Origin of the sequence: Pedobacter fastidiosus, assembly GCF_014306625.1 — a bacterium.
Lineage (GTDB): Bacteria > Bacteroidota > Bacteroidia > Sphingobacteriales > Sphingobacteriaceae > Pedobacter > Pedobacter fastidiosus.
Genome location: NZ_JACRYL010000012.1, coordinates 1 through 57,671, shown reverse-complemented (window position 1 = coordinate 57,671; position 57,671 = coordinate 1). Strand labels below are relative to the sequence as shown.

Here is a 57,671-nt window from a genome sequence, read left to right as displayed (position 1 = left end):
TTTAAGGAGACCAAAATCCAAGCCAATATCTAATTGTTTAGTTTTCTCCCAAGTTAAATCTGGGTTAGCAATTCTTATAGGAATCTGACCTGCGCTACCGCCATAAGCTCCCGTTCCACTAAACAATCCGCGTGCAGAAAAATTACCAATTTCAGCGTTACCTGTTAAACCATAACTTACTCTGAATTTTAATAAGCTGATAGTTTCATTCGTTTTTAAGAAATCTTCTTCTGAAACAATCCATCCTAATGATCCGGCAGGGAAATAACCATATTTATGATTTGCACCGAAACGAGATGATCCATCAGCTCTAACACTAAAGCTTGCTAAGTAACGATCATTATATTTATAATTTGCTCTAAAGAAATAGGAAAGAAAGCTAAACGCACTTTCATTACTTGATGCTGTTACTTTTGTCGCAGCGCTACCAAGTTTAACGTAAGCATCACTTGGGAAATCCTGACCCTCTATCGTACTATACTTCGTTGTCGATTTCTGATAACTTGTACCTAAGATCACATCAAATGCACTTTTCCCTATAGTTTTATTATAACTGAAAAAGTTATTTGTATTGGTGTTTATTACAAAGGTTGAGATGTTCTGACCATCTCCGTTTGCTGTTCCTGTATTCTTAAATGTTAATGAACCATAATAACTTTCTTCATTCTGATTTAAATTATCAATCGAAAAATCCGAGCTAAATTTAAAACCTTTAGCAATATTTACATTTGCAAATGCTTTTCCAAGAGTACGATAAACAGTTGCCTTGTAAAAAGCATTTTCAATGCCAATAAAAGGATTATAATAAACTGGATAGTTAGATGCTGCGCCGGGTAAGGTTCCGCTTACTAATCCTGATCTTGGATCTATAAATGGAGTAATTGGTGATAAAGCAACGGCCTGTAAAGGACTAGAAAATGCATTATCATTTGATAGTCTATTATTTATACTGTTTGAAAAATTTAAATTTACCCCAACTTCCAAGAAGTCAGTTACCTTATTGGTTAAGTTTAATCTTCCACTGTATCTCTTATAGCTATTGCCAACAATTATTCCTTGTTGATCTAAAGCCTGACCCCCAATATAAAACTTTGTTTTTTCGTTACCCCCATTCAAACTTAAATCATATTGTTGAGTAATTGGGTCATTTTGGAAAGCTGCTTTTTCCCAATTGGTATTTACTTTATAAGTTTGATAATCTGTGTTTCCGGCAGAATATCTAGTCAAACGAGCCTCTACACTAGCGGCATAATCTGCTTTTGCTGCAGCTAAAGTAGGGTAATCTCCATTTAGAAAATCTTGGTTGGCGGCCCCGTCTCCTGCTCTGCGTAATATTTGAACGTATTGCTCTGCATTTAAGAAATCTCTGTGATTTGATGGAGTACTAACACCACCTAATGCATTAAATTGAATTAAAGTTTTGCCAACCTTACCTTGTTTTGTTGTAATTAAAACAACACCGTTAGAAGCTCTAGCACCATAAATAGCAGATGCTGCAGCATCTTTTAAAACTTCAATAGATTCAATGTCGTTCGTGTTAATATCGGCCAATGCACTTGTTGGAGATGATGTGCTTGATAAATCGGCGGATGTTATTGGAATTCCATCTACAATATATAAGGGTTCGCTACCTGCAGTTACGGAAGATGCGCCCCTAACTCTTACCGTTATACCTTGCCCCAACTTACCATTTTGAGATGATATGCTCACCCCTGCAGCTTTACCTTGTAAGGCCTGTTCAAAGCTGGTTACCGGTAAGTTTTCAAGATCTTTGGATTTTACCGATGCCACTGAGCCAGTAATATCCTTTTTGATCTGCGTTCCATAACCCACCACAACCACATCGCTTAATGTCGTGTTTTCTTCTTCTAAGTTTGCGTTAATGGTGCTTCCTGTAATGGAAACTTCTTTTGTTTTGTACCCAATAAAACTAAAAACAATTGTTTTTGCATCATCTGGAACACTTAATTTATAAATACCGGTCGCGTCTGTCTGCGTACCAGTGCTTGGAGAGCCTTTTACAAATACACTTACTCCTGGAATTGGTCCAGAAATACCAGAGGTTACCTTTCCGCTAATAACTTTGCCTTGCGAGAAAGCAATCGAAATTAAACCGAAAGATAAAATGAAACTTAATAGTAGTCTTTTCATCAAATTTTAGTTTAGTTAATAATGTTTTTATTGATTTAGGAAATGATATAACCAATGTAATAAAAAGATGGGATATAGCTAAGTGGAATAGTTAAGAATTTCAATTTTTTTATAAGATTGTTGTGTAAAAACAAACAAAGGCAGTTCTTTCTTTGTTAAATACTGATAAAATCAGTATTAAATATTTAAAAAACGGCAAAATGGACAAGTTAGAATTAAAAGGAAAGTGGAACGAGATAAAAGGAAAGGTAAAGCAAGCTTATGCAGACTTAACCGACGATGATTTGAAGCATGAAGAAGGACAAGACGACGAGTTATTGGGAAAACTTCAGCAAAAAACAGGCAAAGGAAGAGATGAGCTAGTTAAATGGATCAACTCTTTGTAGTACTTTAAATAAGATAATTAAAACAGGTAGTCGATTTGGCTGCCTGTTTTTGTTTTAGGCGATTTCAATAATCATTTATCCCGATATTTTTTTTAAATTTATACACCCTTCAAAAGTTCTATCCAAATAAATTTAATTGTTGCTACTGTTCTTGAAATGAGTAAAGCTTATTTTATTTTTTTTCTGCTGATTGGATTGATGTTTTCTCAAAGCATTCTTGCTGAAGATGTTAAGCCCGGAATTTCTTTTTATTATCGCCAGTTGGATAATCGGAATGGATTATCGAATAGTTCTATTAATTCAATTCTACAGGATAAGGATCAGCTATTGTGGATTGGTACTTGGGATGGTTTAAACCGTTACGATGGTGCACATTTTAATGTTTACAATCACAATATCGATAAGGCTGAAAACAGCATCGGCAGTAACGTAATCCAAACCATTAAAGAAGATAATAACAATAACATCTGGATTAATACCATTGGGGGAATCTCTCGGTACAGTAAAATCAACGGTACTTTCAGTCGTTATTTTTATAAAAATACTTCCTCGCAAAAAATTAGAGAAAATGAATACGAACTCGTTATAAATTCTAAAGGCAATGTTTTCTGTTTTTCGGCCAATGGAGTTTTGAGCAAGTATAATTCTGCTACTGATAAGTTTGTTGATTATCAAAAATTTAAAATTGCAGACGGAATTGTTAAAATGAATTTTCTGAATGATAAACTTTGGTATCTCAATGCCAAAGAAGAACTGGTTGTTGCGGAAGTAACTAGTCAGGGATTAAAAACGCTAAAAACTTTTAATAACCCTAATGGAATTGCCAATTTTTTTATCGTAAATAATCAGGTTATCTATACATTAAATAATGATATTCATTTTAAGATTGATTTAACTTTAAAATCACAGCCCTTAATCATTTCTAACAAAAGAATCAAAGCCATTACTTTTTATCAATCTAATTACGTTGTTGCTTGGGAAAATCAAGGCGTTTCCATTTACAATCAAAACTTCGAACCAACAGGCTTTTTAAAAAATGAAACCAGATCGCTAGAGAATTTAAAAGTTACGGCCTTAAATGTTGGGCAAGACAAAGTGCTTTGGTTGGGAACTGATGGGAATGGGTTAATTCAAATTTATCCGAAGGAGAATTATTTTGGCCTTTTAACAAAAATTAATGGAACAACTATAAACAAGCCTATTAGGGCTTTTGCAGAAGATAGTGGAAATTTGTGGGTAGGAACTAAGGGAAACGGAGTTCTAATCTTCAATAATTTTTGGAAAGTGGGAAATGAAACCACCAGACCACAAAAAATTGATGTAAACTCTGGTTTAGATAACAATTCTGTATTCGCCATAAAGCGTGGGGTTGATCAATTTATTTATATCGGTACAGATGGAAAAGGGATATCAGTTTACGATCAGAAATCTTCAAAAACTATTGCCTGGAACAAAATTAAGGGAACAGATAAAATACCAGATTTTAAATCTGTTTATTCCATTACTCAAGATCAAGACAGCTCGGTTTGGATTGGTACAAGCGGTTATGGCTTAATTCATTTAAAATTAAATAGAAATTCAGATCAATCGATTTCTGTTAAAAGCTTTAAGCAGTATAATTCTTCATCAATAGAAAAAAATGGACCTGGCAACGATATTATTTATGCTTTGGCTAAAGGAAAAGACGACAAACTTTGGATTGCCTGTAGATACGGAGGTTTAAGTGTTCTCAATAAAAAAACTGGAATATTTAAAACGTATAAAGCCTTAGGTTCTCTAGGTAGTTTATCACATAGTGATGTGCTTTCTCTGTTTTACGATTCAAAAGATAGGCTTTGGGTAGGAACGAGTTATGGACTAAATTATTTATCGTATGCCGAATCGTTAAAAGCAAAGCCAAAGTTCAGCAAAATTACAATGGATAACGGTTTGCCAAATAATACCATCCATGCCATTCAGGAAGATGGTTCTGGAAACATTTGGCTGAGTACCAATAAAGGGTTGGCGAAATTAAACCCAGCCAATAACAGCATTGCAAATTATCAGGAAAGTGATGGTTTACAGAGCAACGAATTTAGCGACGGCGCAACGCTAAAAGCTTCGAATAATAATTTATTATTTGGCGGCATTTATGGGTTCAATTACTTTATGCCCAAATACATTACCGAAAATACCAAACAAACAAATCTCCTTATTTCTGATTTGCAGTTGGGCGGAAAGCAGTTTGAAAATAACCAATATCTAATTGTAAAGGCCAAACAACAGCCTGTAGAGGCTTTTAATTTGGAGCGGAAAAGTAACTTCTTTCAATTTTCTTTTAATGCTTTAAACTATTTTAATGCTTCGAAAAATGAATTTGCCTATAGGTTAAAGGGCTTAGATCAAAATTGGCGCTACACAGGAACAGACGGAAAAATTGCTTATTATAATATTCCACCAGGGAAATACGATTTGTTGGTTCGTTGGAGTAATGGAGAAGGTATTTGGACGAAAGATGTTGTTGCTTTAAAATTAGAGGTGAAGCAATATTTCTGGCTCACTTTTCCAGCGTATGCTTTTTACTTTTTACTGCTGGTTATTGGCGGATATGCTTTTCATATTTACAGAAAAAATAAGCTGGAAATGAAATTCAAGCTAGAGAGAGAATATCTTTTTAGGCAAAAGGATGAAGAAGTACATCGCCAGCGGATTAATTTCTTTACCAATATCGCCCACGAAATTCAAACCCCACTTACCTTAATTTTGGGTTCGGTTGAGCATTTTATGCAACGTAAAAATATGCTCGATAAACCGATTGATAAAAATTATTTTTTATCGCTTGTTCATCAACATACTGCTCGTTTAACGTATTTGGTGCAACAACTGTTGGAGTTTAGAAGGGCAGAGGCAGGTTATTTAAAACGCAACGACGATTATTTTGATATTTCCAAACTGCTTAATAGTCTTACGCAGTTATTTATCCCGGTTGCCGAGAAAAACGAACAGCACTTTGAACGTAAAATCCAAAACGGAATAGCGGGTTTTATTGATAAGGATAAATTTGAAAAGGTGCTATTTAATTTATTATCCAATGCACTAAAACATGCTGGAGAAAAACAGGATATTCTTTTTACGGTAAACTTCAATGTAGAAAATCAGGATCTGGAAATTATAGTCGCCAATTCTGGTTGTAAGCTTAAAGAAGAAGATTTGGAAAGTCTTTTTAAGGAATTTCACATCGGTAAAGAGAATCAGTTCGAAAAATTTAGCACTGGAATTGGTTTGGCTTTTACCAAAGAATTAATCGCCATTATGAATGGTTCTATTCAAGTTTCATTGCAAAACAATTGGATTTATTTCAACTTTAAGCTGAAACTTAAACAAGCCGTAGAAGGCAAACAAGATGAAGTTATTGCCTCAGCACCATCTTATCTGTTCGAATCTATTTTAAAACCATATCAAAACGAAGTTGCGGAAACGGTAGAAGAAAATAATAAAGTCGCACTGATTGATGATCTTCAAGGGGTTGCAGAATATAGCATTTTGATTGTTGAAGATGATGCCGCTTTACGTTTCTTAATCAAGAATATTCTCAAGGACCAATACAATATTTATGAAGCAGAAAATGGTGTTTCGGCTCTAGAATTTTTAAAAAATAATACTCCAGATATTATTATAAGTGATGTTATGATGCCCGATATGGACGGGTTGGAACTTTGTAGGTATGTAAAAACGGCTCCAGCTACTTGCCACATTCCATTTATCATGCTTTCTGCCAAAGGTACCGAAGAGAGTAAAACCGAAGGTTACGAAACTGGTGCTGATGCCTACATACCTAAGCCATTTCATATTAATTACCTGCAAATGCGTGTCCGTAAGCTGTTAGATTACCGCAACCGGATGAATCATTTGATCAAGGATAGGAATATTAACAACCAATTTGTAGAGGTAGATTTGGAGCAAGGCGATAAGGAATTCCTAAATGCTTTGGTTAAGGCTGTGGAAGAAAACTTAGCCGAACCGGATCTTGATGCATCAAAACTGGAGGATGCTTTGTGCATAAGCAAAATGCAGTTGTATAGAAAACTGAAAACACTTGCAGGGATGACACCCTCAGAATTTATTAAGCGAATTCGGTTAAAACATGCTGCGGTTCTACTTCAAAATTCTAAGCTTACAGTTTCAGAGATTTTTTACTTAACCGGGTTTAATAACAAATCGTATTTCTTTAGGGAGTTTAAAAAAATATATCATTTGGCGCCTAATGATTATCGGCAGAAACAGCATGAAGGCTCTACAACTGCAGAAAGTATTTGATTTCAGATTCCTTAACTAAAAATTCTACTATGGCATAAAACCATGCTTTTGGCCTGTTTTGCAAGCATAGTGAACTAAAATGTTATTATAGTGTACTCATCTGCCATACCTCATAGTCTATATTTGTTCTACTAATCAAATATAAATCAAATGAAAAAAAACAGACGTATTTATGCATTGTTGGTTTTCTTGTTTTTAGCCGTTACGGGTTTCACAAGTTATGCGCAAACAAAAGTAACGGGTAAGGTTACTGATGAAACAAATCAGCCTTTACCCGGTGTGGTGGTTATGCAAACCAACACACAAAACAAAACTTCTACCGATGGTAATGGAGTTTATGTATTAACCCTGCAGGCAGGCACATCCCAATCTTTAACATTCACTTATATAGGTTACGCTCCTGTAACTTTAAACGCTACCGGAGGTAATTTAAATGTGGCTTTAAAACCTAGCGCACAATCCTTAAATGAGGTTGTAGTTGTTGGTTATACTTCGCAAAAGAAAGCCTCAATTACGGGTTCTGTGGCAACGGTAAACATGAACGATTTACAGAAAACCAGAATTGTTGATGTTGCTCAAGCACTTCAAGGGCAGGTTGCTGGTGTATTTGTTGCTGCTAACACTGGTGCTCCTGGCGATGGTATTAAACTTAGAATTAGGGGTGAGGGAACTTTAGGAAATAATGATGTACTCTACGTTGTTGATGGTGTTCCAACTCGCGATATTTCTTTCTTAAACCAGAGCGACGTAAAATCTATGACGGTTTTAAAGGATGCAGCAGCTGGAGCAATTTATGGCTCTCGAGCTGCTAACGGTGTCGTAATTATAACAACTGTAAATGGCGCAAAAGGTAAAGCAAATCTTAATATCGAGTATTTTGCAGGTTTTCATCAAGCAACCAATTTGCCCGAAATGTTAAATGCAGATCAATATTTAACCGTTAAGGATAGAGCTTGGCATAATACTTTAGGTAATGCTGCAACTGCAGTTAGCCCTTACCAAGCAGCTAGAAGTAGAACCGATTTATCAGATACAAATTGGTTAGATGAATTATTCGAAACGGGTAAATCTAAAAATTTGCAAGCGTCAGTAAATGGCGGTTCTGATGATGTTCAATATTTAATATCAACAGGTTATTACAAACAGGATGGTATTGTGGTTCAAGATCATGATGGTTACGAACGTTTTAACTTCCGATCTAATGTAAATGCAAATATTACCGATCGTTTTAAAGTAGGTACCAATCTTCAACTCAGTTTTGCTAAACAAGATAAGCTGTCATCAAGCGGTGATGTTCCAGGTGTTATTCGTCATGCATTGTTGCGCCCACCAGTTTTGGGGGTTTATAAAAGCCCTAATGATCCAACATATTCTGCCTCAAATCCGTATACTGATTTACCTTTTTATACAGGAAATAACAACGGATGGGATAAGAATTTCGAATTTTCATCTAACCCAATTGCCATTGTTAATTTTACTAACGATAAGAGAAAAACGTTCCAAACCTTTGGAAATTTATATGCAGAATACGCTTTCTTGAGTGATAAATCTTTAACCTTTAGATCGAGTGTGGGTGTTGATATTAGCTTTTCTCACAACAAAAACTTTGCTCAGAATTATGGGGATGACAATGATAATAATCCCGCTGAACTTTACCCAGGAAAAGGCAGAAATAACAAGCCTAATAATTTAGATGAAAATAGAGGAGAAGTAATGAACTTTACTTTTACCAATACTTTAAACTATCAAAAAACCTTTGCTCAAAAACACAATGTAAACTTCTTACTGGGTGTTGAAAATATTTCAAGCAAATCATCAGCAATTGGTGGGAGCCGTCAGAATTTCGATAAAAGCACTTCAGGTTTCCAGTATTTAGATTATGGAAGTTTAACCAATATTTATAATTCAGGTTCGGCGAGCGAGTTTAATTTGGCTTCGTTTTTTGGAAGTGGAACTTACAATTACGACAATAAATATTTTGCTACTGCAACATTAAGAGCAGATGGATCCTCTCGTTTTGGACCCAGTAATAAATGGGGTTATTTCCCATCAGCTTCTGCAGGATGGATGGTTTCAAACGAAAATTTCATGAAAGATATTCCATGGATTTCTGAATTAAAAATAAGAGGGAGTTGGGGACAAGCAGGCAATCAAGAAATTCCAAATAATACCTACCAAACGTTGGTTTCGGAATCTGGAGGCATTGTTAACGTTGTTAGGTACGGTAATCCTGATGTTAAGTGGGAAACAACTACCCAAACCAACTTTGGTTTAGATGTGGGCGTTTTGAAAAATAAGCTTTCATTTACTGCTGATTATTTTGTTAAAAAAACAAGCGATATTTTATTAACTGTTGGTTTGCCAGCTGTATCTGTGGGGGTAATCGATCGTACCTATGTTAACGCTGGTGAGGTAACCAATAAAGGTTTTGAGTTTGGTTTGAATTTCCAAAACCGCGATCATGCTTTTAAATACAACGTAAATGCAAACATTGCAACCTTAACCAATCGTGTTAATAAATTGCAAGAGTTTGTTAAAAATATTAGTGATGATCAAACCCATACCAAAACCGAAGCTGGGCAACCCATTAACTCTTATTTTGGTTTAGTGTTCGATGGAATTTATCAAACACCAGCAGAAGTAAGTAGTTATCTGTATTCGAATGCTAACGGAACGTTACCAGGCGATATTAAATTTAAAGATTTAAATGGCGATGGACAAATCAATGCAGATGATAGAACATTTATCGGTAACCCAGTTCCAAAATTAACCTACGGCTTTGCTTTCTCTTCATCGTTTAAACAATTCGATTTCTCTTTCTTATTGCAAGGTGTGCAAGGTGTAGATCGTTACAACGATTTAAAACAAATCATCAATTTCGATAGTCGTCCGTTTAACTCGATGACATCGGTTTTAGATAGCTGGAATGGGCCTGGAACAAGTAATACTTTACCACGTTTAACTTTTAATAACAATGGTGGCGGTAATGTATCAAGCGTTTTTGTGGAGGATGCATCGTACTTAAGATTAAAAAATATTGAAGTTGGTTACACTTTCAACGTTAAAAAGATTGGAGTAAAAAATGTGCGCTTGTACGCTTCTGGTCAAAACTTGTTAACTGTTACCGACTATACAGGTTTAGATCCAGAGTCAACCTCCTTAATCGATAAAGGAACTTACCCACAATCGAAAGCATTCATTGTTGGTTTAAAAATTAATCTATAAAGCTTTTTGGCAAAATTATTATGAAAAAAATATTATTTATAGGCCTAATGTTTTCCTTGATCACATTGGCGGGTTGTAAAAAGCAACTTACTACCGAAGCGGTGGGTTTAACAACTTTAGAAGAGGTTAATGCTACACCAACTTTGGGTACGGTAGAAAATTCTGTAAACTCAGCATATCAATTATTATCTAATCGTTTAAATATCTTGGCCCAATGGGATTGGGGAGGAGGATTAGTTTTTCAAAATGATCTGGTTATGCAGGATATCGCATCAGATGATATGGAGAAAAAATGGAGTCCCGATGGTGATCAACCTTGGATGGATGATGTAAATAATTTCACCTTTACTTCTACCAATGGAGGTCCCAATGGGCTTTGGAAATACGACTATGAAGGAATTAAAAGATTGAATATTGCAATTCAGCTCTTAACAAAGTCAGATATCGAATCAATTACAGGAATTACAACTGCTCGTAAGAATCAATTGTTGGGTGAGGCTTACTTTCTTAGATCTTACTATTATTTCTCTTTGGTAACCAATTTTGGGGATGTTCCTTTAATTTTAAAACCGGTAGCTACTTATCAAGAAGCTTTTGAAGTTGCTGTACGGGCAGATAAAGGTTTGGTTTGGGATAAAATTAAGTCAGATCTTAATTTGGCAAAAGGCTTGTTACCTAATTCAAAATATAGCTCTACAACCGAAAAATGGAGAATAAGTAAAGGTGCTGTTATCGCTTTGCTCGCTAAGGCAGCTTTGTACACCGAGAAATGGGGTGATGTTATTACCAGTGTAAACGAGTTGCAAGGATTAGGTTTTTACGGATTAAACAGTAATTATTTTGATGCTTTTGATCAAACCAAAGAATTTGCAGAGAACGAAGATATTTTTGTTTACGATCATCAAAGTAACCAAAATCCATTAAAAGGTAACGGTATTTGTGCACCACTAGGCTGGGGATTTTTTGCCCCAAGCACAGATTTTTTAAATGCATTTGAAGCTAATGATCCTAGAAAGCTATATACCGTTGATGCGCCGAATCAAAATGTAAATAAATTATTGGGGAGTACAAACGGATCTAATAAAGGCAATGATGATGCAGCAAACAATAAAATCTACATTAGATATGCTGATGTTTTGCTTTGGAAAGCAGAAGCTCAAAATGAGCTGGGTCAGTATCCTGAAGCCATTGCGATTATTAATTTAATTAGAGGCAGAGCTAGAACTAGCGTAAGTGCATTGGGCGTATTGCCACCTGCAGGAACCTTGCCTGATAGACTTGCATCGACTGATAAAGCGGTAATTAAAAATTGGTTAATCTCTGAACGTAGGGTAGAATTAGGCTTCGAATCGCAAAGAATGTTAGATCTTAAACGTTGGAAACTAGCCAAATCTGTAATGACATCTAAAGGCAAAAACTTTCAAGATAAACATTATTTATACCCACTTCCACAAGCAGAAGTTGATGCATCTGCAGGAACGCTAAAACAAAACCTTGGTTATTAATCGTTAAGTAATTGTTGTTTGCTGTTAATCCGCAAACAACAATTATTTTAAACTCCATTCAAGTCAATTTATTGGCTATTGAATCTCTATTCCCTTAAAATTATGACAGATAGCGCAAAAAGATTTTCTCAGAACCCAATTTTATCTCCAAAAGATTTAACTCCAAGTAGACCAGGATTAGAAATAGCATGTTTGTTAAATCCGGGTGTATTTACATTTCAAAATAAAACTTGGTTACTCATCCGTGTTGCGGAAAGACCAAAGCAAAAAGAAGGTGTTATCTCATTTCCGGTATTGCGTGGCGATGGAATAGAAATCATCGAGATAAAGGAAAACGATCCAGATTTAGTAGCAACAGATCCTCGCGTTATAAATTACAAAGGGGCTGATTATTTAACTACACTTTCGCATTTGCGTTTGGTTTGTAGTGATGATGGCATCAATTTTTATCAACCAGATGGCTATCCCTTATTGCAAGGCGAAGGACCAGACGAAGCTTTTGGAATTGAAGATTGCCGTGTAGCTTTAATAGATGGAACTTATTATTTAACCTTTACCGCAGTTTCAGAACATGGCGTTGGCGTTGGAATGCGTACCACAAAGGATTGGAAAACCTTCGAGAAACATGGAATGATTATTCCGCCCCATAATAAGGATTGTGCCGTTTTTGAAGAAAAGATAAATGGAAAGTTTTACACTTTGCACCGTCCTAGCAGTGTCGATTTGGGTGGTAATTACATTTGGTTGGCCGAATCTCCTGATGGAATTCACTGGGGAAATCACAAATGTATCATCAAAACACGCAAAAATAGTTGGGATAGCAAACGTGTAGGCGCCGGAGCAGCACCCATTAAAACGGAAAAAGGCTGGTTGGAAATTTATCATGGCGCAAATTCCGAGCACCAATATTGTTTGGGCGCATTTTTAATGGATTTAAATGATCCATCTAAAGTGATTGCACAAAGTGAAGAACCCATTATGAGGCCAATTGCCGAGTATGAACTATGCGGTTTTTTTGGTCAGGTAGTTTTTACCAATGGCCATACTATAAATGGCGATGAACTTACTATTTATTATGGTGCGGCAGACGAGTTTGTTTGTGGTGCCAAATTCTCAATTCAAGATATTTTATCCTCTTTAAAATATAATCATGCTGAATAAACTTAAAATAGAAATTAACCATTTCAAAAGTCAACCACATAATTTTAGGATATTAATTTTAACAAACCTAGTTTATGCATTCGTATTACCTGTTATAGATACTTTTGTGGCCGCATATATTATGCGCAGTACACATGGTGATATTACTAAAGTGGTAATTTATCAATTAACAATTTATACGGGTATTCCATTAACTTTTCTGTTAAATGGCTGGTTATTAAAGCATTTCGATATCCGTAAACTTTACTCGGCTGGTATGATGCTCAGTGGGGTATCTATGATTGTGATGATGTCGCTAAAAGAATTAGATCTTTATGGTATTGCCCTAGCAGGAACAATTATGGGCTTAAGTTTTGGCTTTTATTGGGCAAATCGCGATTATTTGGCGCTGGCCATAACTAGAGATGATAATCGAAATTATTATTATGGTATGGAAACGCTTTTTTACACCATTATTTCTGTAATTATGCCAATTTCAATTGGTTTATTTATCGATTCGCAAATTGGAGATGCTCAAAAACACACTGCATACATTATTATTACAGGAGTGGTTTTTGTTATTACCATCTTGGCATCAATAGTTTGTTTTAGAGGTACGTTTAAAAACCCTGAACAAAAACAATATGTGTTTTTTAAATTCCATCCGCTCTGGTATAAATTGCTGTCGCTGGCATCGTTAAAGGGCTTGGCACAAGGCTTTTTGGTAACTGCACCGGCAATGCTTATACTTAAATTTTTTGGTAACGAAGGTGCGTTAGGATCGGCAAACTCTATTGGGGCGGTCATTGCTGCTATCATTATGTACGTTTTAGGTAGGCTTGCCAAACCCTCAGATCGTATAAAAATATTTGCTGCTGGCTTAATTCTATTTGCATTTGGTGCGGCCGTAAATGGTGTTTTATTTAGTCAGGTTGGTGTAGTTACATTTATTTTATTGTTGCTAATTGCAAAACCACTGATGGATTTAGCCTATTTTCCAATCCAATTTCAGGTAATTGATATTGTATCGAAAATTGAAAAAAGAAGCGAGTTTGCTTACATATTAAATCATGAAGCGGGTTTATATGTGGGTAGGTTTTTAGGTGCGGCCACCTTTTTGTTTATGGCAAAATATGGATCGGCAGAAATTGCGTTAAGATACGCTGTCGTTATAATAGCGATATTACAATTGTGCTCCATTTTTGTGGCAAAAACAATTATAAAACAAGGACAATTAGAGAATAAGCCCGATGCTCCAATTTTGAGTACCGAAGAGGCAGGTGTTATTGCGCCCGTATAGGTTTGTCATCCTGAGCATAGCGAAGGATACCCAAGCTATGGAAATTAAAACTTTAATAAAACCACAAGCGAGACGATAGCCAGCAATATTTTATACAATGCAGATAGGTTACAGATTCAGCGTTGCACTCAGAATAAAAAAAATGTCCCTAAACAATAAAATCAATTATGAATTTTAAAAAAATACTTTTCATCCTAATTATTACATCGATTTTTGGGGTTAGCAATGCCCAAGTTAGGCAGTTAAAACTTAATAGGGTAGAAGAAATGGCCAATCTTCCGCAACCGCTGAAAATTATAGATTGGAAATTAATGGCTCAAAACTTTGATAAAACCATTTACGATTTTAATGCCAAAGGCGATTATTGGCCAATGATTTGGATAGACAGTACTAAGAAAAATTTTGATCAGAATGTGATGGGAATTTATACTGCTGTTGGTGATGTTAGGCAAGGAAAACTTCACAATAAAGGAATGTTTCACGAAGCTTTGGCCAATATGGGTTCTGTTTTGGGTGCAAGTTTAGTTGGAATTGATAAGCGCAACCAGAATGGTGTAAACTATGTAGCCATGCTTAAAAACTATTTTAATCGCGATACCAAATGGAATATTATAATGAACAATACCGCTCCAGAAGTTGCATTATTAGGAGGTGGTTATGGCAGAGATTGGTGGTATGATGTCTATCCAAATGTTTTGTTTTATGCCATTTGTGAGCAGTATCCAAATGAAAAGGATTTTGATTGGATAGCCAAAAGCATCGCCGAAAAATTCTACAAGGCAGATTCTATTTTAAAAGGAGATTATAACTATTCGTATTTCGATTACGGCCAAATGAAGCCGATGAAAAATCAAATCTGTGCACAGCAAGATGCTGCTGCTGGGCATGCTTGGGTTTTGTATGCAGCTTATAAAAAATTTGGCGACAAACGCTATTTACAAGGTGCAATTAGTGCGATGACGGCATTAGAAAGCAATAAAATAAATCCTACTTACGAATTATTAATGCCTTTCGGCGCTTATTTAGCCGCAAGAATGAATGTAGAACAAGGAACAAAATTTGACGTACAAAAACTTTTAGGCTGGACATTTGATGGAACCGCCGTTTGCCGAGAAGGATGGGGTGTATTAACCAGTAAGTGGAATAATTATGATATCTCTGGGGTTGTCGGAAGTACGGTAGATCATGGAGGATATGGTTTTTTAATGAACACTTTCGATGCAGCCTGGCCATTGGTTCCATTGGTTCGTTATGATCCTGCTTATGCAGATGCAATTGGTAAATGGATGTTAAATGCAGTAAATGCTTCGCGATTATTTTACCCGCAATATATTCCCAATGAACATCAAACAATTTTGCAATCGGCTGGTGTAACCAAAGGCGTTATTGCCTATGAAGGCATTGCCAAAAGTTCTACTTTCGATACACTTTATATGGATAAAAAAGCACCCGTTGCCCAGGGCGATGGACCTAAATGGGTGCCAGGTAAAAATCCTGATGTTTCTCAGTTTAGTGTTTATGGAAGTGGGCACGTTGGAATTTTCGGAAGTATTGTAGAAAAAACCAATGTTGAAGGCATTTTAAAATTAGATGTACTTTCAACAGATTTCTATAAAGCAAAGGCTTACCCAACTTACTTAGTTTACAATCCTTACAGCCAAACTAAAAGTGTTTCCTACAAAATTAAAGGAACAAAAAAGGTCGATTTATATGATGCAATAGCTCAAAAGGTTGTCGCAAAAAATGTATCGTTTAAAGTAAATATTCAGGTTCTAGCTAATAAATCAGTTCTAATTGTTGAAACACCTGCATTAAGCAAAATGACAATAGCAAACCATAAACTGTTGGCTAACGGTGTGGTGATAGATTATAAAAAATAAGGTACAAAATTTTATTAACCAAAGCATTGCCTATTGGCGATGCTTTTTTGTTTTTACTGCGTGCCAAAAAGCTGTAGAGCCTTGGAATAGTTTTTGCGTCTATTATGCAAATCCCAAAGTTATGAAAGAAGAGAATTTAAAAAAATTAGCCAAAATTGTTTTGGGTGCAGGGTTAATATTTGCTGGAATTGGTCACCTTACTTTTGTTCGGGAAGAATTTAAGGCTCAAGTTCCAGATTGGGTTCCATTAAAGAAAGATGATACCGTTGTATTATCTGGCGTTGGTGAAATTGCTTTGGGTGCAGCGCTTGTGTTTACGCCTAAAAAGCATGAAAGAATTGTAGGTATTGTGGCTGCAAGTTTTTTTGTTGCCGTGTTTCCAGGGAATATTTCACAGTTTATAAATAGAAGAAATGCCTTTGGCTTAGATACAGATTCGAAAAGATTTCTTCGGTTATTTTTTCAACCCGTTTTGGTTTACTGGGCACTCAAAAGTACCGGGAATGATTTAAAGAAAATTAAGTAATGGTTTCTCGGTTTAGCGAATGGCGAGGGCTATTAAGCCACATGGATACAGATTTTTGCATTAAGATTGCTTCGTGCCTCGCAATGACGAACTTTCTTAGTAAGGCGTTGAAAAACAAGCCGATTTTAGATAAGCCATACAGTAGCGTTAGCTATTTTCTTAGGTTTAGAGAATGGAGTAGCTCTTAAGCCACATGGATACAGATTTTCGCATTAAGATTGCTTCATGCCTCGCAATGACGAACGTTCTTAGTAAGGCGTTGGAAAAAAAAGCCGATGTTAAATAAGCCATACAGTAGCGTTAGCTATGTTCTTCAATTTAGCGAATGACTGGGGATACTTAAGCCAAATGGATCCTTACCTCCGTTTCCAAATATTAAAGAAATTTCATTTTATCATTCAATAAAAAAAGCGATTCCCATTTCTGAGAACCGCTTTTAAGCTTAAAGTTTAAGACTAATCTAGTATCCGAAAATCTGCTCTAAACTTAATTTAGTTACAGGCCCTAGTTTTGCTAAATCTGCCATATTAATTTTCTTTTCTGAAGCAACGATACAATAATCGTACGGTTTGCCAGAAAGATTACTTTTGTGAAAAGCATTTATATCAGCAAAAGTTAAAGGTTTCAAATTAGCATACTCATCAATCCTAGAATCGTGATCGAAACCTAATTTCTTATCTGCAAGGTAAGTGTAGATAATTCCGTCTTTTGTAATACGAGCAGTTTCTAAGCCATTCAATGCGTTGTTTTTAGATAAGTCGTAAGATTTATCCGATTCAGGCAAAGTGGTTAATAGTTCATTCATGCCAGCAACAGCATCATTCATTTTATCGGCCTGTGTACCCACGTAAGCCACAACCGTATTTTCTTTCTCTTTACTGTTTGGCGATGAGTAAACGGCGAACGTAGAATAAGCCAATGCTTTCGATTCGCGGATGGTTTGGAATACTACAGAACCCATGCCGCCACCGAAGTAGTTGTTAAATAAACTAATTTTTGCAGCGTTTGCAGGATCGTATAAACCACCGTTACGAATCCAACGAATTTCTGCCTGTACCATATCATAATCAGCAAAGTAAACTTTGTTGGCATCTGTTACGGTATAAGCGAATTTTTTTATTGGCGTTGCAGGCGTAAACGATGCAGGCAAAGTATGAACTTTCGTAATATCGGTAGTAAATGCTGGTAAAGCTTTAGGGCCAAAATAGGTAATTGTGTGCTTGAAGCTGGTTAATGTATGCAAGATGTTAATCAAATCTGCCGATTTCATGTTCTTGATTTCATCATTAGTTAAACCATAATTAAATGGATTATCTGCACCGAATTGCGCATAACTCATTAAACCACCAAGAATAGAGGCTTTGTTTAATTTCGCGTTATCTCTCGCTTTCAATAAACGACCTTTTAAATCTTCCAAAGCTTTTTCGTTTGGTTTGCAGTTTGCAAGTACATCTTCAACCAAAGCAACTGCTTTATCGAAATTTTCTTGTAATCCACTGATGGAAACCGTAGTTACATCGGTGCCCACATTTACATTATAGCTACAGGCAATGTTGTAAAAAGCTTTGCTAATATCTTCTGCAGAATATTTATCGGTACTTAAAAAAGCAAGATATTGCGCTGCGTAAGGTAAAAGTTTAGAGTTGTAAGAACCCATATCGAAACGGTAACTCATACGGAAAATACTGTTTTCGGCATTCTGCACATAAATTACATCGGCAATGCCTGCTTTACCAAAAGATAAATCTTTAGTGTAATCTAAAAACTTAGGTGCAATTGGTTTTACCGGCGATTCTATAACGCTTTTAGTAAATGGAGAAACCTCGTTTACATTTGTTTTAACAGCAGTAATGGTTGGTTTTTCTACTTTTAAGATGCTTTTATCTTCGCCTTTGTGTTTAAGAACAGAAACGTAATTGTTAATGAAAAACTTGTTTGCGAATTCTACAATTTCTTTTTTGGTTACTTTACCCATTGCATCGGTAGAGGCTAGGGTTTTATCCCATTCTGTACCTCTGTTTTCAATAAAAGCAGTCATTGTTGCATCAGCACGAGCATCATTGTTATCATAAGCCTGAAGCTCGCCCAATTTCGTGTTTGCAACTGTAGCTTTAATCAAGCTTTCATCAAATTCGCCTTTCTTTAACAAATCAACCTGCTCCAATAATAATTTCTGAGCATCTTCTAAACTTTGTCCGGCTTTAGGTGAAGCTGATAAAATAAAGATTCCATAATCTTTCATTTGATTGTAGCCAGCGCCAGCTCTTAAAACTTTCTGCTGTTTGTTTAGGTTAATATCAAGCAAACCTGCTTTGCCGTTTGATAAAATACTTCCAATTAAATCTAACAATAAACTTTGGTGGGTATTTTGAGCAAAACCGCGATAAGCAACGTATAAACTTTCTGCACTTGGACCATTAATATCAACTTTTTGAATCGTTGTTAAAGGTTTTTCTGGAGCTGGATTATAAAGTGCAAATGGCTTTGGAACCATGTAAGCGAAATCTTTGTCGATTTTTTTAACCAAATCATCATAGTTAATATCACCAGACATAATCAAGGCCATATTATTTGGCACATAATACTTGTTGTAATATTTTCTAATTTCTACTAAAGAAGGATTTTTTAAATGCTCTATTGTACCAATGGTAGTTTGTTGACCGTAATTATGGGTAGGAAACAAAGCATAAAGCATTCTCTCGTACATTTTACGTTGATCACTATCCATACCGATATTTTTCTCTTCATAAACAGCCTCAAGCTCTGTATGGAAAATACGGAAAACAGGAGCACGGAAACGTTCCGCTTGAACAGCTAAAAACTTATCAATTGCGTTTGAAGGCAGATTTTCTTCGTAAACGGTTTCTTCAACAGAGGTATGTGCATTGGTTTGTTCGCTACCAATCGATTTCATCATTTTATCGTACTCATTTGCGATAGAATAATTAGAAGCTTCACCAGAAGTTTTATCAATTTCCTTGTAAATTTCTTTACGTTTTGCTGGATCAGTCGTTTTGTTATAGGTTTCGTAAAGGGCCTCAATTTTATCCAGATAAGGCTTTTCTTTAGCGTAATTCATTGTTCCGAACTTATCCGTTCCTTTAAAAAGAAGGTGTTCTAAATAATGCGCCAAACCTGTGTTGGTTCTTGGATCTGTATTGCTACCAGCCCTAACAGCCATTTTAAACACGATATTTGGTTCTTTATTGTTCTGCGATAAAATTACAGTAAGTCCGTTTTTTAAAGTATAAAAACGTGTTTTGGTCGGATCGTTGGTTACATACTTAAAAGTATAACCACCAGATGTTCCTGTTTTCCACTGATAACTGGTTTGCGCTTGTGCAAATGATCCAGTAATTAGAAAACAAGCTAAAGTAAATAGTTTGAACTTCATTTGTTTGATTTGGGTTTTTATGAATATGAATTCTATTTGGTGGTTAATTTTTCCAAATTAGAAGCTTCATTTTTAATAAGTTATTTACCCAAAGATATATGCTTTTATTTATCGAATGAAATGCTTTTTCAATTTAATAACTAAAGAGTTAGTGGGTATTGATTTTTATACATAAAATTGAGGTTTATTGTTGCTTAAATTTTATAATCTGTATTTTTACCGCCATGACAAAGCAAAGCACAAAACCCAATATTTTAGTTGTTAATGATGATGGGATAACCGCCACAGGTATAAAAAACCTGATGGAAGTGATGCAGGAAATTGGAAATGTGGTAGTGGTTGCACCCGATAGTCCGCAGAGCGGAATGGGCCACGCCATTACCATAGGCAAACCCATTCGTTTTGATAAGGTTGATCTTTACCCTGGTGTAGAAATGTATAAATGCAGCGGTACACCGGTAGATTGTGTGAAAATTGCCGTAAATAAAATTTTTAAAGGCAAGAAACCAGATTTGTGCGTTTCAGGAATTAACCACGGATTAAATAATTCCATCAATGTAATTTATTCCGGAACCATGTCTGCTGCGGTAGAAGGTGCAATAGAAAAAATTCCTTCAATTGGTTTTTCTATGGATGATTTTGCTGCGGATGCGGATTTCAGTTTTACCAAAAAATATATAAAAACCATTTGCCAGCAGGTTCTAGAGCATGGTTTGCCCGAAGGAACTTTGTTAAATGTAAACTTCCCAAAAGGTGATCATTTAAAAGGAATTAAAATTTGCCGACAAGCCAATGCTAAATGGGCAGAAGATTTTGAAGAAAGAATTGATCCCTATAAAAGACCTTATTATTGGTTAACTGGCGTGTTTCAAAATTTTGATAAAGGAGAGGATACAGATGTTTGGGCATTGGAACATAATTATGTTTCTATCGTTCCTGTTCAGTTTGATTTAACCGCACATCATGCCATCCAAATGCTAAACAGCTGGGATTTTGTGCACAAAGGTGATGATCAGGACAAGTCGCTTCAAAATAAAATTTCTGCACCTGATGGATTAAATTTAGGATAATCCTTTCAGCTGATGAACGAAAAACTTAAAAAATTAAACAATTCCGTTTGGGTGGGTTTGGCAATTGGCCTTATAACACCCGCCATTTTATGTTCCCTTGCTTACTACATTATTACCCATGTAGTTTATTTGGCTAAAGCAGATTTATTGTACATTGGCGGTATTGCAATAAATGCCTATACCATGCAATACTTTTTTAAATACAACAAAGAAAATATTGGCAGAGGAATTTTAGCAGCCACATTTTTATGTGCTTTTGCTTTTTTCTTTTATAAGGTACTTTAAAATTGATTCCGTCATTGCGAGGCACGAAGCAATCTTAAATCGGATATGCTTATAAGATTGCTTCGTTCCTCGCAATGACGATAAATGATAAAAAATGAAATACTACCTCGTAGCCGGAGAAGCATCTGGCGATTTACACGGTGCCAATTTAATGAAAGCATTAAAAGCTGAAGATGGCGATGCTGTATTTCGGTATTTTGGTGGCGATAAAATGCAAGCGGAAGGTGGAGAGTTGGTAAAGCATTATGCAGATATGGCCTTTATGGGTTTTACTGAAGTGGTATTAAATCTGCGTACAATTTTTAAAAATCTAAAAGCTTGCAAAGAAGATATTTTAAACTGGAAACCAGATGTTTTAATCTTAATTGATTTTCCTGGGTTTAATTTAAAAATAGCAGAGTTTGCCAAAAAGAATGGCATTAAAGTTTGCTATTATATTTCTCCAAAAATTTGGGCATGGAATCAAAAAAGGGTTTTAAAAATTAAGAGAGATGTAGATAAAATGTTCTGCATTTTACCTTTCGAAGTCGATTTTTATAAGGAGTGGGGAATGGGTGTAGATTATGTTGGGAATCCATTGTTGGATGAAATTGCTCAGTTTACACCCGATTTAAATTTCAGAGCGAACCATCAATTAGGAGACAAAAAAATTATTGCCTTTTTACCTGGAAGCAGGAAACAGGAAATAGAAAGATTATTGCCTGCTATGTTGAGTATAACCACTCAAAATCCCGATTATATTTTCGCCATTGCAGCAGCTCCAACCTTTAACGAAAGTTATTACCATCAATTTACTGGCGATAAAAAAGTACACCTTTTGTTTAACAGCACTTATAATTTATTGCATAATGCACACGTAGCAATTGTAGCTTCGGGAACAGCTACATTAGAAACCGCATTATTTAAAGTTCCGCAAGTTGTGGTTTACAAAGGCGGAACAATTTCTATAGCAATTGCAAGAATGCTGGTGAAAATTAAATTTATTTCTTTGGTTAATTTAATTGTAAATAAGAAGATTGTAACCGAGCTTATTCAAGAAGATTGCAACACCGAAAGGCTAAATCAAGAACTGGTACAGATCCTTGAAGGACAGGGCCGAGCGCAAATGTTAAGCGACTATGATGGCCTATTAAATTTGATGGGAACACCGGGTGCATCAGCAAAAACAGCCAAATTAATTTGCGCTTACCTCCACGGAAAATAGTTTCCCCCAATGTAACTTTTTAGAGTATTTTTCATTTTTTTTAAAACAAAACACGGTTTAAGGTGTTACTAAATCGTTTTGCGGAAAATCCTAATCATCCCTAATTAATTCTATCGCTCTCGTTAATTAAGTGAATTATTGGTCGCATTATGTAACTAATTATAAACTAAACTAGTGAGTGCCAATGAAAAACATTTTACTTAGGTTTTCAGGTTTCCTATGCCTGATCCTACTTTCAAGCCCCCAGTTGTTTGCAAAATTAAAGAGCGAAAACAAAAATTACAGCCTCAATTATTTTCAGCAAGACACAACTAAAAAAGACACCTCCAAAAAAGACACGAGCAAAAAAGTACCTGTTGCAAAACCTGCAGATTCGGTAAAAGCGCCTGTAAATCCTTTAGGTGGTGCAAGCCCAGTTATTGCAACACCACCGCCAACAGAACCGGCCGTGCCTACTGCAACAGCAACGCCAGCTGGCCAAGCCGGACAAAACACCATTACCGGAGTTGTTTTAGATGAAAAAAACATTGGTTTGCCCGGAGTTGGAATTAAAGTACGTGGGAAAACTGGCGGTTCGGTTACCCAAGAAAACGGAAAGTTTTCCATTAAGGTTTCCGCTCCAACGGATGTGTTGGAATTTAGTTATATCGGTTATGCCACCCGATCCTTGCCTGCAGGGAATGGAAGCACGCCTTTATCTGTAAAGCTTGTTCCTTCCGATTCCCAGAAATTGGATGAAGTTGTGGTGGTTGGTTATGGTACTTTAAAAACAAAAGAAGTTACCTCGGCCGTTACGCACATCGATACCGCACAGTTTCGGCAAGGTGGAGCACGAAATGCTTTAGATTTAATTCAGGGTAAGGTTGCAGGATTGAATATTACCCGATCTAGCGGTTCAAATCCAAATTCTGGCCCAAGCGTACAATTGCGTGGAGTAGTTTCCGTTACAGGAAGTGCGAGCCCACTTTTTGTAATTGATGGAATTCCCGGCGGTAATCCAGATCTACTTCAGCAAGATGACATTTTATCTGTCGATGTTTTGAAAGATGGATCGGGTGCGGCAATTTATGGTACCAGTGCAAATGCTGGGGTAATTTTAATTACCACCAAAAAAGGAAAACCAGGAGCACCAACCTTTAATTATTCTGCCTATATCCGTAAAGAATTTATTCAAAATAGATTAGACTTTTTAACTGCTGATGAATTTAGAGCCAAAATTGCCTCAAAACAAATTGACGCTATTGATAGAGGAGGCGATAATGATTTGTATAATCTATTGGTTAATCATGGCAATTTATCGCAAAATCATAACCTTTCTCTTTCTGGCGGAACAGATAAAACGAGCTATAGAGCAAGTATAAATTACCGCGATTTAGAAGGTATAGCTAAAGAAAACGAACGTAAAGAATATACCCTTAGGTTAAATGTAAATCAGAAAGGATTGGATGATAAATTAAACATCCAGATGAATTTAGCCACCAACTTTAACAACGCAAATTTATTAGGCGGTGGAGGTTGGGAAGAAGAGCAGGCGAAAAATCCTACAACGCTAATCTTCAAACCAGATGGCAATTATTATTTCGATAATCAAAGTACCAATCAATATGCCCGGTTATTTCAAGAAACAAATTATCGGAAGCAACAAACCAGCTCTGCAGATTTAAAAGCAGATTTGGATATTATTAAAGGACTTAAAGCTTCTGTTTTTGGGTCTGTGCAAAGAGATAGTTATTTAGATGGCGGCTATGCACTTATCGCAAGTGAAAATTCTGTTGAGAATAGTGATTATCCAAATGGAGGCTATGGTTTCAAAAGTAATTTCTTATCTCAAGCATTTGCTTTGGAGCCAACCTTATCTTATAACACGGTAATTGCTAAAAGACATTCAATTTCTGCAGTTGCTGGTTATAGTTATCGTTACTACATTGAAGAGGGTCAGGATGCGAATAATCGTGGTTTCTTGAATGATCAATTTAATGAGGATAATCTAAATCAAGGTCAGGCTTTGGCCGATGGTAAAGCATCACTAGGAAGTTTCAAAAATGATAATACCCTGATCGCATTCTTTGGTCGTGTTAATTATGCCTTTGATGGTAAATACCTAGCCCAATTTATTTTAAGAAGAGAAGGTTCTTCAAGATTTGGTGATAACAACAAATGGGGAAGTTTCCCTGCAGTATCTGTAGGTTGGAACGTGACCGAAGAAAACTTCATGAAAAATATTAAATGGGTAAACTATTTAAAATTAAGAGTGGGTTATGGTGTAACAGGTAACTCTGGTTTCGAAAATAATGCATCAAGAGTTGTTTTAGGAACAGGTGGAAAATATCTTTATCCAGATGGTTCTTATCGCGAAACTTACGGTCCAACCAGAAATGCCAATCCATTTCTTAAATGGGAAAGTAAACGAGAAACCAATATTGGTGCCGATTTTACCTTGTTCGGGAGTAAGTTAACAGGTTCATTAGATTTATTTGATAGAACAACTAAAGATTTATTGGACACTTATACTACGCCTCAACCTCCTTATGTTCAATCTTCAATTTTTGCTAACGTAGGTACCATTTCATCAAAAGGTATTGAGCTGGCATTAAGTTATACTGCCGTGAAAAATAAGGATTTCACCTTCAGTATGGACTTTACAGGAAGTACAATTAAAAATAAGTTAGATTCTTATTCTAACGATATCTACACCGTAAAATACAAAACCTTTGGTGGTATTGGCGGTGCTGGAGATTTAGGAGATGCCATTACCACTTACGAAGGAGAAGACTTGGGTGTATTTTGGGGTAAACGATTTGCAGGCTTTAATGCGCAAGGCAAATGGTTATTCTTTAACAGAAACGGTGAAGCGGTTACTAATGATAAGATCAACTATTCTAAAGATAAAGACTTAACAGATTTGGCGCCAATTGGCAATGCAATTCCGAAGTATTATGCATCATATACTGCAAATTTCGCCTACAAAAACTGGGATTTAAGGGTGTTTTTAAGAGGTAAATTCGATTACCAGATTTTAAACACAACGGCTTTAACTTATGGTAACCCATCTATCAAAGGATCTAATTATTTAAGTGAGGCATTTGATAAGTATAGCCAAATCAATGATACTTTCATGTACTCTGACTACTATTTGGAAAGTGGAACGAATGTGAAAATTGATGAGGTTACTTTGGGTTACAATATCAAATTGAAAACTAAGTTGATCCGTAATCTCCGTGTTTATGCTACTGGTCAAAATTTAGCCACTATTACCGGTTATTCTGGAAACGATCCTGATTTCATTCAAGATACTGGTTTAGGTCCTGGAGTTGATAACCGTGGTGCTTATCCAAGTACTCGTTCTTTCCTTTTTGGTGTTAACGTTGGCTTTTAATTTATACGATAATGAAAAACAAATCAATAATATATAGCGCATTAATAGCAATTATAGGCATGAGCAGTGCTTGTACCAAGCTTGATGAAAATGCGTACGATGTAATCCCGGCAGATAAGTTTTATACAAATAAAAATGAAGTACTTTCTGCTGTTTTAAGGCCATATACTCATGCTAATGCGTGGGTAACTCCATCTCAACAAGATGGTTGGTGGCGATTGGCAGAAATGTCTGGCGATCAATTGGCGTGGCCAACTAAAGGTCCACATGGTGAAGATGGAGGAAAATGGAAAAGACTGCACTATCACACTTGGACGGTTGATGAAGGCGGAATAAACAACGCTTGGTCGCTTATGTATGGTGGCGTTGGGTATTGTAATGACCCGATTGCAAACATCAGCACTCGAGATATTGCTTCAATGGGAATCACTCAGGATGAAAAAAATGCTTACATATCAGAGTTGAAACTGTTACGTGCATTCCACTTTTTAAAATTGATGGATCTTTTTGGTGGCATTCCGCTTGCAACAGAACCAGCAGATCCTGCTAATCCTATTTACCCAACTACAACAAGTAGGAAAGAGGTCTTCAACTTTGTAGAAAAAGAGATTTTGGATAACATAAATAATGTTCCAAAATTATCTAGAGCAATGTTGGGCCGTATGTCTCAAGCAAGTGGTTACGCTATGTTGGTCGAACTTTATTTAAATGCAGAAGTTTGGACAGGAACGGCACGTTGGGATGATTGTATCGCAGCTGCAGATAAGTTAATTACCAGTCAGGCCGGGGGACAGAATGGCGCAATGGCTTTAGATCCAAACATTACCGATCAATTTAAAAATACCAATGATTTATCAAAAGAGGTAATTTTTTCTATCGCATACGATTACACAAGAGCCAAATTTGAACCCTCTTGGACAGGTGAATTTTATCATTTTGCCCAAAAGGATATTTATGGAGGTGGTAGAAACGGTAACGATGGAATTGTATTAGTTCCCGGAGTTTACACAACCTATGGAACAGACGATTTACGAAAAACCAACTGGTTATTATTCGGTCCGCAAATTAAATTTGCTGACGGTGTTTCTCCTGTTTTGGGTACAGTAGAGTATGCAGATAAGCCTTTATCTTTTGTGGATAATATTCAGAAAAATAGTAAAGGTTCTACCGTTTCTACCATGAGCGAAGGTGAAGAAAATAGTGGTGTGCGTTTCAATAAATATAAACTTGGTAATTCTGTTGCAGGGATAGTTAATGGTGTTAAAGTTGAACCAGATCCAAATTACAACAATACCGATTGGAATGTTTATCGCTTAACATGGATCTATTTTGCCAAAGCAGAAGCTTTAATGCGTAAAAATGGTGGTGCTGCAACTGCAGATGCGGTTACGCTTATCAATACTTGCAAGCAAAGAGCTTACACAGCCGCTACTTGGCCAGCAAATACTTACACTACAGCAACATTAACCATGGATGAATTGCTTGCAGAACGCGGTAGAGAATTCATTTTCGAAGGGTTTAGAAGAGATGATTTAATTCGATTTGGTAAATTTACTACCGGTACTTGGTGGGATCATACGGCATCATCGGCAACGAAGAGTCTATATCCAATTCCACAGAGACAAAGAGACTTAAATCCGAAGTTGACACAAAATCCAGGATACTAACTAAATACAAAAGGCGCTTAACGGCGCCTTTTGCATTATATGTTTGTTTCAGATAAAATATGTCAAAATTCACTTACAAAAGGATAATAAAGGATTGTCTAAATCGATTAACATTAAAAGAAATTTAAATATTAACCTTTATATTAGCCAAAATTATAATCAGTATTTTTACGTATTTTTGGTTTGAGTATCCTAACCAAATAAAGAACACTTTCATAAATGAAAACGCTTTCGATTAAAGACATAGCGGTACAGGCTAATGTATCCATAACAACAGTTTCTTTTATTATTAATGGCAAAGCTAAAGAGAAATCCATCAGCGAAGCCGTAATAGAAAAGGTCGAAAAAATTATCGAAGAAAGTGGGTACAAGCCTAATCAGATTGCAAGAAGTTTAAGAACAGGTAATTCTAATATTATAGGATTAATTATTGAGGATATTTCTAACTCCTTCTTTTCTAGAATTGCAAGATTAATTGAAGACAAAGCATATAAAAGAGGTTATAAAATTATTTATTCCAGTACAGAAAATAGTGTAGAAAAAGCCAAAGAATTGATCAATATGTTCAAGTCTAGAAAGGTTGATGCTTACATTATTTCTCCAATTAAAGGTATAGAAGAAGACATCAATATGCTTTTAACCGATAACAAGCCTGTTATTTTATTCGATAGAAATTTACCCGATGTAGATACCAATTATGTTGGGGCCGATCACTTTAATGCTTCATACCAATCGATAGAAAGTTTTATTAAACAAGGCAAAAAGAATATTGCTTTGGTTACAACCGATATTGATGTACAACAAATTACCGAGCGTTACGAAGGTTATAAAAAAGCTTTAGAGGATAATGGCATTGCTTACAGTGATGATTTGGTGGTAAAAGTTCACTTCAACCAAGAAGAAGCTGAAACCATTAGCCAGATAAAAACGTTGCTTGAATCTAAAAAGATCGACGCAGTTTTGTTCGCAACCAACTATTTAGCCATTAGTGGATTAAAAGTTTTAAAGCAGATTAACAAGAAAATAGGCGATGATTTTGCAGTAATTGCATACGATGATCATGAAGCATTCGAACTCCATACGCCAAGTATTTCTACAGTACAACAACCTTTAGAGGAGATTGCGGAAACGGTTATAAAATTGATTTTAAGTCAATTATCTTCTAAAACAAAACTAGAAAACCAACAAGTTATTATCCCAGCGAAGCTGATCATTAGAAATTAATATTTTACTGTAACATTAATATTACAAAAGGCAGTTTCGATATGGCTGAAAATTCTCTAATATTGAATTTAGTAAAACGTTTTACGTTAACTCGATAAAAGTCCTTTCTCCAAACAAAATTTTAAGACGGATTTTTCCGTTAAAATTTTGATTAATAAAGCGTTATCAATTTAGTAAAACCTTTTATGAATTTAATACAACCAAATAAATTATTATGAGAAACCTTTGCCTGATAGCGATTTGCTTACTATTCGGTTTAAATTCAAACGGACAAGACAAAGCGCCAGCTTATCCACTTATTACACACGATGCTTATTTTAGTATTTGGTCTTTTGGAGATCAGCTTAATCAATCGGCAACAAAACATTGGACAGGGAAAGAACAATCTTTATTGGGCGTAATTAAGGTTGATGATAAATTTTATCGTTTTCTAGGTGCTGAAACCAAAACTTACAAACCAATTCTTCCAGCTGCTGATGAACAAAACTATCAAGCCAGTTATACATTTTCTAAACCAGAAGAATCTTGGAACACACTCGCCTTTAATGATAGTGAATGGAAAAAGGACAGTGCACCTTTTGGCGATGACAATTCGGCGAAAACCAAATGGAATACGGATGATATTTACTTCAGAAGAAAATTCTCAGTATCGAATGTTTCATCAGCTAAAAAATATTTAAAGCTTAACCATGATGATAATGTAATTGTATTTTTAAACGGTAAAATTATTTACCAAAAAAGAGGATACGTATCAGATTATATCTATTTGCCAATTCCAGAGGGCGTTTTAAAATCAGGCGATAACATTTTGGCTATTCATTGCAAAAACACTGCAGGTGGAAGACATTTAGATGCCGGTATAGTCGAGGAAACACCAAGTGGTACAAATATCGCTCCTGCAACACAAACAAATGTAAGTGTAGAGGCAACAAAAACCAATTATACTTTTACCTGCGGAAAGGTTAATTTGCAAGTAACATTTACCTCGCCATTGTTACTTAATGACATTAAACTAAGCGCAAGGCCGATTAGTTACATCAGTTACACGGTTAAATCTACCGATGCAAAAGCGCACAAGGTTGATGTTTATTTTAGTGCTTCATCCAACCTAGCTGTTAACACACCAGGCCAAGAAGTTTCTGCTTGGAAAAGTTCAAAAAATAATTTATCCATTTTAAAAGCTGGAACGGTAGAACAACCAATTTTGAAAAAACGTGGTGATGATGTACGAATTGATTGGGGATATATATACGTTGCCGTACCATCAAAGTTTAATGCTAAACAATTTATAGGGCAACAAAGTGAAAACTTAAAAAGCTTCACCAGTGCTCAATATCCATCAAAATCGGAGGTTTTAAATAGTAGAACATTAGATTTAAGCAGTGTTATCCCATTTGGTTCGGTTACTGCTTCCCCTGTAGAAAAGTATGTAATGTTAGGTTATGATGACCTTAAACCGGTTGAATATTTTGGCGAAAAATTATCTCCGGTTTGGAACCCATCTGGAAAAGATAATTTCGATGATCTATTGGCTACAGCAAACAATCAATACATTGAATTAAAAGCTAAAACAAGTGCTTTTGATGCTCAGCTTTACGCCGATGCCAAAAAAGCTGGCGGTAAAGAATATGCCGATTTATGCAAGTTAGTTTACCGACAAAGCGTTGCCGCACACAAAATTGTGTATGCTCCAAATGGCGATATCTTATTCTTATCTAAAGAGAATTTCAGTAATGGATCGATCAATACCGTTGATGTTACTTATCCATCGGCACCACAATATTTGGTTTATAACCCAGAGTTATTAAAAGGTATGCTTAACGGTATTTTTCATTACTCTGAAAGTGGAAAATGGAAAAAACCTTTCGCTGCACATGATTTAGGAACTTATCCTGTAGCAAATGGTCAAACTTATGGTGAAGATATGCCGGTTGAAGAAGCTGGAAACATGATCATTTTAACAGCAGCGATTACCAAGGCAGAAGGTAATGCAAAATATGCAGAAAAGCATTGGGAAGTAATGTCTGTTTGGGCAGATTATTTGTTGAGAGAAGGTTTCGATCCTGCAAATCAATTATGTACAGACGACTTTGCGGGTCATTTGGCTCGTAATGCAAATTTATCTGTAAAAGCAATTGTGGCTTTGGGTGGTTATGCGCAAATGGCCGAAAAATTGGGTAAAACTGAAATTGCTACTAAATACAGAACAGCTGCCTTAGAAATGGCCAAAAACTGGATGAAACTTGCCGATGATGGCGACCATTATGCCTTAACATTTAACGATAAAAATACTTGGAGTCAGAAATATAATTTGGTTTGGGATAAGCTTTTAAAACTTGATCTTTTCCCTGCAACTGTTTATAAAAAGGAGATTAATTTTTACTTAACAAAACAAAAAGATTTCGGCTTGCCATTGGATAGTCGCAGAACTTACACTAAATCTGATTGGATTATGTGGACTGCGACTTTAGCGGATAATCAGGCAGATTTCCAAAAATTTATCCATCCAATTTATAAATATGCAAACGAAACGGTTAGTCGCGTTCCTTTGAGCGATTGGCATGAAACGACCAATGGAAAAATGACAGGCTTCCAGGCTAGAAGCGTTGTAGGCGGTTACTTTATAAAGCTTTTGGCTGATAAATGGAATATCGAATAATGAGAACACCTTTTCGGGCGACGCTTGCAAGCTACTGATGCAGACATCACTTTGAAAATTATAATCATCACTATGAAAAACAGATTTACATTGCCTTTTTCTTGCTCATAATTTTATCACCTATTAAAATATGAGAAACCAAACATTTTACGCAATAATATTAACCGCAATCGTGGTTTCTCTCACGCAAAGCGATGTTTTAGCGCAAGTAAAATTTAAAGAAAAAACTTCTTTTCAGGTTTCTGCACCATGGAGTGCAGATTATGATGTACGATCGGATATTGCCATGGTGTATGGCATAAACGATAACAATGGCAACTTTGAAGAACGTGTAAAAGGTTATAGAGATAAGGGTTACGAAGTCCAGTTTATGACGGGGATTGCCTGGGGCCAATACAAAGATTATTTTTTGGGCGAATGGGATGGCAAAAATCATTTAGATGAAGGCCAGATGATGCAGAATGGAGAAACCATTTGGCATGGAAAAAATGTTCCATATACTTTACCAACCCCAAGCTACATTGCTTACATGAAAACTCATGTAAAAAGAGCAATTGATGCAGGCGTTACCGCAATTTATTTAGAAGAACCAGAGTTTTGGGCTAGAGCTGGATATGGCGATGCCTTTAAAAAGGAATGGCAAAATTATTACGGTTTCCCTTGGATGGCTCAACATGAATCGCCTGAGGCAACTTATTTATCTTCAAAACTTAAATACCAGTTGTATTTTAATGCCTTAAAAGAAGTTTTTAGCTACGTTAAAAGTTACAGCCAAAGCATAGGCAAAAGAGTAAAATGTTTCGTGCCTACCCACTCTTTGTTAAATTATTCTTCGTGGCATATCGTTAGTCCGGAGGCGAGTTTGGCAAATTTAGACGGCATGGACGGCTACATTGCGCAAGTTTGGACAGGCACCTCTCGCGAACCAGTTTTTTATAATGGAAAAAGTAAGGAACGTGTTTTCGAAAATGCTTTTTTAGAGTATGGCTCAATGGTTTCTATGACTGCCCCAACTGGAAGAAAGATTTTCTTTTTAACTGATCCGATAGAGGATAGAGCAAGATCTTGGGATGATTACAAAATTAATTATCAAGCAACTTTCACTGCAGAATTATTGTACCCTATGGTTGATAATTACGAGGTAATGCCGTGGCCAAATAGGATTTATAAAGGCAAGTTTAGCGTTCAAGGTATGCAAGAAAAACAGCCAATATCTCCTGCTTACGCAACGCAGATGCAGGTTATGGTGAATTCTCTAAATCAAATGCCTTTATCAAAAAACAAATTAAATGGCAGTCAGGGAATTGGGGTTTTACTTTCTAACTCCTTGATGTTTCAAAATTACCCAACGCACCCAGGTTATAGCGATCCATACCTATCTAATTTTTATGGAATGGCAATTCCTTTGTTAAAGCATGGCGTGCCGGTAGAAACCGTACACATGGAAAATTTAGCGAATAAAAATACGCTGAAAGATCTGAAGGTATTGATCATGACTTATTCGAACATGAAACCGGCATCTGCAGAAAATCATGAAGATTTGGTTAAATGGGTAAAGAATGGTGGTGTTTTGGTTTATTATGGGAGAGATAATGATCCGTTTCAAAATGTAAAAGAGTGGTGGAACACAGGAGGGAATACTTTTAAAGCACCTTCTGAACATTTATTCGGTTTATTGGGGATTGATGAAAAGGCAGTTAAAACCAGTTATCAGGTTGGAAAAGGGAAAGTATTTATCGTAAGAAAAGACCCTAAAGAACTCATTATGAAAGCCAATGGCGATGGTGAATTCATCAGTACCATTAAAGAAGCTTATGAAACCGAAGCAAAAGCAGGGCCATTTATCACCAAAAATAACTTTGTTTTAGAACGTGATCCTTTTATAATTGCTGCGGTTTTAGATGAAAGTGAAAGCAAGGAGCCATTAAAGTTAGAAGGACTTTTTATCGATTTGTTTAATCCAGAATTGCCTATCGTTAATGAAAAACTCATTCAACCGGGCACGCAAGCTTATCTATTTAATATTTCTAAAGTAGAAAATAAAAATAGACCACAAATTTTAGCCGCTGCTGCAAGAGCAACCGATGAAGTGGTAACTAAAAGTAGTTACACATTTATTGCAAAAAGTCCATCCAATACAAATAACATCATGCGGATTTTATTGCCCGCAAAACCAACAAATATTATAGTAAAAAAAGGCGGAACAGATTTATCCCTAACAAAAAATGAATGGGATGAAAAATCGAAAACGCTTTTATTAGGCTTTGAAAATTTCAGCGAAGGTGTAGAGGTTAACATCCGCTGGTAAAAATAAACACACACACAAATACACAAATGAAACTAAAATTAATCGCATCCATTTTATTCTGCCTAATTGCCAAGGGGTTATTGGCACAGCAGAAAGATTGGGTTCACTACGTTAACACCTTGCAGGGAACCAACTCCAAGCACGAACTAACCAGAGGAAACACCTATCCAACTACTGCATTGCCATTTGGAATGCACACTTGGACACCCCAAACCGGAAGAAACGGTGATGGATGGAAATATCAATATTTTAAAGATAAAATTAGAGGCTTTCAACAGGCGCATCAATGCAGTTCGTGGACCAGAGATTATGCCGTTTTTTCTTTTATGCCCATGGTTGATAAATTGGTAGTTGATGAAAATAAGCGAGAAGCCAAATTTAGCCATGCTGATGAAATTGCCAAGCCAAACTATTATAAAGTAAAGTTTGATAACCAGATAACTACAGAAATTTCACCTTCAGAAAGAGGTGCGCATCTTCGTTTTACTTATCCAAAAGGGAAAAAGAGCTTTTTAATTTTAGATGGATATACTCGATTAAGTGGTGTAAAAATTTATCCGAAGGAAAATAAAATAACAGGTTTTGTAAATAATGGAGAAGGGTTTAAAAGAGGCTGGAAAAGTTATTTCGTAGTTGAGTTTGATCAACCGATTAAAGCTTATGGAACTTGGGAAAATAAGGGAAATACGATTACGGCAGATTCTACTTCGGCAGAAGGTTTAGGAAAAGGCGCTTACATTGAATTTGAAGCAGGAGCAAAGGTTCAGGTTAAAACGGCATCATCATACATCAGTTTAGAGCAAGCCGAACTTAATTTAAAAAGAGAACTTGGAGCAGATAAAACTTTAGAAAACACTAAAGATAATGCTGCTGCGGTTTGGAATAAATCTTTAGGAAAGGTAGAAGTAGAAGGTGGATCTAAAGCGGATATGGAAACTTTTTATTCATGTTTCTTTAGAGCAAGTTTATTCTCACGCAAATTTTATGAGTTGGATAAAAATGGAAAGCCGTATTATTTTAGTCCGTATGATGGTAAAGTGCACGAAGGTTATATGTTTACCGATACTGGTTTTTGGGATACCTTCCGAGCTCAGTTTCCATTAAATTCCCTGGTTCAGCCAGAAATGCATGGCAGATATATGCAAGCCATGCTTGATGCTTACGATCAGTGCGGATGGTTGCCTTCTTGGTCGTTTCCGAGCGAGGCAGGAAGTATGATCGGCAATCATGCAATTTCTTTATTGGCTGATGCTTGGGCTAAAGGGATCAGAACTTTTGATCCTAAAAGGGCGCTTGATGCTTATTACCATGAAGCCATGAATAAGGGGCCATGGGGGCCAGCAAATGGGAGAGATGGCGTTACCGAATACAATAAAATTGGTTACGTGCCTTATCCAAAATACAGAGAGGCTACGGCCAAAACATTAGAATATGCTTACGATGATTATTGCGCTTATGAGTTGGCAAAAATGATTGGTGATAAACATTATATGGAGGTTTTTGAAAAGCCAATGTATAATTACAAAAATGTCTATGACCCATCGACCCGATTTATGCGTGGTAAAAACGAAAACGGACAATGGTCACCGAACTTCGACCCGACAGAGTGGGGCGGACCTTTTACTGAAGGTAATGCTTGGCATTGGCAATGGTCTGTTTTTCAAGATACCAAAGGATTAATCAACATGATGGGCGGGAATCAGAATTTCACAGCAAAACTGGATTCCGTTTTTAGCGAGCCTAACAAAGTTAATGTGGGTAGCTATGGTGGAATGATCCATGAAATGACGGAGATGGTGATGGCCAATATGGGTCAGTATGCGCATGGAAATCAGCCGATTCAGCACATGGTTTATTTATATAATTATGCAAATCAACCTTGGAAAGCACAGTTTCACGCCCGAGAAGTGATGCATAAATTATACGATGCAACCGAAAATGGTTATCCTGGAGATGAAGATCAAGGACAAACTTCCTCTTGGTATGTATTAAGTGCTTTAGGGTTTTACAGCGTTACTCCGGGTTCAGGTGAATATGTTTTGGGAAGCCCTGCGTTTAAGAAAACAACAATCAATTTAGAGAATGGTAAGAAATTTATTATAGATGCAGAAGCAAATAGTGCGACCAACGTTTATATAAAATCAGCTAAGCTGAATGGAAAGGATTATACCAAAAATTTTATTACGCACAGCGATATCATGAAAGGTGGGGTTTTGAAACTTGAAATGGATAGTAAACCTGCTTTAAATAGAGGATTGGGCGAAAGCGACAAACCATTTTCGTTAAGTAAATAGGTTTAAGGCATTGATTAGGATGGCCAGAAGAATTAGGAATTAGTTAATACAAGATAGATATAGAATGGAAAAGTCCGTTGCATTAGGTGTAGATATAGGCGGTTCGCATATTACTGCTGCATTGGTAGATTTAGAGACGAGAACATTAGTACAAAATTCGATTAGGCGCAGTGCGATTAATGCTCAAGAAAGTAAGGAAGTTATTTTTGCAGCTTGGTGCGAAATTATAAATGATGCATTTGATGGGATTCCAAATAATGCCCGTCATTTGGGCATAGCAATGCCAGGTCCTTTTGATTACGAAAAGGGAATTTCACTGATTAAGGATCAAGATAAATTTAAATCATTATACAAGGTAAACGTAAAGGAAGAGCTCTCTAAGAGATTACAAATACCAGCTGGGAATATTCATTTTATTAATGATGCTGCAGGCTTTTTGCAAGGAGAGGTTTTTGCGGGTGCAGCAAAAGGAAATGCGCATGTATTGGGTTTAACATTGGGAACAGGTTTGGGCTCGTCACTTTGTATTGATGATAAAGCAATTGATGCCGATTTATGGAACTCACCATTTTTGGATGGAATTGCCGAGGATTATTTATCTACCCGTTGGTTTGTAAAACGATACGAGCAGTTAAGTGGTAAAAATTTAGATGGTGTTAAGGAGCTGGTAAGCATCGTAAATGTAGATCATTTATCAACCAGAGTATTTATGGAGTTTGGTTATAATTTAGCGCAGTTCTTAATTCCTATCATCAAGAAATCAAAAATTGATATTGTAATAATAGGAGGGAACATTGCCCAAGCCTTTGATGCTTTTGCACCAGAATTAATTGCCACCTTAAAGGGAAATGGAATTCATACGGCTATTAAAATATCAGAATTGAAAGAACACGCGGCCCTAATTGGGGCTGCAAGCTGTAGCGATGTAAGTTTTAAGTCTATCGCGTCCTAAATATTTACAGTTTATTGTTATTGGGCAGATTATTTTAAAAATTATAATAATCTGCCCAATAATATTCTATTTTTTAAATAAAAAATAAATATTTCCTCATATTTTTGCTCTTTTTTTAATTGAAATTGAAAATTTCATATGGATTCTCAATTAAATCAAGGCTATAATTTGGCCTTTTTAAATTGTAACGGATATGTTGCAATTTATTGCCATAAATAATCTTTATTATTGAATGCTAAAACGTTTTAGTCCGACCGAATACTTCCAAAGCATAAACTCTGCTATAAATCAAGCAGTTTTTTTTTAGGATTTTATACTAAAACGTTTTAGTCTAGTTTTAAACCAACTTACATCCATTAATTGCCAATTATACATATCAATCTCTCATCCTAAAGATTAAGAGACGAATAAACAAACTAAATATAAATCAACCCTAAACCAAACTTTATGAAAGAACTCAACTAAAAAAACTATTCTAAGCCTCCTACAGAGAAGCAAAAGGTGAATGACTTAACACCTTAAGACCAAAATGATAAATTTTTTTGTTTCGGTGTATTCGATACTTGCTATAAAATGTATGGTATAATACAACAAAAGATCTTACAATCTAAATGCCTTGCAATAAGCCTTTAAATAGAATCAATACAGTTCTATTCCGCTAATACAAATCTTTTAAAACAATTAAAAATATCATCAACCTTGGTCTGCGATCAACTAAGACACATTTAATAACTAACAAACTTTAATTTAACTAATTATGACTCTTTTAAAAATTACCAGGAGTGCTATCGGACTTTGTGCAGTTCTGGTTTTACTTTTTGGATGTGGTAAAGAAGAATACCCATCAGTAGATCTTTTTACCTGGAAAGCAAAAGTAGATGTAACCGCTAAGGGAGTACTATCGGTAAACGTCGAAAATTCTGGTGGCTCCTCGGCAGGAGAAGGATCATTAAAAGTGGTGGATAACGACATTAACTCAAAGTTCCTGATCAATCCTTACCAGTCGAGCCTTTACATGCAATTAACATTCCCCGCGCCTCAACAAGTAGCATCATATACTTTAACATCGGGTGGCGATGCGCCGGATAGGGATCCTAAAAACTGGAAATTGAGTGGTTCTACAGACGGCAGCAACTTTGTTGATCTTGATACCAGAACAGGTGAGACATTTTCTGGTCGTAACTTAACCAAAACCTACAATTTCAAAAACAAAGTTCTGTATAAATATTACAGACTTAGTATTACCGCAAATAATAATGGCTCTTTATTCCAATTGTCAGAATGGCGTTTAATTGAGGTGCCAGAAGAGCAACAATAGTTGCTATTACATAGTACTTCAGTAAATAAAACATATTAATATTTCTGTCTACGATTTAACCCGGGGCATTAAAATTTTATTTCAACTGATCAATAGACCTAACAAAAGTAATCTGTTAATAACAAAATAATTATGATGAAAAGAATTACAAATTTAACTAGAGGTAGACTCAAGCTTAAAGATTGTGCTTTAAAGGCTATCGCATTGACCTTAGCTTTAAGCAGTGGTTTTTATGCAACAGCTAATGCTTCTGCTGTTAATATAAATAGTTCGGTTTTGGTTGCTAAAGCCAAGGCCGATATTGTACTACGCGGTATAATAAAAGACGAAAAGGGTTTGCCTTTACCTGGAGCTGGTGTTAAAGTAAAAGGCAGTTCTACAAGCGCAGCTGCGGATGTGAATGGAGCATTTACCATTACCGTTCCAGATCAAAATTCAGTATTAATTGTAACCTATGTTGGTTATGATACTAAAGAAATTACTGTTGGCACGCAAACAACTATAGATATTGTTTTAAAAGAAACAGCTGGAGCAAACCTACAAGAGGTTGCTATTGTTGGTTTCGGTACACAGAAAAAAGAAAGTTTGGTTGGTGCTCAATCATCTGTGAAAGCTGATGAATTAAGACAACCAGTTTCTAGTATGAGTCAATTATTGGCTGGTCGTATTCCAGGAGTTGTAAACGTTAGTAGAAATGGTGAGCCAGGTGCAACAGGATCAGACATTTTTATTCGTGGTATATCTTCACTTACCGCAGGTGATAGAGGGCCATTGGTAATTATAGATGGAGTTCCTAACCGTAACCTGAATGATATTAGTGTGTATGATGTAGAAAACTTTACTGTACTAAAAGATGCGGCTGCTACGGCTGTATATGGTATTCGCGGTGCAAATGGAGTAATCTTAATCAATACAAAACAAGGAAAAACGGGTTCTCCAAAAATTAATGTAGAATACTATGAAGGTATCAGCCGTTTCACCAAAAAACCACAATTAATTGATGGTGTAGATTATATGAATTTAGCTAATGAGGCGAAATACTCAGATTATTTAAGAGGTGGTTCCGCAGGTGCATTTACGCCAGCATATTCAATAAATGCGGTTCAAAATACTGCAGCTGGTACTGATCCAATTCTTTACCCAAATGTAAACTGGTTTGATGCTATTTATAACGATTTCGGTAGAAATAGATCAGCAACTGCTAACCTTTCTGGTGGTGTAAGTAATGCAAGATATTATGTTTCCTTAGGCTATTATGGTGAAGACGGTTTGTTTAAAACGGATGAAGCTGTAAACTCATCTACAAAACAAAGTTATAGTCGCTATAATGTAAGTGCAAACTTAAATTGGGATATAACGGGTACTACAAAAATGGATTTAGGTATTAAAGGTATTTTAGGACAAAGCAATTTTCCAAGCAACTTGGGTGCGCAGGATATCTTTAGCCAAGCATTCTTAATTAATCCTACATCTTTTCCAGTGCTTTATCCAAACGGAAGTTTGCCGGGAATTAGTCCTCAAGCAGATCAACGTAACCCTTATGGTGATGTTACCAGAAATGGATACAGCTCTGGTTACACTAACCAATTGTATTCGAATCTACGTTTAACTCAAGATTTGAAAGAAATAACCCCAGGTTTATCGGCTACAACAATGTTCTCTTTCGATATTAACAACAATAATACGATAGCTAGAACGAAAAGAGAAACCTTATACAGAATTAACCCTAATGATCCTTATATCGTTCCGGGTAATGCAAGCTCAGGTTACAAATATGGATTGGTTCTTCAAGGACAGGATTTCTTAAACTACGGTATTGCTAATGGCGGGGATAAGAAAATATACTTTGAAGCTGCTGTTAACTATAACCGCACATTTGGTAAGCATGCTGTAAGTGGTTTATTATTGTATAACCAAAACGATAATACTACACCATTTGCGGGTAACTTAACACTTTCGCTTCCTTATAGATTACAAGGTGTTGCCAGTCGTGCAACATATGCTTACGATAATAAGTATTTCTTCGAATTTAATGTGGGTTACAATGGATCAGAAAACTTTGCACCAGATAAACGTTATGGTTTTTTCCCTGCGCTTGGTATAGGATGGTTACTATCTAACGAGAAATTCTTTGAACCATTGAAAAATGCCATTCAAATGGTTAAATTCCGTTATTCGGATGGTATTGTTGGTAGTGGAGGTAGTGGTTCTGGATATGTACAGACTGAGGGCGAACGTTTCTATTATTTAACTAAAGTTGGTAGTGCAAGTGGTTATACATTCGGTCAGAACGGAAATCTTGGATCAAATGGTTTAGGTGTAACTGCTTATGGAGTAGATGTAACTTGGGCAGAAACCCGCAAACAAGATTTAGGTTTTGAAATGAAAACTTTGAACAATAATCTATCCTTAATTGTAGATTTTTTCAAAGAAAGAAGAGAAAATCAATTTATTAGTAGAGGTACTGTACCTAATTATATTGGCTTGGCCAACACGCCAATTGGTAACTTAGGTATTGTTGAGAATAAGGGTATTGATGGTACTTTGCAATATGATGCAAAATTAGGCACAAACTGGTCGCTTAATTTAAGAGCAAACGTTACGTTTAATAAGGATAAAGTTATTGAGAACGATCAAGCACCAAAGGCTTACCCTTGGTTAGAGCAAAGAGGACTTAATATTTTAGCTTCTACTCGTTTTGGCTACATCGCAGAAAAATTATTTGATACTCAGGCAGAGATCAATGCCAGTCCAACTCAATTCGGAACTTTAATGCCGGGCGATATCAAATACAAAGATTTAAATGGTGATGGTAAAATCGATTCATTCGATCAAACCGCAATTGGTAGAGGTGATGTTCCAAGTACCACTTATGGTTTTGGTTTCTCCTTAACCTTTAAAAGCTTCGATTTTGGATTATTCTTCCAAGGCCAAGATAACGCAGATATCATCTTAAATATTCCATCATTTGCAAACTCAGGTGGTTTAGGTAATATGTTGGCAGTTGCTTCAGATCGTTGGACACCATCAAACCCTCGTCAAGATGCTGTTTACCCACGTTTATCTTACGGTGGTACGAACAACAATAACTACCAAGCTAGTACTTGGTGGAAACGTGATGTCAGCTTCTTGAGATTGAAAAATGCAGATTTAGGTTATACACTTAAAGAAGGAATAAAATCTATCGGTATTAAACGCTTAAGAATATATGCAACTGGCTATAACGTATTTACCATTAGTAAATTTAAGCTTTGGGATCCAGAACTTTTAACCAATAACGGTACGAGATATCCATTAACATCTAATTATTCTTTAGGTCTTACAGCTAATTTTTAAACTTAAAAAGAATGAAAAAAATATTAATATATACAGTAGGGGCATTGTTGATAGTCGGCAATTATGGCTGTAAGAAATTTTTAAATCAAGTACCTGATGATAGACTTACTTTTGATCAATTGTATCAAAGAAAGTCTACTGTTGATCAGGCTTTGGCAAATGTGTATTCTACTTTGCCAGATCAAAATCAAGATCGTTCGGCTAGTGCATCCGGAAATATAGGTCCGTGGACAGCTGCTTCTGATGAGGCAGATTACACGCTACCGAATTTTACCGAAAATGTAAATACAGGTGCATGGGATGCAACCAGTGGAAATGTAAATTATCATTGGCAAAACTACTACCGTGGTATTCAAGCGGCAAGTTCTTTTATGGCAAACGTTACTAGATGTACTGATTGTAACATTGGTGGTTTAGATATTGTAAACCGTTATTACAACGAAGCAAGAGCGTTAAGGGCAATTTATTACTATTATTTAATCAGACAATATGGTCCGGTAATTTTATTGGGTAATGATCCAATTGCTTCTGATGCACCACTTGAGGCCATTAGTAAGCCACGAAACTCAATGGATGAATGTGTAGAGTACATCATCAGTGAATTAGATGCAACTATTTCTCGTTTACCGGCTACACCACAAGCAAATGAAGATTTTGGTCATGTTACTGCATCTGTTGCAGAAGCCTACAAAATCAAAACTTTGTTAACAGCTGCTCGTCCTTTGTTTAATGGAAATACAGATTATGCTGGTCTTAGAAATCAAGATGGGAAGCAATTAATCAGTCAAACCTATAATGTTGCAAAATGGGCTAGATTAGCTACTACTGCGAAGTCATTTTTAAATAATCCTAACTATTCTAGCTATGCACTTTACAGCGTTGCCGCTACGCCATCAGGTTTGCCAAATACTGCTTTTAATAGAGCGTTTATTGCAACTAGAGATGTGTTTTTAAATGGATGGAATTCTGAAATTATTTTTGGTAGAGGTGGCGATGTAACTTTTTATCAATATTCTTTAGCGCCGAATCATAATGGAGCTTCAGGTGGCGATAAAGGAGGTTCATTCTTATCTCCATCTCAACAATTGGTAGATGCGTTTTTTACTGCAAATGGATTACCGATAGAAAGTGACCCTACATATACCGCTAATGGAACATCAACTTACCAAGCTCCAGATCCAAACGATCAGGCAGCGCCAAGAGTAATTAGCAATATGTTCGTAAATCGCGAACCTCGTTTCTATGCAGATATTACCTACACAGGTCGTAAATGGATTAATCCACAATCAAGTATCATCACCGATTTTACAAACAGTGGTAATGCAGGTAAAGGTGCTATTGCGAACAATGATTATACTAAAACAGGATATACTTCTAGAAAGCATTTAACTGTAGCCGGGTGGACAAGTGGTAGAACAATTTTTACCTCAATTAGATTGGCTGAAATTTACTTGGATTATATTGAGGCGTTACAGGAGTCAAATCCTTCAGATCCTGATATTTTAATCTACTTAAACAGAATTCGTACTAGAGCAGGTATTCCAATTTATGGAGGAGGCGGACTTCCAATTCCAACGGATATGAGAGATGCCATTCGTAGAGAAAGACGTGTTGAGCTTGCTTTTGAGTTAGATCGTTATTTCTACACCAGAGAGTGGAAAATTGCAGAAACTACTGATATTCAGATCAGAGGTTTAAACATTACCCAAAATGCACCAACATTTTACACACCGGTAGTAACTGAAAATAGAGTTTTCCAAAAGAAACACTATTTATGGCCAATACCGAACGGTGAGATTCAAAAAGTTCCTGTAATTGTACAAAATACAGGCTGGTAAAATACATACAGCACCGAGTGAAACACTCGGTGCTTTTTTTAACCAATTATATTAAAGCTATGAAAAACATTTTCTCCTTATCAGTAATTGTACTTTTCGCTTTGCTTGCCTGCAATGGTAAAAAAGAAGCCGATGCGGTAAAGCCTGCACCTCCAATTGTAGAAGCAATTGATCCACCAGATGCTCCATCAAAGACATGGAAGGAACATTGGTTTGAGCATGTTCAGTTACTTAATCGTGTTTATTATGATACCAGCGTAGTTGTTTATTATGATGGCGATGTTAAGCCTACTATCGTTTGGCCTAAAACCTACATGGCCGAAGCTTGGAATTATACAAAAAAAACCTATGGCAAATTTGGCGATGATAGCCGTCTTTTTGTAATTTATCATGCCGGGAAATATAGCGGTGGTCATCCGGGAACTTATCTTGATGGTGCACATGATTATAGAAACGTTACCGACTGTGGTGCCAGTAGCTTAGATGCTTGGACAACAGGAGTGGATAACGACATTGATTTATCTACCCATGAAATTGGTCATATTGTAGAAGGCGCATCAAAAGGAATAAAAGAATCTCCGGCTTTTGATATTTGGCACGACAGTAAGTGGATGGAAATTTATCAATACGATGTATATCTTGGTTTGGGAAGAACGGCTGATGCACAACGTTGGTATAACAAAATGATGACCACAACAGATAGTTATCCTAAGGCGGGCACACAATGGTTTAAAAATTGGTTTCTTCCTATTTATGAAAATTATGGCAAAACGAAAGTTTTAAATGGTTTCTTCACCTTGCTCTCTCAAAATTTTCCCAAACAACAACTAACTGTTCAAGGTAAAAGCTACCAACAATATACAAGAAAAATGAATTTTGGTGAGTTCGTTCATTTTTGGAGTGGCTCGGCTAAGGCAGATTTGGCTCCACTTGCATTAGCTGCTTTTGGCTCGAAAGATGAAAAAGGAGCAGACTGGGCGCCAATGTTAGTTCAGGCTAAAAAAGATTTTCCTAACATAACATATTAATTAATGCTCAAGTTTAGAGATTCTGGTCACTCAGAATCTCTTTTTTAGTTTATAAACACATAGAATAAAAATCATGATCAAGAATTTTTTAATAGTTGCTTTGCTTGCATGTTCAATTAATGTTTTTGCGCAAAACAAGAGAGATTTTCAAATTACTATAACCGACCCAGCCAATGTATTGGATGCTGAAACCAAAAGTAATTTAACAGCCTCTTTTAATTTGCAATATCCACTTTTTGCAAATGCTGATGGTTATAGAACAAAACGAAATGTAATATTGGAAGTAGCCAATGGCGAAACAGAAACCATTAAAGCTAAAGCCGGAGAGATTAAAATAAACAGCAATTGGGTAAAAGGAAAATCTTTAAATAAAGTAAATAAAGAATTATGGGCGGCACTTTCAAAAAATTGGTCTTCATATAGCACCGAAAAACACAAAGGATATAAGCTCACTTTTATTAGCAAAGATCCAAACTTAGATCCATCCGTTAGAAAAAATTTAATCGATACCTATTTTGAAATTTATCCAACGTTGGTTAAAACTTTCAACGATAAATCTACACACGATGTTCTTTTTGTGGTAGATACCGCTTACAAAGCAGTTGCTGAAGCAAGCGGAAATAGAATTCTTTTCAGCGCAGGTTATATGAAAGCGCATCCTACAGATATTGATGTAGTAACCCACGAAACCATGCACATTGTTCAAGGTTATGGTTATTCTGCTGGTCCGGTTTGGTTAACAGAAGGCATTGCAGACTATGTTCGCTATAAATATGGGGTAGATAATGTGGGCTCTAAATGGAGCCTGCCAGCTTATAACGACAAACAAAGTTATAAAAATAGCTACCGCATTACAGCTCGCTTTTTTGCTTGGTTAGAGCAAAATGTAAAACCAGGTTTAATTGCCATGCTCGATCAACAATTAAGGGCACATCAATATACTGAACAATCTTGGGTATCTTTAACAGGTAAAACAATAGATCAACTTTGGGATGATTACGGTAAAAATCCATCAGTAGAATTAAAATACAGCGATAAAAAAGCAAAATAAAAATTATAAAAATGAAAAAATCTTTATTAATACTCTCTTTAATTACCCTTTTTTTAGGCTTCAAGGCAAATGCTCAACATGAACAATTAATTAAGCGTGGCGATTATACATTAGTTTTTCTGAACAATTCTGAAATCATTACCGAAGAGCTCAGTCAAAATATTACCAACACTTTTTTTGAAGTTTACCCGAAAATGGTTGCAGAATATAATCCTGATGCAACTAAAAAAGTTACCATATCCATCGATATTAATTATAAAAAGGTAGCCATTTCTGGCAATGGAAAAATTTTGCTAGGCGCATTGTGGATGCAACAACATCCTGAAGATACTGATTTGGTAACGCATGAGCTTATGCATATTGTACAGGATTTTAAGGCACTTGGCCCAGAATGGTTAATTGAAGGCTTGGCAGATTGTGGCAGATTTCAATATGGACTTAACAACGCAGCTGCTGACTGGAGTTTGCCTTCACTAAGTTCTTTTCACAGCTATAAAATGGGATACCGGGTTGCAGCTCGATTCCTGCTTTGGGTAAATAAATATAAAGAATCAACTACAATTATTCAGCTAAATACAGCTTTAAAATACAACACTTATTCTGCAGATTCGTGGAAGGAGATTACGGGTAAAAGTCTTGACGAGCTTTGGGCGCTTTACCTACAAAATAAGGATATTGACTAGCAAGGATGTTACCTAAAATAAATGGATAATAAACTATTTTAGCATTTAGAAATCACACACACAAATGATTACTAATAAATTAAAACAAGCATTAAAATATGCTACAGTTATTATTTTGGCCAATTTATTCAGCGCCAATTTATCTGCACAGCAAACGGTTAGCTTAGCCAAGCGACAACAAGATTTTGTTGATCTCCGCTTTGGTATGTTTATCCATTACAACATTCCAACCTACATGAATCAGGATTGGGCTGATCCTGAGGCAAGTCCATCAATCTTTAATCCTAAAAAGTTAAATACAGATCAGTGGGCAAAAGCGGCAAAATCTGCCAATATGAGCTATGGTTGTTTAACCACAAAACACCACAGTGGTTTTGCAATTTGGGATACAAAAACCACAGATTATAGCGTAATGAGCAGTCCTTACAAAAAGGACATTGTAAAAGCTTATACAGAATCTTTCAGAAAAGAAGGTTTAAAAGTGATGCTTTATTATTCAATTTTGGATACACATCATAAAATTCGTCCGGGACAAATTACACCAGAAAAAATCGAATTTATTAAGGCTCAGCTGAAGGAATTACTAAGCAATTATGGTAAAATAGATGCTTTAATTATCGATGGTTGGGATGCGCCATGGTCTAGAATCTCTTATGATGATGTTCCTTTTGAAGAAATTTACACCTTAATAAAATCAATCCAGCCAGAATGTTTGGTTATGGATTTAAACGCCGCTAAATATCCAGCAGAAGCCTTGTACTACACAGATATAAAATCTTACGAGCAAGGTGCTGGTCAGCATATAAAAAAGGAAAGCAACAAATTACCCGCTTTATCTTGTTTGCCAATTAATACCGCATGGTTTTGGAAAACCGATTTCCCTACAACGCCAGTAAAATCTGCCGATGTTTTGGTAAACAATATGATTAAACCTTTAAACCAGGCCTACTGCAATTTCATTTTAAATGTTGCGCCAAATCGCGATGGCTTAATTGATGATAATGCTTTGGCTACCTTGAAAGAAATTGGAACAAAATGGAAAAACGAAGGCCCTTTGCCAGCATTGCCACCTAATGTTGCACCAATTATATCTCCAAATATTGCCAAGAAACAAGCCAGCAATTCTAGCTGGAGTGATGATATGAACCTAATGGATTTTGCAAACGATGATAGTTTCGGATCAACTTGGTCTTCCAATCCAACGGTTAAAGAGCCTTGGTTCGAAATCACTTTCGATAGAGATAAGGCATTAAATATGATTGTTATTGCAGAGAAATCTGCAAACATTTCTTCGTATAGATTGGAATATAGTGATGGTGGTGAGTGGAAGCCTATTGTTAAAGGGAACGATGCATCAAGAATAAAAATCCATCGCTTTGATCGGGTTTGGGCAAAAAAAGTAAGAATTTTAATAGATAAGTTTGATAACCAAGTAGAATTAGCAGAGTTCGGTGTTTTTAATGAAAGAAGATAGTTTGATAGAAAAAGTAAAGGCCCTTGCATTGGGGGTAGATATTGGTGGTTCCCATATTACAACAGGAATTGTAGATATTGATGAAAAAAGCTTAATAGCAGAATCGGTAAAGCGATGTTTTATAGATTCTAATGGTTCGGCAGAAAGTATTTTAAGTGGCTGGACAGAAATAATTCAGGAGTCATTTGAAAATTACAGCGGAGCCGATATTAACATTGGTATCGCTATGCCTGGTCCTTTTGATTACGAAAATGGCATTTCCTTAATCAAGGATCAGGATAAATTTAAGGCCTTATATCAGGTAAATATTAAGGAAGAGCTCGCCAAGCGATTAAATATCCTCCCAGCAAATATTCGTTTTATAAATGATGCGGCTGGGTTTTTACAAGGAGAAGTTTTCGCAGGTGCGGCCAAAGGGAATACAAGTGTTATGGGTTTAACTTTGGGTACAGGATTGGGTTCGGCATTTTGTATCGATTATAAAGCAACAGATGCTGCACTTTGGGATTCTAACTTTTTAAACAGCATTGCAGAAGACTATTTATCAACCCAATGGTTTGTAAAACGTTATAAACAGTTAACCAATAAAACTTTGGCGGGCGTAAAAGAACTGGTTTCTTTGGTACCATCGGATCATGATGCGATTAGGGTTTTTATGGAATTTGGGCACAACTTGGCTAAATTTTTAATCCCGATTATTAATCAGTATAAAATTGATGTAGTTATAGTTGGTGGAAATATCGCACAGGCTTTTGCAGAGTTTTCTCCAGAGCTTATATCTACCTTAAAGGGAAATGAAATATATGCCTCGATAAAAATTTCTGAGCTTAAAGAAAACGCGGCATTAATTGGTGCTGCAGGCTGTTGGGATCATTCTTATCAGGCAATTAGTTCATAAAACAAAAATGTTATAAAAAAAATTTTGATGATTAGTAAAACGTTTTACATATTATATTTATTTTGCGGAACAATAAACTAACCAAAGTCGAAAAATCAAAGATTTAAATGAAAAAGATAATTTTCTCATGCGTTTTGGCAACGTTTGCATTGTTGCCCCTCTCTAAATTAAAAGCTCAAGAAATAATTAAGAAAAATGGGTACACGCTTTCTTTCGAAAGTAATTTTGCTGGTTTAGATCCTCAGTTGAAAAAGCGTTTGATTAAGACCTTTTTTGAAGTCTATCCTAAACTTGCAAAAGAGTATAACCCATCTACAATGAAAGAGGTTAAGTTCTTTGTAGATACAAATTATAAAGGTGTTGCCGCAACCAGCGATGGTAAAGTAAGTTTTAGCTCCATCTGGATGATTACACACCCAGAAGATATTGATGTGGTTACCCACGAGGTGATGCACATTGTTCAGGATTATGGCAGAAGCGTTGGCCCGGGGTGGTTAACAGAAGGCATTGCCGATTATGCCCGTTACAAATTCGGTGTGGATAATGCAGGTGCAAATTGGACCCTTCCTGATTTAAAACCAGAACATTCTTATAAAAATAGCTACAGAATAACCGCTCGGTTTTTTGCCTGGATAGAAAAATATGTTAAACCCGGAACGGTTAAAGCTGTAGATGATTCGTTAAGAGATCATACTTATACCCCTAAGATTTGGGCAAAATTAACCGGAAAAGATCTCGATGGTCTTTGGGCAGATTATGTTAAAAACCCTTCATTAGAACAATCAAAATAGAAACACAATAACTGAAACATACAAAAATGAAAAAACTGTTCATCGCCTTATTAAGTTTTGCAGCTTCAACCAGCTTCGCACAAACTGTTGGCAAAATTACAGATCCGGTAGATTGGATTAACCCACTTATGGGTACACAATCTAAACCAGATTTATCGAATGGAAACACTTACCCAGCAATAGGCTTGCCTTGGGGAATGAATATGTGGAGCCCGCAAACCGGCAAAAACGGCGATGGCTGGGCTTACGTTTATGGTGCAGATAAAATTCGTGGCTTTAAACAAACCCATCAACCTTCTCCTTGGATGAACGATTACGGCGCTTTCTCGATCATGCCAGTAACCGGAAAATTAAAATTTACTGATGATGATCGTGCAAGTTGGTACAGCCATAAAGCCGAAGTATCAAAACCATATTACTATAGCGTTTACTTAGCAGATGCTGATGTTACCACAGAAATTACACCTACAGAAAGAGCGGCGCAATTCAGATTTACTTTCCCAAAAACGGATAGTTCTTTTGTAGTTGTAGATGCTCAAGACAGAGGTTCGTACATTAAGATTATTCCTGCAGAACGCAAAATTATTGGCTACACCACTAAATATGCCCGCGGACCACTCCCTAAAAATTTCAAAAACTATTTTGTAATCTATTTCAATAAAGATTTCAAATTGGCCAAAACTTGGGATGATAAAAAACTTAATGATAAAGATTTAGAACTAACCGTAAACCATGCTGGTGCTGTTATTGGTTTCCAAACCACTAAAGGCGAGCAAGTAACTGCAAAAGTTGCTTCATCATTTATTAGTTTCGAACAGGCCGATATCAATTTAAAAAGAGAATTAGCTAATGATGGTTTCGATGCAACGAAAGCAAAAGGGAGGGCCGTTTGGAACAAAACCTTGAGCAAAATTGCAGTAGAAGGTGGTACGATTGATCAAACCCGTACTTTCTATTCTTGTATGTACCGTACATTATTCTTCCCGAATAAATTGTATGAAGTAGATGCTCAAAACCAAATTGTACACTGGAGCCCATACACTGGCGAAGTTAAACCAGGTTATATGTTTGCTGGAACTGGTTTTTGGGATACATTTAGAGCCTTATATCCTTTCTTAAACTTGGTTTATCCATCAATTAACAAAGAGATGCAACAAGGTTTAATTAACGATTACAAAGAAGGTGGCTGGTTACCAGAATGGAGTAGCCCAGGTTATGCCAACATTATGGTGGGTAACAATTCGGCTTCTGTAGTTGCAGATGCCTACATTAAAGGCATGCGTGGTTACGATATTAATACTTTGTGGGATGCTTTAAAACATGGCGCTAACAATGAAGGCCCGATGGAAGCTGTTGGTCGCGATGGTGTTAAATATTACAATGAATTGGGTTATGTTCCATTCGATGTTAAAAAGAATGAAAACGCAGCTAAAACATTAGAATATTCTTATGATGATTTCACGATTTACCAATTGGGTAGAGCTTTAGGCAAACCAGCCTCAGAAATCGCGATTTATAAGAAAAGAGCAATGAATTACAAAAACCTTTTCGATCCTTCTTCTGGCCTAATGCGTGGTAAGAATCAGGATGGAACTTTCCAAAGCCCTTTCAGTCCGTTTAAATGGGGTGGCGCTTTTACGGAAGGAAATAGCTGGCACTACACTTGGTCGGTTTTCCAGGATGTTGATGGTTTAGCAAAATTAATGGGCGGTCATGAAAAATTTGTAACCAAATTGGATTCAGTTTTCTCTATGCCTCCAGTATTTGATGAAAGTGCTTACGGTGGTGTAATTCACGAAATTCGCGAAATGCAGATTGCAAACATGGGTCAGTATGCTCATGGAAATCAACCTATTCAACACATGATTTATTTGTACAACTATGGTGGTGCGCCTTACAAAACTCAATATTGGGTTAGAGAAACCATGAATAGAATGTATAAAGCAACACCAGATGGTTATTGCGGTGATGAAGATAACGGACAAACTTCTGCATGGTACGTGTTCTCGGCAATGGGATTTTATCCTGTTACGCCAGCAACAGATCAGTATGTATTAGGTGCGCCATTATTTAAAAAGGTAACGCTTACTTTAGAAAACGGCAAAACGGTAGTGATCAATGCAGGTGCAAATAGCGATAGCAATCGTTACGTACAGTCGTTACAGTTAAACGGAAAACCATATTCTAAAAACTGGATCAGCCATAGTGGTTTGCAAAATGGAGCAGTGTTAAACTTTAACATGACGGCATCACCAAACAAAACCAGAGGTTCAAATCCTGTTGATTTCCCTTATTCGTTATCAACAGAAAAATAAAAATATCATCTATCGGATGGAGTAAAAACTTCATCCGATAGGTTTTAAAATAATTATATATTAGCTTTAACTGGCTAATTACTAACAAACCAAATATGAAATTGAACGTCTTAAAGGCGGGTTGCGCAACCATTCTCTGGCTTAGCGGAACCTTTCTGGCATTTGGCCAGCGCATAGATCTTAAAGATCTTTCTGCATTTAAAAACCCTGCAAAATCGTGGTCATTAGCAGAAAATGTTTTTACCGATTTAACGAAAGAAAATGTATTAAAAACCACAAAGGGAACTGGCATTTTGGTAAATGAATCATCTGCAAAAAGTGCGGGATCAGATTTATACACCAATACCGAATTTGGCGATGCCTTAATCGAGCTTGATTATTTAACCGCCAAAGGAACCAATTCTGGAATCTATCTTCAAGGAAATTACGAAATCCAAATTGATGATGCCTGGGGATTAAGAAATGCAACATCCGCAAATAATGGTGGTATTTACGAACGTTGGAATGATTCTAAACCTGATGGAGAAAAAGGATTTGGAGGAATTGCCCCACGTCAAAATGCAAGTAAAGCGCCTGGTTTATGGCAGCACATTAAAATAGTTTTTCAGGCACCTAAATTTAATGGATCTGAAAAAACCCAAAATGCAAAAATTATCAGCGTTGAATTAAACGGAATCACCATCCACGAAAATGTAGAGTTATTCGGTGCAACTCGTGGGGCAGCTGGTGCAGAAAAAGCAACTGGTCCACTGCGTTTGCAAGGCGATCATGGTTCTGTAGCATTTAAAAATATCGAAATTACCCCACTTTCTCAGTTTCCGAGAAACAATCAAGGCAATGATGATGATCCAATTTATGTAGATGCATCAAGCAATAATATGATCCGCAGTTTTATAGATGTAGTTCCGGGTGTGCGTTCGGTACATGCAATTTCGGTTGGCGGACCAGAAAAAACAGCTTACAGTTACGATTTGGATAACGGCACACTTTTACAAGGATGGCATGGTGGTTTTATCGATGCAACGCCAATGTGGCACGATCGAGGTAATGGAACTTCTCGCCCTTTGGGAAGTGTAACCCGCTTTACCCAAAAGCCAGTTCTAGCAATTTCTAGGTTGGCTAGCGATAAAGATAAATGGGTTGCTGATACCGTAGGAACAGGTTTCCGTACAAAGGGTTATGTAATGGATAACCAAGAAAGACCAGAGTTTAAGTACATTATTTATGGTTCAACTGTTACCGATGCGGTTAAAGTAATGGACAATGGACAAGGTTTAACCAGAGAAATTTCTGTTGATAAACCATCAAAAGATTTTTATTTCCTTTTAGCAACGGCTTCAAATATCGAAGAGGTTTCAAAAGGATTATATCTAATTGATGATAAATCTTATTACCTACAATTTCCAGAAGGCGCTTCGAAGCCGATTATTAGAGATGTAGATGGTAAAAAAGAAATTATTGTAGCAATTGGCAGTAAGTTAAATTATACCATTTTGTTTTAATCTGAATGATGATGAGATATACATTTAAAACACTAACGATACTTGCATTAAGCTTAAGTTTTTCTACACTTTTTGCACAGGAAACACCGAAAGAAGAAGATTTTTTCAGAATAAATAAAGTAAAAGTTCCCGAGGGGCCAATTTTAGAAGTTGGCGGTTTGGTTACTTTGCCAAATGGCGATTTAGGAATTTCTACCCGCCGAGGCGAAGTTTACATTGTTCAAAATCCAACCAGCTCTAAACCATATTGGAAAAGATTTGCCTACGGATTGCACGAAATTTTGGGTATTGCCTATAAAGATGGTGCCCTTTACGTTGCGCAACGTGGCGAATTAACCAAGCTTATTGATAAGGATATGGATGGCAAGGCTGATGTTTACGAAACCATTTATGCCTGGCCTTTAAGTGGTCATTATCACGAATATAGCTTCGGGCCAAAAATAGCTGCTGATGGTACTTTTTTAGTAACCGCAAATGTAGCCTTTGGCGATGAAGAGTGGTGGAGAGCCGAAAGCCGTGTGCCGATGCGTGGCTGGGCAATGAACATTACCGAAGATGGCAAAATGACGCCGTATGCTGCAGGACTTCGTTCTCCAGCAGGAATTGGAATGTTGGATAATCAATTTTATTATACAGAAAATCAAGGCGACTGGGTAGGCTCAGGCGGTTTGTGGAAAGTAAATAAAGGTGATTTTATGGGTCACCCTGCAAGTTTAAGGTGGACAAGCAGATCTGATTCTCCAGTTAAGTTGCAATCCGATTTCTTCTATTCTAAAATGGATGAACGCCGGATTAAAAACGAGCAAGGCCGATACATTAAACCAGAAAATAGAGTTAACGAAACGTTCAAAACGCTTTTCGAAATGAAGAAAACTTTCCCCGAATTGCGTTTGCCAGCGGTTTGGTTGCCTTACGGAATTTTAGGAATCTCTTCTGCAGAGCCTGTAAAAATCCCTGCGAATAGTTTTGGTCCATTTGCCGGACAAATTTTAGTCGGCGATCAAGGAATGAGTATCATTTCTAGAATTTTTATGGAAACTGTAAAAGGCGAGGAGCAAGGTGCTTCATTTTTGTTCCGTAAAGGTTTCCGTTCGGGTGTATTAAGATTGGCTTGGGGAACTGATGGTTCATTATTTGTAGGCGAAACCAACCGTGGTTGGGGATCTGCAGGTGATGCAAACGAAGGTTTAGAAAGATTGGTTTACAACAACAAAGTTCCATTCGAAATGAAAGCCGTTAGAGCAATGCCTGATGGTTTCGAAATTGAATTTACTAAACCGGTTGATCGTAAATCGGCCGAAGATTTAGCTTCTTATTCCGCAGAAAGCTTCATTTACAAATATCATCCAGTTTATGGATCGCCTCCGGTAAATACAGAAAAATTAAAAATCTCTGGAGTTAAGGTTTCAGAAGATGGTTTAAAAGCGAGAATTATTGTTCAAAACCTTCGTCAATATTACATTCATACCTTAACCTTGGATGGCTTGAGATCTCAAGATGGTTTTTATTCACTCATTCACCCTGTAGCTTTTTACACGCTAAATCAAATCCCTGATGGCGATAAATTATCGATGAAAGAAGTGAGTACAAAAAACTCTGAAACGGTTCCTACAACTTCCGCTGCTGCTAAAAAAGCTTCAACGGCTAAAGTGCCAGCTAAAGTGCCAGAATCTAAATCGCTTCCAACTAAAGCAGTTTCTGTTGCAGCAAAAGCACCTACTTTTAAAGAAGTAGAAGGTTTGTTAACCAAAAATACTTGCTTGGCTTGCCACAATGCAACCAAAAGACAAATCGGACCTGCGTTTGTAGAAATTGCGAAAAGAAAATATTCTGGAGATAAAATTTTTCAGTTAATTCATAATCCTCAGCCACAAAATTGGCCAGGTTATGCAACAGAAATGCCTCCAATGCCACAGGTAACCAAAGCTGAAGCTTTAAAAATTGCAGCTTGGATTAATTCTTTAAAATAAATATTAGTTAATTGTTAGTCTAAAACGGTTGGTGGAAACGCCGACCGTTTTTATTTGAAAAAATTGAAATGAAAAAAATCATATCCCTGATATGCCTAAGTATAGTCTTCAGCTTTGCAGCGAATGCACAGCAAAAATTATCAGGAACAGTTAAAGACAATAAAAATGCTTCCATCCCTGCGGTGAGTATTCAAATTTTAAATACCAACCTAAATACCGTTACAAACGCCAATGGCGATTTCGAATTTAACAATGTTCCAGCTGGGAAACTAAGTCTTCGTTTTTCTGCAATTGGTTATGCAACCACAGTGAAAATTATCACCAGCAATCAAAATTTGGATGTGGTTTTATCAGATGCCAATTTAAAGCTTGATGAAGTAACAGTTTCGGCACAGAAAACCGAGGAAAATGTTCAGAATGTTCCTTTGAGTATAACTGCACTATCTGCTAACAAGGTAAACGATTACCGAATTCAGAATACCCGCGATTTATCTACAATTGTTCCGAATTTATACAGCAGTAATCCAGGCGATGGCAGAAATGTAACTTCAATTAGAGGTATTGGAACAACTTCTTACGATCCTGCAATTGCAACCTATATTGATGGTGTAAATCAATTTGGCTTAGATACTTACATCGCATCCTTATTCGATGTGGAAAGAATAGAAGTGCTTCGTGGGCCACAAGGAACGCTTTATGGCAGAAACGCGATGGGTGGCGTAATCAATATTATTACAAAACAACCCACCAATTATACGAGCGGTTTTGCAGGTGTAGACATTGGTAATTTCGGTCAACAACGCTACAGTGCGGGCATTCGTACGGCTTTAATTAAAGATAAATTGTTCTTCGGCGCTGCCGGATTGTTTAATAGGCAAAGTGGCTTTTACACGAATGAGTTTAACAATTCTAAATTCGACAAGCTCCATGGTTACCTGGGGAACTATTATTTAAAGCTTCAAGCAAGTTCTAAATTTGAGTTAACTTTAAACGTAAAACATAACGAAAATAGAAACAATGGCACTTTTCCGCTGGCAGGCTCGGTAGAAGAAGCGCTTACCAATCCGTTTAAGTTAAATCAAAATGCCACCACAGAAATGGTTGATAATTTGTTTAATGCGTCTTTATCGGCCAACTATACTGGCGATTCATTTAATTTCTCCTCGCAAACGGCTTATCAATCTAACTACAGATCTTACAAACAACCTATTGATGGCGATTTTTCTCCAATTGATGGTGTCTCGATTATTAACGATTATGGTAAAGACTGGAATAAAGTTCAGGTTTATACGCAAGAAATTAAGTTCAGTTCGCCAGCCTCAACAACATCTAAATTTAAATGGTTGGCAGGTTTATATGGCTTTCATCAGTACAATCCAGTTAAACAAGGTACATTTTTTGGCGAAGACGGACCATTGCTTGGCGCACCATTTCCTAATGTGACCAGCTTAAATACCAATACTGGTAAAAGTTACGGTTTGGCCGCGTTCGGTCAGGTTTCTTATGCCTTAACAGATAAATTAGAAGCCACTTTAGGTTTGCGTTACGATTACGAACATAAGAAACAAAGTGCTTTAGGCGAATTTTTAATGGATGGAATGGATCCAATTACCACCCAAAATGATACCGTATCTAGCGCAAATTTCAAAGCTTTCTCTCCAAAGTTTACCTTGGCTTACTCTATTACCGAGAACAATAATGTTTACGGGAATTACAGCAGAGGTTACAGAGCAGGTGGAATTACTCAATTGGGATCAGATCCTTCGGTTTTACCATTGGTTTCTTACAAACCAGAATACAGCAATAACTTCGAAATTGGCTCGAAAAATACCTTTTTAGATCACCTTTTAACAGTTAATGTTTCTGCTTTTTATATTCGATTAACAGATGCTCAAGTTCCGGTTTTAATTTTGCCAGATGCAGTAACCATTACCAGAAATGCAGGCAAGTTGACCAGTAAAGGTGTAGAAGCTGAATTATCAGCAAGACCTTTTAAGGGATTCAACGTAGATTATAATTTGGGTTATACCGATGCTAAATATACTTCGCTTCAATTGCCACAAAACGGAACAACGGTTAATTTAGATGGAAACAGACAATTGTACACGCCAGATTTAACATCGATGTTGGCTTTGCAGTACAGTTATGAAGTAGATAAAATTTCTAAATTAAATCTGGTAGCACGTGGTGAATGGTCGTTTACCGGAAATCAGTTTTACGATTTAGGTAACAACATCGAACAGAAAGGCTACAATCTTTACAATGCGAAAATTGGTGTTACACAAAAGCATTTCGACTTGTTTTTCTGGGGAAGAAATTTAGGCAATAAAACTTACATAGATTATGCTTACGATTTTGGAGCAGCACATTTAGGCAATCCCAAAACCTATGGAGTTAGCCTAACAGGAAGATTTTAAAAAAAAAATTAAGTAAATGGACTGACGAGGTGATTTATCCACTTCGTCAATCCATTCCGAACGCCAAATGCCATGGTACTTGTCACCACGTGCCCTTAAACTAATTTCGTTTCGTGGAGACACGAACCCAGGCCGATCCTGATCTGTGGTATTGGTGGCAAATAAAAAGCACTCCAAAATCTGTGTTTATCTGTGTGCATCTGTGGTT

The 57,671-nt window shown here is 36.4% G+C and carries 33 protein-coding genes (1 of these 33 running past the window's edge); 31 read left to right on the top strand and 2 right to left on the bottom strand.

Features of this window, described 5'->3' with window-relative positions; genetic code table 11:
• A protein-coding gene (locus H7U22_RS14220) for a SusC/RagA family TonB-linked outer membrane protein (protein WP_187072022.1) crosses the window boundary here: on the bottom strand, positions 1-2,151 show its 5' portion. 942 nt of this gene lie to the left of the window's left edge; 2,151 of the gene's 3,093 nt are visible here — the first part of the coding sequence; the start codon lies at positions 2,149-2,151; the stop codon falls past the left edge of the window.
• Positions 2,152-2,351: 200 nt separating this feature from the next.
• On the opposite strand from H7U22_RS14220, the gene H7U22_RS14215 reads away from it, so the two are divergent.
• From H7U22_RS14215 to H7U22_RS14180, 8 genes are all read left to right on the top strand, one after another.
• Positions 2,352-2,537: a CsbD family protein gene (locus H7U22_RS14215; RefSeq protein WP_029276197.1), complete on the top strand. Its 186-nt coding sequence runs from the start codon at positions 2,352-2,354 to the stop codon at positions 2,535-2,537.
• 156 nt (positions 2,538-2,693) lie between these two features.
• Entirely contained in the window at positions 2,694-6,833 is a 4,140-nt protein-coding gene (locus tag H7U22_RS14210) for a hybrid sensor histidine kinase/response regulator transcription factor (RefSeq protein WP_248284757.1), read from the top strand.
• A gap of 150 nt (positions 6,834-6,983) precedes the next feature.
• Positions 6,984-10,058, top strand: a complete 3,075-nt coding sequence (locus H7U22_RS14205; RefSeq protein WP_187072021.1) for a SusC/RagA family TonB-linked outer membrane protein — start codon at positions 6,984-6,986, stop codon at positions 10,056-10,058.
• A gap of 20 nt (positions 10,059-10,078) precedes the next feature.
• Positions 10,079-11,563, top strand: a complete 1,485-nt coding sequence (locus H7U22_RS14200; protein WP_187072020.1) for a RagB/SusD family nutrient uptake outer membrane protein — start codon at positions 10,079-10,081, stop codon at positions 11,561-11,563.
• A 102-nt stretch (positions 11,564-11,665) separates the two neighbouring features.
• The gene (locus tag H7U22_RS14195; RefSeq protein WP_187072019.1) at positions 11,666-12,724 is read left to right on the top strand and encodes a glycoside hydrolase family 130 protein; all 1,059 of its coding nucleotides are present in this window, start codon (positions 11,666-11,668) and stop codon (positions 12,722-12,724) included.
• On the top strand, positions 12,714-14,003 hold the full coding sequence (locus H7U22_RS14190; protein ID WP_187072018.1) for an MFS transporter: 1,290 nt from the start codon (positions 12,714-12,716) through the stop codon (positions 14,001-14,003). The genes H7U22_RS14195 and H7U22_RS14190 overlap by 11 nt, the downstream gene beginning before the upstream one ends.
• A 167-nt stretch (positions 14,004-14,170) precedes the next feature.
• Positions 14,171-15,883: a hypothetical protein gene (locus H7U22_RS14185; RefSeq protein WP_187072017.1), complete on the top strand. Its 1,713-nt coding sequence runs from the start codon at positions 14,171-14,173 to the stop codon at positions 15,881-15,883.
• A 121-nt stretch (positions 15,884-16,004) separates the two neighbouring features.
• Positions 16,005-16,409, top strand: a complete 405-nt coding sequence (locus H7U22_RS14180) for a DoxX family protein (protein WP_187072016.1) — start codon at positions 16,005-16,007, stop codon at positions 16,407-16,409.
• Between the two features lie 460 nt (positions 16,410-16,869).
• Here H7U22_RS14180 and H7U22_RS14175 read toward each other — a convergent pair whose 3' ends face one another.
• Positions 16,870-19,803: a M16 family metallopeptidase gene (locus H7U22_RS14175; protein WP_187072015.1), complete on the bottom strand. Its 2,934-nt coding sequence runs from the start codon at positions 19,801-19,803 to the stop codon at positions 16,870-16,872.
• Positions 19,804-20,027: 224 nt separating this feature from the next.
• On the opposite strand from H7U22_RS14175, the gene surE reads away from it, so the two are divergent.
• The 23 genes from surE to H7U22_RS14060 all read left to right on the top strand — a co-directional run bounded on the left by surE (position 20,028) and on the right by H7U22_RS14060 (position 57,463).
• Entirely contained in the window at positions 20,028-20,873 is an 846-nt protein-coding gene (surE, locus tag H7U22_RS14170) for a 5'/3'-nucleotidase SurE (RefSeq protein ID WP_187072014.1), read from the top strand.
• A gap of 12 nt (positions 20,874-20,885) precedes the next feature.
• Positions 20,886-21,158 carry a stationary phase survival protein SurE gene (locus tag H7U22_RS14165; RefSeq protein WP_187072013.1) on the top strand — a complete coding sequence of 91 codons (273 nt, stop codon included), beginning with the start codon at positions 20,886-20,888 and terminating at the stop codon, positions 21,156-21,158.
• Positions 21,159-21,252: 94 nt separating this feature from the next.
• Positions 21,253-22,362 (top strand): lipid-A-disaccharide synthase, encoded by a 1,110-nt coding sequence (gene lpxB / locus H7U22_RS14160; RefSeq protein WP_187072012.1) that lies wholly within the window; start codon positions 21,253-21,255, stop codon positions 22,360-22,362.
• A gap of 184 nt (positions 22,363-22,546) precedes the next feature.
• Positions 22,547-25,738 carry a SusC/RagA family TonB-linked outer membrane protein gene (locus tag H7U22_RS14155; RefSeq protein ID WP_187072011.1) on the top strand — a complete coding sequence of 1,064 codons (3,192 nt, stop codon included), beginning with the start codon at positions 22,547-22,549 and terminating at the stop codon, positions 25,736-25,738.
• Positions 25,739-25,749: 11 nt separating this feature from the next.
• Positions 25,750-27,405 (top strand): RagB/SusD family nutrient uptake outer membrane protein, encoded by a 1,656-nt coding sequence (locus tag H7U22_RS14150; RefSeq protein WP_187072010.1) that lies wholly within the window; start codon positions 25,750-25,752, stop codon positions 27,403-27,405.
• 219 nt (positions 27,406-27,624) lie between these two features.
• Entirely contained in the window at positions 27,625-28,629 is a 1,005-nt protein-coding gene (locus tag H7U22_RS14145; RefSeq protein WP_187072009.1) for a LacI family DNA-binding transcriptional regulator, read from the top strand.
• Between the two features lie 214 nt (positions 28,630-28,843).
• Positions 28,844-31,288: a glutaminase family protein gene (locus tag H7U22_RS14140; RefSeq protein ID WP_187072008.1), complete on the top strand. Its 2,445-nt coding sequence runs from the start codon at positions 28,844-28,846 to the stop codon at positions 31,286-31,288.
• Positions 31,289-31,418: 130 nt separating this feature from the next.
• Complete coding sequence (locus H7U22_RS14135; RefSeq protein ID WP_187072007.1) at positions 31,419-33,596, top strand: hypothetical protein; 2,178 nt, start codon at positions 31,419-31,421, stop codon at positions 33,594-33,596.
• Between the two features lie 26 nt (positions 33,597-33,622).
• Positions 33,623-35,890: a GH92 family glycosyl hydrolase gene (locus H7U22_RS14130; protein ID WP_187072006.1), complete on the top strand. Its 2,268-nt coding sequence runs from the start codon at positions 33,623-33,625 to the stop codon at positions 35,888-35,890.
• Positions 35,891-35,954: 64 nt separating this feature from the next.
• On the top strand, positions 35,955-36,842 hold the full coding sequence (locus H7U22_RS14125) for an ROK family protein (protein ID WP_187072005.1): 888 nt from the start codon (positions 35,955-35,957) through the stop codon (positions 36,840-36,842).
• Between the two features lie 757 nt (positions 36,843-37,599).
• Complete coding sequence (locus H7U22_RS14120) at positions 37,600-38,160, top strand: discoidin domain-containing protein (RefSeq protein ID WP_187072004.1); 561 nt, start codon at positions 37,600-37,602, stop codon at positions 38,158-38,160.
• Between the two features lie 132 nt (positions 38,161-38,292).
• Positions 38,293-41,496: a SusC/RagA family TonB-linked outer membrane protein gene (locus H7U22_RS14115; protein WP_248284756.1), complete on the top strand. Its 3,204-nt coding sequence runs from the start codon at positions 38,293-38,295 to the stop codon at positions 41,494-41,496.
• A gap of 11 nt (positions 41,497-41,507) precedes the next feature.
• Positions 41,508-43,334, top strand: a complete 1,827-nt coding sequence (locus H7U22_RS14110) for a RagB/SusD family nutrient uptake outer membrane protein (RefSeq protein ID WP_187072003.1) — start codon at positions 41,508-41,510, stop codon at positions 43,332-43,334.
• A 59-nt stretch (positions 43,335-43,393) separates the two neighbouring features.
• Positions 43,394-44,362, top strand: a complete 969-nt coding sequence (locus tag H7U22_RS14105; protein ID WP_187072002.1) for a hypothetical protein — start codon at positions 43,394-43,396, stop codon at positions 44,360-44,362.
• A gap of 73 nt (positions 44,363-44,435) precedes the next feature.
• Positions 44,436-45,413: a basic secretory protein-like protein gene (locus H7U22_RS14100; protein ID WP_187072001.1), complete on the top strand. Its 978-nt coding sequence runs from the start codon at positions 44,436-44,438 to the stop codon at positions 45,411-45,413.
• An 11-nt stretch (positions 45,414-45,424) separates the two neighbouring features.
• Entirely contained in the window at positions 45,425-46,096 is a 672-nt protein-coding gene (locus tag H7U22_RS14095; RefSeq protein ID WP_187072000.1) for a basic secretory protein-like protein, read from the top strand.
• Positions 46,097-46,160: 64 nt separating this feature from the next.
• Positions 46,161-47,570: an alpha-L-fucosidase gene (locus H7U22_RS14090; protein WP_187071999.1), complete on the top strand. Its 1,410-nt coding sequence runs from the start codon at positions 46,161-46,163 to the stop codon at positions 47,568-47,570.
• The gene (locus tag H7U22_RS14085) at positions 47,557-48,468 is read left to right on the top strand and encodes an ROK family protein (RefSeq protein ID WP_187071998.1); all 912 of its coding nucleotides are present in this window, start codon (positions 47,557-47,559) and stop codon (positions 48,466-48,468) included. Before H7U22_RS14090 ends, H7U22_RS14085 begins: the two co-directional genes overlap by 14 nt.
• Before the next feature lie 107 nt (positions 48,469-48,575).
• Complete coding sequence (locus H7U22_RS14080) at positions 48,576-49,259, top strand: basic secretory protein-like protein (RefSeq protein WP_187071997.1); 684 nt, start codon at positions 48,576-48,578, stop codon at positions 49,257-49,259.
• A 26-nt stretch (positions 49,260-49,285) separates the two neighbouring features.
• Positions 49,286-51,574, top strand: a complete 2,289-nt coding sequence (locus tag H7U22_RS14075) for a GH92 family glycosyl hydrolase (RefSeq protein WP_187071996.1) — start codon at positions 49,286-49,288, stop codon at positions 51,572-51,574.
• A gap of 95 nt (positions 51,575-51,669) precedes the next feature.
• Entirely contained in the window at positions 51,670-53,076 is a 1,407-nt protein-coding gene (locus H7U22_RS14070) for a 3-keto-disaccharide hydrolase (protein ID WP_187071995.1), read from the top strand.
• An 11-nt stretch (positions 53,077-53,087) separates the two neighbouring features.
• The gene (locus H7U22_RS14065; protein WP_187071994.1) at positions 53,088-55,046 is read left to right on the top strand and encodes a c-type cytochrome; all 1,959 of its coding nucleotides are present in this window, start codon (positions 53,088-53,090) and stop codon (positions 55,044-55,046) included.
• Positions 55,047-55,114: 68 nt separating this feature from the next.
• A complete protein-coding gene (locus tag H7U22_RS14060) occupies positions 55,115-57,463 on the top strand; it encodes a TonB-dependent receptor (RefSeq protein ID WP_187071993.1) in 2,349 nt (782 codons plus the stop codon).
• Positions 57,464-57,671 lie beyond the last annotated feature (208 nt).

Bases quoted from the DNA above. Each gene is read 5' to 3' on its own strand.
- H7U22_RS14215 (WP_029276197.1), top strand. From the start codon at position 2,352: ATGGACAAGTTAGAATTAAAAGGAAAGTGGAACGAGATAAAAGGAAAG.
- H7U22_RS14210 (WP_248284757.1), top strand. From the start codon at position 2,694: ATGAGTAAAGCTTATTTTATTTTTTTTCTGCTGATTGGATTGATGTTT.
- H7U22_RS14205 (WP_187072021.1), top strand. From the start codon at position 6,984: ATGAAAAAAAACAGACGTATTTATGCATTGTTGGTTTTCTTGTTTTTA.
- H7U22_RS14200 (WP_187072020.1), top strand. From the start codon at position 10,079: ATGAAAAAAATATTATTTATAGGCCTAATGTTTTCCTTGATCACATTG.
- H7U22_RS14195 (WP_187072019.1), top strand. From the start codon at position 11,666: ATGACAGATAGCGCAAAAAGATTTTCTCAGAACCCAATTTTATCTCCA.
- H7U22_RS14190 (WP_187072018.1), top strand. From the start codon at position 12,714: ATGCTGAATAAACTTAAAATAGAAATTAACCATTTCAAAAGTCAACCA.
- H7U22_RS14185 (WP_187072017.1), top strand. From the start codon at position 14,171: ATGAATTTTAAAAAAATACTTTTCATCCTAATTATTACATCGATTTTT.
- H7U22_RS14180 (WP_187072016.1), top strand. From the start codon at position 16,005: ATGAAAGAAGAGAATTTAAAAAAATTAGCCAAAATTGTTTTGGGTGCA.
- H7U22_RS14175 (WP_187072015.1), bottom strand. From the start codon at position 19,803: ATGAAGTTCAAACTATTTACTTTAGCTTGTTTTCTAATTACTGGATCA.
- surE (WP_187072014.1), top strand. From the start codon at position 20,028: ATGACAAAGCAAAGCACAAAACCCAATATTTTAGTTGTTAATGATGAT.
- H7U22_RS14165 (WP_187072013.1), top strand. From the start codon at position 20,886: ATGAACGAAAAACTTAAAAAATTAAACAATTCCGTTTGGGTGGGTTTG.
- lpxB (WP_187072012.1), top strand. From the start codon at position 21,253: ATGAAATACTACCTCGTAGCCGGAGAAGCATCTGGCGATTTACACGGT.
- H7U22_RS14155 (WP_187072011.1), top strand. From the start codon at position 22,547: ATGAAAAACATTTTACTTAGGTTTTCAGGTTTCCTATGCCTGATCCTA.
- H7U22_RS14150 (WP_187072010.1), top strand. From the start codon at position 25,750: ATGAAAAACAAATCAATAATATATAGCGCATTAATAGCAATTATAGGC.
- H7U22_RS14145 (WP_187072009.1), top strand. From the start codon at position 27,625: ATGAAAACGCTTTCGATTAAAGACATAGCGGTACAGGCTAATGTATCC.
- H7U22_RS14140 (WP_187072008.1), top strand. From the start codon at position 28,844: ATGAGAAACCTTTGCCTGATAGCGATTTGCTTACTATTCGGTTTAAAT.
- H7U22_RS14135 (WP_187072007.1), top strand. From the start codon at position 31,419: ATGAGAAACCAAACATTTTACGCAATAATATTAACCGCAATCGTGGTT.
- H7U22_RS14130 (WP_187072006.1), top strand. From the start codon at position 33,623: ATGAAACTAAAATTAATCGCATCCATTTTATTCTGCCTAATTGCCAAG.
- H7U22_RS14125 (WP_187072005.1), top strand. From the start codon at position 35,955: ATGGAAAAGTCCGTTGCATTAGGTGTAGATATAGGCGGTTCGCATATT.
- H7U22_RS14120 (WP_187072004.1), top strand. From the start codon at position 37,600: ATGACTCTTTTAAAAATTACCAGGAGTGCTATCGGACTTTGTGCAGTT.
- H7U22_RS14115 (WP_248284756.1), top strand. From the start codon at position 38,293: ATGATGAAAAGAATTACAAATTTAACTAGAGGTAGACTCAAGCTTAAA.
- H7U22_RS14110 (WP_187072003.1), top strand. From the start codon at position 41,508: ATGAAAAAAATATTAATATATACAGTAGGGGCATTGTTGATAGTCGGC.
- H7U22_RS14105 (WP_187072002.1), top strand. From the start codon at position 43,394: ATGAAAAACATTTTCTCCTTATCAGTAATTGTACTTTTCGCTTTGCTT.
- H7U22_RS14100 (WP_187072001.1), top strand. From the start codon at position 44,436: ATGATCAAGAATTTTTTAATAGTTGCTTTGCTTGCATGTTCAATTAAT.
- H7U22_RS14095 (WP_187072000.1), top strand. From the start codon at position 45,425: ATGAAAAAATCTTTATTAATACTCTCTTTAATTACCCTTTTTTTAGGC.
- H7U22_RS14090 (WP_187071999.1), top strand. From the start codon at position 46,161: ATGATTACTAATAAATTAAAACAAGCATTAAAATATGCTACAGTTATT.
- H7U22_RS14085 (WP_187071998.1), top strand. From the start codon at position 47,557: ATGAAAGAAGATAGTTTGATAGAAAAAGTAAAGGCCCTTGCATTGGGG.
- H7U22_RS14080 (WP_187071997.1), top strand. From the start codon at position 48,576: ATGAAAAAGATAATTTTCTCATGCGTTTTGGCAACGTTTGCATTGTTG.
- H7U22_RS14075 (WP_187071996.1), top strand. From the start codon at position 49,286: ATGAAAAAACTGTTCATCGCCTTATTAAGTTTTGCAGCTTCAACCAGC.
- H7U22_RS14070 (WP_187071995.1), top strand. From the start codon at position 51,670: ATGAAATTGAACGTCTTAAAGGCGGGTTGCGCAACCATTCTCTGGCTT.
- H7U22_RS14065 (WP_187071994.1), top strand. From the start codon at position 53,088: ATGAGATATACATTTAAAACACTAACGATACTTGCATTAAGCTTAAGT.
- H7U22_RS14060 (WP_187071993.1), top strand. From the start codon at position 55,115: ATGAAAAAAATCATATCCCTGATATGCCTAAGTATAGTCTTCAGCTTT.